This is a genomic window from Cyclobacterium sp. 1_MG-2023 (assembly GCF_030546805.1).
GTDB lineage: Bacteria > Bacteroidota > Bacteroidia > Cytophagales > Cyclobacteriaceae > Cyclobacterium.
This window is the reverse complement of record NZ_JAUOPC010000007.1, coordinates 227,792-285,462: the sequence shown is the minus strand read 5'-3', so window position 1 is coordinate 285,462 and position 57,671 is coordinate 227,792. Positions and strand designations below refer to the sequence as shown.

General features: G+C 39.9%; 46 protein-coding genes (2 of these 46 running past the window's edge). 20 read left to right on the top strand and 26 right to left on the bottom strand.

Features of this window, described 5'->3' with window-relative positions:
* Positions 1-444, top strand: partial view of an aldo/keto reductase gene (locus Q4534_RS13590; protein ID WP_303613689.1) — the 3' end only. Its footprint begins 552 nt before the window's first position; the window shows 444 of its 996 coding nt (coding positions 553-996); the start codon falls outside the window, past its left edge; the stop codon is at positions 442-444.
* Positions 445-889: 445 nt separating this feature from the next.
* Positions 890-1,324, top strand: coding sequence for a universal stress protein (locus tag Q4534_RS13585; protein ID WP_303613688.1), 435 nt, complete (start codon positions 890-892; stop codon positions 1,322-1,324).
* Positions 1,325-1,397: 73 nt separating this feature from the next.
* Here Q4534_RS13585 and lpdA read toward each other — a convergent pair whose 3' ends face one another.
* From lpdA to Q4534_RS13550, 7 genes are all read right to left on the bottom strand, one after another.
* Positions 1,398-2,795 (bottom strand): dihydrolipoyl dehydrogenase, encoded by a 1,398-nt coding sequence (lpdA, locus tag Q4534_RS13580; RefSeq protein WP_303613687.1) that lies wholly within the window; start codon positions 2,793-2,795, stop codon positions 1,398-1,400.
* Between the two features lie 63 nt (positions 2,796-2,858).
* Entirely contained in the window at positions 2,859-4,424 is a 1,566-nt protein-coding gene (odhB, locus tag Q4534_RS13575; protein ID WP_303613686.1) for a 2-oxoglutarate dehydrogenase complex dihydrolipoyllysine-residue succinyltransferase, read from the bottom strand.
* Between the two features lie 87 nt (positions 4,425-4,511).
* Entirely contained in the window at positions 4,512-7,304 is a 2,793-nt protein-coding gene (locus Q4534_RS13570; RefSeq protein ID WP_303613685.1) for a 2-oxoglutarate dehydrogenase E1 component, read from the bottom strand.
* A 321-nt stretch (positions 7,305-7,625) separates the two neighbouring features.
* Positions 7,626-8,447, bottom strand: a complete 822-nt coding sequence (locus tag Q4534_RS13565; RefSeq protein ID WP_303613684.1) for an NAD(P)H-binding protein — start codon at positions 8,445-8,447, stop codon at positions 7,626-7,628.
* A gap of 327 nt (positions 8,448-8,774) precedes the next feature.
* On the bottom strand, positions 8,775-9,398 hold the full coding sequence (locus Q4534_RS13560) for a sterol desaturase family protein (protein ID WP_303613683.1): 624 nt from the start codon (positions 9,396-9,398) through the stop codon (positions 8,775-8,777).
* Positions 9,399-9,546: 148 nt separating this feature from the next.
* Complete coding sequence (bshA, locus tag Q4534_RS13555; protein ID WP_303613682.1) at positions 9,547-10,689, bottom strand: N-acetyl-alpha-D-glucosaminyl L-malate synthase BshA; 1,143 nt, start codon at positions 10,687-10,689, stop codon at positions 9,547-9,549.
* A gap of 63 nt (positions 10,690-10,752) precedes the next feature.
* Positions 10,753-13,722 carry a glycoside hydrolase family 3 N-terminal domain-containing protein gene (locus Q4534_RS13550; protein WP_303613681.1) on the bottom strand — a complete coding sequence of 990 codons (2,970 nt, stop codon included), beginning with the start codon at positions 13,720-13,722 and terminating at the stop codon, positions 10,753-10,755.
* A 245-nt stretch (positions 13,723-13,967) separates the two neighbouring features.
* Here Q4534_RS13550 and Q4534_RS13545 point away from each other — a divergent pair, with 245 nt between their 5' ends.
* The 4 genes from Q4534_RS13545 to Q4534_RS13530 are packed head-to-tail and all read left to right on the top strand — an operon-like array spanning position 13,968 to position 17,975.
* Entirely contained in the window at positions 13,968-14,384 is a 417-nt protein-coding gene (locus Q4534_RS13545) for a hypothetical protein (RefSeq protein ID WP_303613680.1), read from the top strand.
* Entirely contained in the window at positions 14,377-16,230 is a 1,854-nt protein-coding gene (gene mutL / locus Q4534_RS13540) for a DNA mismatch repair endonuclease MutL (RefSeq protein WP_303613679.1), read from the top strand. Before Q4534_RS13545 ends, mutL begins: the two co-directional genes overlap by 8 nt.
* A gap of 16 nt (positions 16,231-16,246) precedes the next feature.
* Positions 16,247-17,038: a rhomboid family intramembrane serine protease gene (locus tag Q4534_RS13535; RefSeq protein WP_303613678.1), complete on the top strand. Its 792-nt coding sequence runs from the start codon at positions 16,247-16,249 to the stop codon at positions 17,036-17,038.
* A gap of 10 nt (positions 17,039-17,048) precedes the next feature.
* Positions 17,049-17,975, top strand: a complete 927-nt coding sequence (locus tag Q4534_RS13530; RefSeq protein WP_303613677.1) for a rhomboid family intramembrane serine protease — start codon at positions 17,049-17,051, stop codon at positions 17,973-17,975.
* Positions 17,976-17,989: 14 nt separating this feature from the next.
* Here Q4534_RS13530 and Q4534_RS13525 read toward each other — a convergent pair whose 3' ends face one another.
* From Q4534_RS13525 to Q4534_RS13515, 3 genes are all read right to left on the bottom strand, one after another.
* A complete protein-coding gene (locus tag Q4534_RS13525; RefSeq protein ID WP_303613707.1) occupies positions 17,990-18,604 on the bottom strand; it encodes a TetR/AcrR family transcriptional regulator in 615 nt (204 codons plus the stop codon).
* Between the two features lie 199 nt (positions 18,605-18,803).
* The gene (rlmN, locus tag Q4534_RS13520) at positions 18,804-19,853 is read right to left on the bottom strand and encodes a 23S rRNA (adenine(2503)-C(2))-methyltransferase RlmN (protein WP_303613676.1); all 1,050 of its coding nucleotides are present in this window, start codon (positions 19,851-19,853) and stop codon (positions 18,804-18,806) included.
* Between the two features lie 138 nt (positions 19,854-19,991).
* Positions 19,992-21,434, bottom strand: coding sequence for a sulfatase (locus tag Q4534_RS13515; RefSeq protein ID WP_303613675.1), 1,443 nt, complete (start codon positions 21,432-21,434; stop codon positions 19,992-19,994).
* A gap of 239 nt (positions 21,435-21,673) precedes the next feature.
* Here Q4534_RS13515 and clpB point away from each other — a divergent pair, with 239 nt between their 5' ends.
* From clpB to Q4534_RS13500, 3 genes are all read left to right on the top strand, one after another.
* Positions 21,674-24,289 carry an ATP-dependent chaperone ClpB gene (clpB, locus tag Q4534_RS13510; RefSeq protein ID WP_303613674.1) on the top strand — a complete coding sequence of 872 codons (2,616 nt, stop codon included), beginning with the start codon at positions 21,674-21,676 and terminating at the stop codon, positions 24,287-24,289.
* A gap of 333 nt (positions 24,290-24,622) precedes the next feature.
* Positions 24,623-26,737, top strand: a complete 2,115-nt coding sequence (locus Q4534_RS13505; protein WP_303613673.1) for a PQQ-binding-like beta-propeller repeat protein — start codon at positions 24,623-24,625, stop codon at positions 26,735-26,737.
* A 102-nt stretch (positions 26,738-26,839) separates the two neighbouring features.
* Entirely contained in the window at positions 26,840-28,423 is a 1,584-nt protein-coding gene (locus Q4534_RS13500; RefSeq protein WP_303613672.1) for a ThuA domain-containing protein, read from the top strand.
* A gap of 225 nt (positions 28,424-28,648) precedes the next feature.
* On the opposite strand, the gene Q4534_RS13495 is transcribed toward Q4534_RS13500, so the two are convergent.
* From Q4534_RS13495 to Q4534_RS13470, 6 genes are all read right to left on the bottom strand, one after another.
* Entirely contained in the window at positions 28,649-30,103 is a 1,455-nt protein-coding gene (locus Q4534_RS13495; RefSeq protein WP_303613671.1) for a sulfatase-like hydrolase/transferase, read from the bottom strand.
* A gap of 65 nt (positions 30,104-30,168) precedes the next feature.
* Positions 30,169-30,642, bottom strand: coding sequence for a nuclear transport factor 2 family protein (locus Q4534_RS13490; protein ID WP_303613670.1), 474 nt, complete (start codon positions 30,640-30,642; stop codon positions 30,169-30,171).
* A 182-nt stretch (positions 30,643-30,824) separates the two neighbouring features.
* Positions 30,825-33,404, bottom strand: coding sequence for a cation-translocating P-type ATPase (locus Q4534_RS13485; protein WP_303613669.1), 2,580 nt, complete (start codon positions 33,402-33,404; stop codon positions 30,825-30,827).
* Between the two features lie 406 nt (positions 33,405-33,810).
* A complete protein-coding gene (locus Q4534_RS13480) occupies positions 33,811-34,491 on the bottom strand; it encodes a sugar-binding protein (RefSeq protein ID WP_303613668.1) in 681 nt (226 codons plus the stop codon).
* A 43-nt stretch (positions 34,492-34,534) separates the two neighbouring features.
* Positions 34,535-35,023, bottom strand: a complete 489-nt coding sequence (locus Q4534_RS13475; protein WP_303613667.1) for a copper resistance protein NlpE N-terminal domain-containing protein — start codon at positions 35,021-35,023, stop codon at positions 34,535-34,537.
* A 4-nt stretch (positions 35,024-35,027) separates the two neighbouring features.
* On the bottom strand, positions 35,028-35,981 hold the full coding sequence (locus Q4534_RS13470; RefSeq protein ID WP_303613666.1) for an NAD-dependent epimerase/dehydratase family protein: 954 nt from the start codon (positions 35,979-35,981) through the stop codon (positions 35,028-35,030).
* Between the two features lie 142 nt (positions 35,982-36,123).
* Between Q4534_RS13470 and kbl the strand changes: the two genes are divergently transcribed.
* Positions 36,124-37,320, top strand: a complete 1,197-nt coding sequence (kbl, locus tag Q4534_RS13465) for a glycine C-acetyltransferase (protein ID WP_303613665.1) — start codon at positions 36,124-36,126, stop codon at positions 37,318-37,320.
* A gap of 5 nt (positions 37,321-37,325) precedes the next feature.
* On the opposite strand, the gene cdaA is transcribed toward kbl, so the two are convergent.
* Both cdaA and folP read right to left on the bottom strand, forming a co-directional pair.
* Positions 37,326-38,192: a diadenylate cyclase CdaA gene (gene cdaA, locus Q4534_RS13460; RefSeq protein ID WP_303613664.1), complete on the bottom strand. Its 867-nt coding sequence runs from the start codon at positions 38,190-38,192 to the stop codon at positions 37,326-37,328.
* Positions 38,189-39,073, bottom strand: coding sequence for a dihydropteroate synthase (folP, locus tag Q4534_RS13455; protein ID WP_303613663.1), 885 nt, complete (start codon positions 39,071-39,073; stop codon positions 38,189-38,191). The genes cdaA and folP overlap by 4 nt, the downstream gene beginning before the upstream one ends.
* A 14-nt stretch (positions 39,074-39,087) precedes the next feature.
* Between folP and Q4534_RS13450 the strand changes: the two genes are divergently transcribed.
* The 3 genes from Q4534_RS13450 to Q4534_RS13440 are packed head-to-tail and all read left to right on the top strand — an operon-like array spanning position 39,088 to position 41,265.
* On the top strand, positions 39,088-39,636 hold the full coding sequence (locus Q4534_RS13450) for a DUF1599 domain-containing protein (RefSeq protein WP_303613662.1): 549 nt from the start codon (positions 39,088-39,090) through the stop codon (positions 39,634-39,636).
* Positions 39,626-40,732: a BT_3928 family protein gene (locus Q4534_RS13445; RefSeq protein WP_303613661.1), complete on the top strand. Its 1,107-nt coding sequence runs from the start codon at positions 39,626-39,628 to the stop codon at positions 40,730-40,732. Before Q4534_RS13450 ends, Q4534_RS13445 begins: the two co-directional genes overlap by 11 nt.
* Positions 40,732-41,265: a shikimate kinase gene (locus tag Q4534_RS13440; protein ID WP_303613660.1), complete on the top strand. Its 534-nt coding sequence runs from the start codon at positions 40,732-40,734 to the stop codon at positions 41,263-41,265. Before Q4534_RS13445 ends, Q4534_RS13440 begins: the two co-directional genes overlap by 1 nt.
* On the opposite strand, the gene Q4534_RS13435 is transcribed toward Q4534_RS13440, so the two are convergent.
* Entirely contained in the window at positions 41,248-42,729 is a 1,482-nt protein-coding gene (locus Q4534_RS13435; RefSeq protein WP_303613659.1) for an OmpP1/FadL family transporter, read from the bottom strand. The two genes, Q4534_RS13440 and Q4534_RS13435, sit on opposite strands and share 18 nt — an antisense overlap.
* 274 nt (positions 42,730-43,003) lie before the next feature.
* Positions 43,004-44,353, bottom strand: a complete 1,350-nt coding sequence (locus tag Q4534_RS13430; protein WP_303613658.1) for a hypothetical protein — start codon at positions 44,351-44,353, stop codon at positions 43,004-43,006.
* Between the two features lie 132 nt (positions 44,354-44,485).
* On the opposite strand from Q4534_RS13430, the gene proS reads away from it, so the two are divergent.
* The 3 genes from proS to floA all read left to right on the top strand — a co-directional run bounded on the left by proS (position 44,486) and on the right by floA (position 47,821).
* Positions 44,486-45,967 (top strand): proline--tRNA ligase, encoded by a 1,482-nt coding sequence (gene proS, locus Q4534_RS13425; protein WP_303613657.1) that lies wholly within the window; start codon positions 44,486-44,488, stop codon positions 45,965-45,967.
* Between the two features lie 375 nt (positions 45,968-46,342).
* Complete coding sequence (locus Q4534_RS13420) at positions 46,343-46,804, top strand: NfeD family protein (RefSeq protein WP_303613656.1); 462 nt, start codon at positions 46,343-46,345, stop codon at positions 46,802-46,804.
* A 3-nt stretch (positions 46,805-46,807) separates the two neighbouring features.
* A complete protein-coding gene (gene floA, locus Q4534_RS13415) occupies positions 46,808-47,821 on the top strand; it encodes a flotillin-like protein FloA (RefSeq protein WP_014020566.1) in 1,014 nt (337 codons plus the stop codon).
* 13 nt (positions 47,822-47,834) lie between these two features.
* On the opposite strand, the gene Q4534_RS13410 is transcribed toward floA, so the two are convergent.
* Entirely contained in the window at positions 47,835-49,421 is a 1,587-nt protein-coding gene (locus Q4534_RS13410; protein ID WP_303613655.1) for a WG repeat-containing protein, read from the bottom strand.
* 112 nt (positions 49,422-49,533) lie between these two features.
* Entirely contained in the window at positions 49,534-50,817 is a 1,284-nt protein-coding gene (gene hemA / locus Q4534_RS13405) for a glutamyl-tRNA reductase (RefSeq protein WP_303613654.1), read from the bottom strand.
* Positions 50,818-51,000: 183 nt separating this feature from the next.
* Here hemA and Q4534_RS13400 point away from each other — a divergent pair, with 183 nt between their 5' ends.
* The 3 genes from Q4534_RS13400 (at position 51,001) to Q4534_RS13390 (ending at position 53,054) form a co-directional block, all read left to right on the top strand.
* Positions 51,001-51,711: a helix-hairpin-helix domain-containing protein gene (locus Q4534_RS13400; RefSeq protein WP_303613653.1), complete on the top strand. Its 711-nt coding sequence runs from the start codon at positions 51,001-51,003 to the stop codon at positions 51,709-51,711.
* Between the two features lie 54 nt (positions 51,712-51,765).
* A complete protein-coding gene (locus tag Q4534_RS13395) occupies positions 51,766-52,254 on the top strand; it encodes a type I restriction enzyme HsdR N-terminal domain-containing protein (RefSeq protein ID WP_303613652.1) in 489 nt (162 codons plus the stop codon).
* Between the two features lie 86 nt (positions 52,255-52,340).
* Positions 52,341-53,054, top strand: coding sequence for a Crp/Fnr family transcriptional regulator (locus tag Q4534_RS13390; RefSeq protein ID WP_303613651.1), 714 nt, complete (start codon positions 52,341-52,343; stop codon positions 53,052-53,054).
* A 46-nt stretch (positions 53,055-53,100) separates the two neighbouring features.
* Here the strand turns inward: Q4534_RS13390 and Q4534_RS13385 are convergent, their stop codons facing one another.
* From Q4534_RS13385 to Q4534_RS13370, 4 genes are all read right to left on the bottom strand, one after another.
* Positions 53,101-53,790 carry a DUF1080 domain-containing protein gene (locus Q4534_RS13385; protein WP_303613650.1) on the bottom strand — a complete coding sequence of 230 codons (690 nt, stop codon included), beginning with the start codon at positions 53,788-53,790 and terminating at the stop codon, positions 53,101-53,103.
* Positions 53,791-53,885: 95 nt separating this feature from the next.
* Entirely contained in the window at positions 53,886-54,602 is a 717-nt protein-coding gene (locus tag Q4534_RS13380) for a gluconate 2-dehydrogenase subunit 3 family protein (protein WP_303613649.1), read from the bottom strand.
* A 4-nt stretch (positions 54,603-54,606) separates the two neighbouring features.
* A complete protein-coding gene (locus Q4534_RS13375) occupies positions 54,607-56,346 on the bottom strand; it encodes a GMC oxidoreductase (protein ID WP_303613648.1) in 1,740 nt (579 codons plus the stop codon).
* Positions 56,347-56,451: 105 nt separating this feature from the next.
* Positions 56,452-57,141, bottom strand: a complete 690-nt coding sequence (locus Q4534_RS13370) for an arylesterase (protein WP_303613647.1) — start codon at positions 57,139-57,141, stop codon at positions 56,452-56,454.
* Positions 57,142-57,233: 92 nt separating this feature from the next.
* Here Q4534_RS13370 and Q4534_RS13365 point away from each other — a divergent pair, with 92 nt between their 5' ends.
* Positions 57,234-57,671 carry the 5' portion of an ABC transporter ATP-binding protein gene (locus Q4534_RS13365; RefSeq protein WP_303613646.1) on the top strand. Its footprint extends 240 nt past the window's final position, so the window shows 438 of its 678 coding nt (coding positions 1-438); the start codon lies at positions 57,234-57,236; the stop codon falls past the right edge of the window.

Genomic DNA, 57,671 nt, shown 5'->3' with positions numbered 1-57,671 from the left:
GACTTGGCATCCAATCAAGTCCCTTATAGTATGGTACTGCGTGACATTGAAAAAGAAATTGTACCATATAGCCTAGCGCATGGGAAAGGCATTTTGGCTTATAGCCCTTTGGAAAGAGGCCTGCTTACAGGAAAAATGAAACCGGGGTATAAGTTTGGTGAAGGAGATCAGCGTGCAACCAGGGCTTTCTACAAAGATGAAAACCTTAAGCGTACCAATGAATTTTTAGATAAAATCAAGCCTATTGCCGATGAAAAAAATATCACCTTGGCACAGCTAGTCATTTTATGGACACTAGAACAGCCAGGGGTTTCAGTAACCTTGGTTGGTGCAAGAAATGCGGAACAAGCCATTCAAAACGCAAAATCTACTGAGGCTAGTTTGACGAAGGAAGAAGTTGCGATAATAGATGGTCATTTGAGTCAATTGGTATTGGTTCCCTAAACCACTTTCAACTAATACTTTCTATACGAGGTCTTTATGGCATTAATAGGGAATGATTTTACTTAGGGTGACTTCTCTTTAATTTATTTAAAAGAATCAGTTATAAATTGAGCTATAACTAGCCGAGGTATTTTCGGTTATTTGTAGCTCAATTTTTTTCTGTGAATAATCTAGGAAATTTTTTCGATTCATCTTTTGAGGTGCCTTTATGACCTTTTTATGGTTGCTCGAAAGTGATTTCTATTTTATGGTTGTAGTGGTAACTTTAGCTTTGTATGTGACTGATTTATTTGTGTTTTCCATGAATATTGCTTATTATTTTAATGCATGAGCTTGGGTCATGCTTGAAGCACCTCTCAAAATATTGAGACAATAATCCTTGCAATACCCATATAGCTTGTGTGCTGGCCTAAATGGTTTTATTAAAGCTTTAAATTTATTTAAAATGAAAAATATTTTAGTCACGGTAGACTTTGATAAAGGGGAAGCGTTATTAATTGAAAAGGCATTTCAAATGGCAAATGCTTTTGGTTCCAAGTTATGGTTAATGCATATAGCTGCCCCTGATCCGGATTTTGTTGGGTATGATGTAGGTCCGGAATACATAAGAGACAGCAGGGCCTCGGAGCTAAGGAAGGAGCATCGACAGGTTCAAGCGTACAGTGAGGCACTCAAGAAAAGAGGTGTTGATTCGGAAGGCTTATTGGTTCAGGGAGCTACCATTGAAATGATAATAAAAGAATCGAAAAAGCTGAACGTTGATTTGATCATGGCAGGTCATCATGAACATGGATTTTTTTATAAGGCCTTTGTGGGGAGTGTGTCTGCTGAGATTATCAAAAAATCAAAAATACCTGTCCTTATCGTTCCATTAGACTGACTTAGCACCAATCTTCAATAAAAAAGCCCCTTGAAATTAATCAAAGGGCCTTAAAATAAATGGAGGCTTACAATTATAAATGCAAAGCTCTATTGTCTGTGGCTCCCAAACAGGCTTCTTTAAAAGCTTCTGTATAGGTTGGGTGCGCATGTGACATTCTTGCGATATCTTCAGCAGAAGCCCTGTATTCCATGGCCACCACCGCTTCAGCGATCATGTCTGCTGCACGAGGCCCAATCATATGAACACCAAGAATTTCATCTGTTTCAGCATCAGCTAAAACCTTTACCAGACCATCCACATCCCCGCTGGCTCTTGCCCTTCCTGAGGCCATAAATGGGAATTTCCCGGTTTTAACTTTAATGCCTTTTTCCTTGAGTTGCTCCTCTGTATAGCCTACGCTTGCTACTTCAGGCCAAGTGTAAACAACTCCGGGGATTAATAAATAGTTGACATGTGGTTTTTGTCCGGCCAATTTTTCAGCCACAAATACGCCTTCTTCTTCAGCTTTATGTGCCAACATGGCCCCCTTCACAACATCTCCGATGGCGTAGATATTGTCCGCAGAGGTTTTAAGGTTTTCATCCACTTCTACCTGGCCTTTGTCGTTGATTTTTACACCGGCTGCGGCCGCATTTAATCCGTCAGTATATGGCTTTCTACCAATGGAAACCAATACATAATCCCCTTTAATGCTGATGGTTTCATTTTTGCTGTTTTCAGCAGAAACGGTAACTTCTTTCCCTTTTCTTTCTACTGCAGTTACCTTGTGTTTCAAATAGAATTCAAAACCTAGTTTTTTGAGGGACTTCTGAAGCTCTTTGCCCATGGTCTTATCCATGGTTGGAATAATTCCATTCATGTACTCCACTACAGAAACTTTCGCTCCCAATCTTGCATAAACAGAACCCAACTCAAGACCTATGACCCCACCACCGATAATTACCAGGTGTTTGGGAACTTCTTTCAATTCCAGAGCCTCGGTAGAAGTGATGATTCTTTCTTTGTCAAGCTTGATAAACGGTAAGTTTGCCGGTTTAGAACCAGTGGCAATGATGGTCTTTTTGGCGGTTAATTCCTCCGTTTTCCCATCCTCTTTTGTGACGATTATAGTGTTTTTGTCTTTAAAAGAACCGATTCCCTGATGAACATCAATTTTATTTTTTTTCATCAGGTATTGGATGCCTTCCACGTTTTGCTTTACAACGTCACGCTTTCTGCTAACCATTTGCTTGAAATTGACTTTCAAGGAACTCAGGTTTATCCCGTGGTTTTCAAAAGTATGGGCAGCATTGTGAAAATGTTCAGATGAATCCAAGAGTGCCTTGGAAGGTATACATCCAACATTTAGGCAAGTGCCACCAAGCGTAGCATATTTTTCAATAATAGCGGTTTTCATTCCCAGTTGAGCTGCTCTAATAGCTGCAACGTAGCCTCCTGGTCCAGATCCGATTACAATTAGGTCATACATTGTTTGTCATATTTTAGAACCTTTCCTGTTTCAAGTTGTAGGAAGGAATTATTTCAAATAAGTTTAAATTCCCAGCATTAATCTTGCTGGATCTTCAAGAAGTTCTTTCATGCGAACGAGGAAGCTTACAGATTCTCTTCCATCAATGATCCTGTGATCATAAGACAATGCCAAATACATCATGGGAAGAATTTTAACTTCACCGTTTACAGCCATTGGCCTTTGTACAATATTGTGCATGCCAAGAATGGCAGCCTGTGGAGCATTGATTATAGGGGTAGACATCATGGAACCAAAGATCCCACCATTGGTAAGGGTAAAGGTACCTCCTGTCATTTCATCAATGGTTAACTTGCCATCACGGGCTTTTACTGCTAGGCGTACCACCTCTTTCTCAATGCCTGAGAAGGAAAGGTTCTCTGCATTCCTTATAACAGGAACAACCAATCCTTTAGGGGAAGAAACTGCAATGGAAATGTCACAATAATCATGGAAAATGATTTCATTTCCGTCGATCTGAGCATTTACTGCCGGCCATTCTTGTAAGGCTATACAAGCAGCCTTCGTAAAAAAGGACATGAATCCAAGATTGACTTCATAACGCTCCTTAAACTTGTCTTTGTATTGTTTTCTAAGGTCCATGATGGGCTTCATATTGACTTCGTTGAAGGTAGTCAACATGGCCGTTTCATTTTTTACAGCCACCAATCTGCGAGAAATGGTTCTCCTAAGCGATGTCATTTTCTCTCGACGTTCAGAACGATCTCCCTTCGCAGGGCTGTCTTTTACGTCTGCAGTGCTAGATTTAGCAGCAGGTTTAGCAGGTGCAGTAGGCGCAGGTTTGGTTTTTTCTGCTTTCTCTGCATCCTCTTTAGTGATTCTGCCGTCTTTTCCTGTACCTTTTACTGTAGCAGGATCAATGCCTTTTTCGGACAATATCTTACTAGCTGCTGGAGAGGCATGGCCTGTGGCGTAAGTTTCGTTGGAAGAAGTAGCTGATTTGCTTCCTTCGGCTGAAGCAGCATTTCCAGTTGTTTCAACAGCTTCAGGAGCCCCGCCTTCCATTACTTCTATTTTGCAAATTAAGCCACCGATTTCGAGGGTATCACCTTCACCGGCCACATGTCTGAGGATTCCGGCTGCTTCAGCAGGTAACTCAAAGGTAGCTTTGTCGGAATCAACTTCAGCAATTATTTCATCCAATTCTACATAGTCTCCATCTTCTTTTATCCAAGAAGCCAAAGTCACTTCAGTGATGGATTCTCCAACAGCAGGAACATGCATTTCTTTTGTTTCTCCGGTGCTTTTGGCTTCAGAAGTACTTCCTGTTTCAGCTTCAGGAGCCTTTTCAGTTTCTTTAGCTACTGCAGGTTGAGGACTGTCATCCTCTTTTCCTTCCGGATCAATTTCACAAATTACAGCGCCTATTTCTAGGGTATCGCCTTCTTCTGCCTTGGGGTGAAGTACTCCTGAAGATTCTGCTGTAAGTTCAAAAGTAGCCTTGTCGGATTCCAGTTCGCAAATGACTTCATCCATTTCAACAAATTCACCATCATTTTTAAACCATTGGCCAATGGTTACTTCGGTGATGGACTCTCCTACTGCTGGGACTTTGATTACTATACTCATCGGTTATTTGATTTTTTCCCGGTTGTTTAAATGCTTCCAGGTCAGAATTTCAATATTTTATGTGTAAATGATAAAAGAAATGGGAAATTAAGAATTTATTTTTAAAGCTTTTTCCAAAATTTGCTTTTGTTCTTCCAGATGTACTTTATGGTAACCTGTTGCCGGTGAAGCACTAGGTTTTCTTGCAATTACATCCATTACCAAATCTTTGTAAAGATTCCTGACAATGAAAGCCCAGTAACCCATGTTCTCAGGCTCTTCTTGTACCCATACTGTCTCTACACCTTTCTTGTAGGTTTGTATGGCTTTAAGGATTTGGTTTTTAGGAAGTGGGTGAAGTTGCTCAACACGGATGATGGCCACGTCTTCCACTTTCTCTTTCTCCCTCATCTCAATCAACTCATAGTAGAGCTTCCCTGAACAAAGCACTACTCTGTTGGCTTTTTTCGGGCTCACGGTTTCATCCAATAGCACTTCTCTAAAATTACCATTTGTGAATTCCTCTAATGGTGAGAATACTTTAGGGTGGCGTAGCAATGATTTGGGAGACATGACGATACAAGGCTTCCTAAAATTCCATGCCAGTTGCCTACGCAATAGATGGAAGAAATTGGATGGCTCAGTGATATTTGCCACAATTACATTGTATTCAGCTGCCAATTGTAAGAACCTCTCTGGTCTTGCATTGGAGTGCTCCGGACCTTGGCCTTCATATCCATGAGGTAAAAGCATTACCAAACCATTCATTTTTTGCCATTTCGATTCCCCGGAGGTAATGAATTGGTCAATCATGGTTTGGGCTCCATTGGCAAAATCACCAAACTGGGCTTCCCAAATATTTAGCGCATTAGGGTTGGCCATGGAGTAACCATATTCAAAGCCTAGCACTGCATATTCTGATAAAAGGGAATTGTAAATATAAAATTGACCTTTGCTGTCTTTTAACTCTTTTAAGGAGTTATAAGGTTTGTTTGTGCTCGCATCATGCACAACCGCATGCCGGTGTGAGAAAGTACCTCTCTCACAATCCTGTCCGGTCATTCTTACTGTTTTGCCATCAAGCAATAAAGAACCATAAGCCAATAGTTCAGCAGCTGCCCAGTTAAGCGATTTGTTCTGGAAGAACATCTCTTTCCTTTGTCTGAGTTGTGCTTCTATTTGTTTGATTGGCTTGAAACCTTTAGGTAGTACTGTTAGCGCCTCAGCCACTTTTTCAATGGCTTCTTCACTTATGGATGTATTTGGTGATTTTTCAAAATCTTCGGGTTTTGACCAATCCAAAGCCTTCCATGCTTTTTCGAATGGAGAGATGGTGTAAGGCAATGGTTTTACTTTAACCATGGCTAGTCTGTCTTGCAAAAGCTGACGGAACTCCTTGTCCATTTGCTTGGCAAGTTGCGCATCTACTTGCCCTCTTTCTAACAAAGCTTTGTTGTAGATCTCTCTAGGGTTTGGATGCTTTGAGATCAAATTGTAAAGTTCAGGTTGGGTAAACTTAGGTTCGTCAGACTCATTGTGGCCATGTCGTCTGTAACAGACCATGTCTATAAATATATCGCTGTTAAATTTTTGACGGAATTCAACAGCAATTTTAGCGGCAAAAACCACGGCTTCAGGATCATCCCCATTCACGTGAATGACAGGAGCATCTATAATTTTTGCTACATCCGTACTATAAATAGAGCTTCTGGCATCATCAAAATCTGTGGTAAAACCAACTTGATTATTGATTACAAAATGGATGGTTCCTCCCGTATTGTATCCTTTGAGATTGGCCATCTGTGTCACTTCATATACTATTCCCTGTCCGGCAACTGCGGCATCTCCATGAATAAGTACAGGAATGGCTTTGTCCTCATCACCATTGTAATGATCATCTATTTTAGCCCTTACAAATCCTTCAACTACAGGATTTACAGCCTCTAAATGGGAAGGGTTAGGAGCTAGTTTCAAGATCATTAGCTTCCCATTCGTGGTAGGTACTTCTGAAGAGAAGCCCATATGGTATTTTACATCCCCATCTCCCATGGTGAGGTCAGGTTTTGCAGTACCTTCAAATTCGGAGAATATCTGTTCGTAGGTTTTGCCCATGACATTAGCCAAGACATTTAACCTTCCCCTATGGGCCATGCCGATCATCATTTCTTCTACCCCTAAATCTGAGGCTTTATTAATCAAGGCATCTAAAAATGGAATAGTACTTTCTCCACCTTCCAATGAAAACCTTTTTTGTCCCAAGTATTTGGTATGCAAAAAGTTTTCAAATACTACTGCTTCATTTAATTTAAAAAGGATTCTTTTTTTCTCCTCTAGTGGAGGGTTAAATTCTAAAGATTCCTTTTCTATAATTAGTCTGAACCAATCCAACATCTCCGGGTCTCGGATGTACATGTATTCAAAACCCATAGACCCCTCGTAAATGATTTTCAGAGAGTCAATTATTTTTGAGAGCTTAGCATCTCCTATACCGATCTCACTACCTGCCTGAAAAACGGTGTCTAAATCTGCTTTCTCTAAACCAAAATCTTCAAGGTCCAATAAGGCTTTGCGATCCCTTCTCTCTCTTACAGGATTGGTCTTGGACCTGAGGTGGCCTCTTGATCTGTAAGCATGAATCAATGCCCTTACTTTAATCTCTTTTGGCAATTGCTCCATGTCCATGATGGTGCCTTTGGTTGCCAAATTACCGTTCGCCGGAGTTTGTGCCACTGCTGAGGCTCCTCCGTTTTCTTCTTCGCCAAATTTATTAATGGCAAAATCGAATCCATCAAAAAAAGCTTTCCAGCTGCTATCTATAGCTTCCGGGTCTTTTTTATAGTCCTCATACAACTCATCTATATAAGCTACATGGGCATTGGAAATATAAGAGTATTTATCCATGGGGTTATTTTTCTATTGGGGGCCAAAATTAGGTGATTAAGTTATTTAATAAAAACCGCATATGCGGATAAGCGAATAAGACTGATTATCAGTACTTATTATAAATTGAGACCATAGAATGAACGGAATTATTTCGCTTGATAAAATATAATTTTTATCCATTAGGATTTATGAAAGTTGCTTCGGGTTAATTGGCCTTTATTTTCAGGATATTGGGCAAATTCAAACAAATTTTTTATTTTTTTTATCTTTAAAATTAATTTTACCAGTCATATTTCGCTTTTGAAAGCCTATTGAGTGCTTACTAAAAGCTTAATTTATCTATTCATTAGCAGTATAGGTGAAATCAAGCGGGTTGTCATAGACAAATTGAAATTTTGTTAGGCACCATTTATCAGCTGCAATTTCCTTCCATTCTTGCTTTTTCGGTTTTTCGTAATTGACAGGTGGGGCAAAGCCAATGTCTATAGCATTTTTTTCTAAAACGGCCTTTTTTTCCGGATGTTTAGGACATACAATATTATATGTTTCATTCCATAAATTCTTTTCTATTATCCAGAGCACAGCGTTAACGGCATCTTTTCTGTGAATGTAGTTGACAGGAGGATGGCCCGGAACATTTTCTTTGCCACTAAAATATTTTCCCGGGATTCTGTTGTCACCCAATAGACCTCCAAAACGAATAACTGTCAAGTCATAGGTTTTGTTTTTCCACAATAGGTTTTCTGCATTCAATAGAGCAGGATTCCCTGTGTTCGCATGGTTGAGGGGGTCTGCTTCTGTTGCTACTTGATTTTTGTTGGGGTAAACAGAAGTAGAACTGACGTATATAACCTTTTTTATTCCATGTGCTTGCGCCAATCCCTTGATTAGCTCAATTTGTCTTGGATGAAAAGAGCTGGGTTTACTCCGGGTAGAAGGAGGGATGTTTATAAATAGAATGTCTGTATTAAAAATTTTTTTAGGAACTGGGCCTTCCAATTCAGGGTTTAGTAGCAGTTGCTCGCATTCAAAACCTTGCTTCCTCAAGGATTGCTCTTTTTCAGGATTAGTGGTTGTTCCCTTTACGGCAATGCCCTTTTCTCTCAAGACCTCAGCCAAGGGAATCCCAAGCCAACCCATTCCTATGATACTAACAGTCATTTGATTTTTTTTATGGTCTATAAAACCGGAAGTTTTTAAGACCTTTGATTTTCAATATGAAAAAAAACAACCTTAACTTTATATGAAAGCTATTCATGGCTTCTTCACTGCAACGATTAAAGGCCCAAGTAGTTGCCCATTGTTTTAACACTCATCAAACAGCTTGATTTTTTTTGGTTTCAACCTTCCCTGAGAAAGTTCAGGAAAGACATTAACAATCCGATTATATCATGCAGGTTTAACATACAAAAACCACCAATATATGGTGGTTTTTGTGGTTTGATATGGAATTAGATATTCCGCATGGTAAAATATTTTTTCTTTGGCTTAATTTTTTGGTGCTGTTCCGAAAACATAATCCCAAATAGGCGTACTAACACCAAAGGCAACGTCGGGGTCTTTATAATGATGAATGGCATGATTTACCCACAATACTTTTAAGAAATTTTTTGGAGGCTGGAAGGCGTGAACAATATAATGAACCCCTAAATACGAGGCATATCCTACCAAGAAACCGGGGAGAAAATACCAAGACAGTTCTCCCATTAAAAAATTAAACAGAAAGTATAAAATCACCGCATATAAACCCGATATAAAAGGAGGCATGGCCAACCTGTCTTTGTCTTTGGGATAATCGTGATGAACTCCATGCACGTTGTATTGCAGTTTGTCCTTAAATTTGGTGTCAGGAACCATATGGTAGAGGTATCTGTGGAGAAGATATTCAACCAAAGTGAAGACAAAATATCCGCCAAAAAACAAACCGAGCGCTTCAATAAAAGGGATGTTTGTTGAGGATACTCCGACATAGAATGAGTATACACCTACACCTAAAAATAAAGCAATAGGGATACTAATATGTGTCCTGCTCAAACGTTCCAAAACTGGGTTGGCGAACATTTTAGCTGTTCCGCTATTATCGGGACGGTCCAATCTTCCAATTTTTTTCATTACTTGATTGCGGTTTTATCCAAAGATCTTTTTCAATTATGATGCCTAATTTAAGGAAAAGAAAGGCTACTTGTAATAATTTATTCATTTAACGTCACTCATACGTCAAACAGTTTCATTTTTATAGCAAAATTATTACTGATTTCCATCAGTTTTTTAATGATGAATAAGTTTTTTCTATTGTCTTTTGATAAAAATCTTCATATAAAGGGAGTATGGCGGTGACATCGAATGTTTTTGCACGCGCCAATGCATTATTTTTAAAATTTGCTAAATTTTCATCTGCCAAAATAAATTTAGCTTTTTTGGTCATGGTGTCAATGTCTCCGACCTCACATAAAAATCCGGTTTCTCCATCGATGTTTAACTCCGGAATGCCTCCTACATTACTGGTCAAAATTGGGACTTGACAGGCCATGGCTTCTAAGGCTGCCAAACCAAAACTTTCCTTTTCTGAAGGCATGATAAATAGGTCTGCAACAGAAAGCACTTCCTCAACGGCCTCTAATTTACCTAAAAATCGAACATCTTCACATGTTCCCAACTCTCGGCAAAGCCTTTCCATTTTATCTCTCTCCGGACCATCCCCAACGAGCAATAATTTTGAAGGAATTGATTTCCTAACTTCATAAAATACCTTTATAACATCTTGTACACGTTTTACCTTTCGGAAGTTAGAGGTGTGTACCATCAGTTTTTCATCATTAGGACAGATGGCTTTTTTGAAGTGTTCCTTTTTTTGCCGCTTGAATCGGTTTAGGTCTATAAAATTTGGAATGACCTCAATATGTGTATTAACGTCAAAATGAAGTAATGTGCTCTTTTTCAAGTCCTCAGAAACGGCTGTTACACCATCCGATTCGTTGATACTAAAGGTTACCACCGGCTCATAGCTGGGGTCTTTCCCTACCAAAGTTATGTCCGTACCGTGAAGGGTGGTGACAACAGGGATTATAACGCCTTGTTTTTTCAGAATCTGTTTGGCCATATAGGCCGCAGATGCGTGAGGTATGGCATAGTGGACATGCAGCAAGTCTAATTCTTCGTATTTGACAACATTTACCATTTTGCTGGCCAAGGCTAGCTCATAGGGCGCATGATCAAAAAGAGGATAGCTTTTAATGTCTACTTCATGGTAATAGAGGTTTTCACTGAAAAAATCAAGTCGTGTGGGCTGTTTGTAAGTGATAAAATGAATTTGATGACCTTTAGCAGCCAGGGCCTTGCCCAATTCGGTAGCAACTACTCCACTGCCACCAAAGGTGGGGTAACAAACGATCCCAATTTTCATTTTAATTTTATTTGATGTGGGTTAAATATTTCAACCTTAAACACGATATCTATCCTTTTTTGTTCATTTATTGGCTAAAAGAAATCTATTTTCTATCGCTTCATAGATGATGTCTTGAATATCAGAACGAACATTGTCCCTCAATAGTTTGTTGTTTCCGGCATTGGGATAGACCCTATTGGAAAGGAAAATATAAATTAATTGGTGTTCCGGATCAGCCCAGGCAGCAGTTCCTGTGAAGCCTGTATGTCCAAATGTTCCGGGAGAAGCAAGATTGCCTGTTGGCCCTTTGTCTTTTTTAGGATCCGGCTTGTCCCAGCCTAAACCTCTTCTGCTCCGGAAGGACTGCTTGTTGGTGAATTTCTCTACTGTTGCTTGGTCCAGTAATTCATCCGTTCCATATTTCCCGTTTTGAAGCATCATTTGCATCATTTTAGCCAAATCATTGGCATTGCCAAAGAGGCCTGCATGACCTGCCACCCCTCCATATAACGCTGCTCCCGGGTCATGAACATACCCTTGGACCAAGGTTTTTCTAAAGAGGTTGTCTTGTTCTGTCGGAGCTATTTGGTCAGGACTAAATTTTTTTAATGGCAGGTAACCAAAACGATTCATTCCAAGCGGAGCATAAAACTGTTGCTCCAAAAAATCCTCCATCGGCTGATTGACCATTTTTTCGACTAAGCGATGCAATAGATACATTCCAACATCCGAATAACGATAACTGTATTTGGTGCTTTTGGTGCCACTGTATCTTAGATTGGACGCCACGGTCCATTTCCATACACTGTCAGGAAGGGCTTTGTTTCCATATATTCCATCGGCGATTTCAATGGGGTAATTGTCCGATTTTTGGGGGCTATAGTATTCTGTCTTCCACTGGTTGCCTTCCAAAGTCTTGGTGAAATGGGGGATATATGGTATCAACCCTGCTTCATGAGTTAAAATATTCCGGATGGAAATGCTTCCCTTATTGCTCCCCACCAGTTCAGGTAGGTGTTTTTCTAATGGGTCATCCAAATTTATTAAACCCCTACTATTTAAAAACATGATCGCTTGGGTGGTGGCCATTACCTTGGTAAGCGAGGCAAGGTCATACAGTGTCTTCTCATCTACCGCTTGTTTTTTGCTATAATCAAAATAGCCGTAATTTTTTTCGAAGACTACTTTTCCATTTTTTGCTATTAGGATGGACCCGCCGGGAGTAGCTTTACCTGAAATGGCCCGCTCCATGATGGCGTCAATTTTCATTAATTCCCTACTGCTCATGCCTTGGGCTTCGGGAGTAGAATAAGCAAGCCTGTGCAGGCTAGTTGTTTCAATGCCATGGCCTTTAGGCCAGATATCTTTTTGACTGATGGGAAGTTTGCCTGATCCTTCTCTGCCACCAAAGATCACTTGAGGGGCAATGCTTTCGGTAAAATCATTTTCTTCATAGGCAAGGATCAGGTTCTTTTGATCCTTGAAATTTTTGGAGGAATAAGCATTTCCAAATACTACGGTAATTACCTTATGTTTTTCTTGTAAGCGATTGATAAAAGCTACTTCATCAGCTTTTAATCCGAAATTTCGTCTGGAATTATTGCTCATACCCATGACGCCCACCACTATGGTGCTGTACTCTTCCAGATTTTTTTCCATGGCAGCAAAATTGTTCTGATTGCTATTCGGGCGTAATGTAAAATGTTTGAATTGGGTATATTTACTAAGGTATTTTTTAAAGGTTTCACCTTTTCTGCCTATGGTGAGGGAGGCCATATTTTCCAAATCCAAATGCTTCACAGGGATTACTTGATCTTCATTGCTGACCACTGTAAGGGAGGAAGCATACAATTGTTCAATAAGGGCCTTGGTTCCAAAATTCGAAAGTCGCTCTACCAATTTATGGGTGTTTACCTCCTGCTTTTTGTTGAGTCCGGCCCAGTATTTGGCATTCAGTATTTTTTTTATTCTTTGGTCGATTTCTTCTTGGCTTATCCTGCCCTCTTTTACGGCTTGCATAATCAAGGTTTTTGACTTAGGCACATCCTCTGCATAAAGCAAAACATCGTTCCCTGCAAGCAAGGCCATAAGTTCTACTTCTCCCGGTTTATAAAGGCTACTTACCCCTTTCATATTGAGGGCATCTGTAAAAATGAGCCCTTTAAACTTCATTTCTTCTTTGAGTAAATTGGTTACTACCTTGGGGGATAAGGTGGTGGGTAGTTTTGGTTCACTGCCTAAGCTTGGAATGTGCAGGTGAGCCACCATGATGCTCATCAGGCCCTGATCGATCATTTCTCTGTAGGGATGCAAGTCTATATCTACTATTCTGGCCTTGCTGTTATTGATCACTGGTGTGGTGTAGTGGGAGTCTGAATTGGTGTCGCCATGACCGGGGAAGTGTTTGGCATTGGCAAGAATACCGTTGTCTTGCATGCCTCGCATATAGGCAAGGGACTTATTGCTTACCAATTGTTTGTCCTCTCCAAAGGAGCGATAGCCAATCACAGGATTCAGAGGATTGGAATTCACATCCACCACTGGAGCAAAGTTAATATGCATGCCAATTTCCTTGAACTGCCGGGCAATCTCTTTCCCCATTTGATAGACCAAGGCGTCGTTTTTGGCCGCACCGAGGGTCATTTGTTTAGGGAAATTCAATACGCTATCCAATCGCATGCCTATTCCCCATTCGGCATCCATCGCTATAAATAAAGGGGTCTTGGCTATGGATTGATAATGGTTGGTCAGGTTTGCCTGGCGAACAGGCCCTCCTTGAAAAAAGATGATCCCACCTAGATTTTCTTCCTTTATTAATTTGGAAATACTGTTTACATGAGCTGCTCCTTTGTTGGAATAGGCCGCAACCATAAAAAGCTGCCCCAGACGCTCTTCAAAACTAAGGCTGTTAAAAACACTGTCTACCCAGTGTTGCTGCGCAACAGTATTTTTACTTATCAAAGGATCCCTAGGTTCAGTACCATCGTGTCCGGATACCAAACCTATCAATAGGAGGCAGCAGAAAAACATTACGTAAACTTTTTGCCACATGGGGGTGTTAAAATTTTATTGGTAATAATTTAAGAATAACTTTGTGATAACACACAACGTTTAATTCAAACTTACATAAATATCCTACTTCTACCTATGCAAAAGTGATGAACAGGTGATATTTTGTTTAAAACAATAGTTAGATAAGGAAGGTTTCAGTTGTTTTTTGACTTTTGTTGAGACCAATAGAAGCCCACTTAATATGTTTTACGCCCTAAGGCAGTTGACAATTAAAATTTAATACTATGAATTTCCCATCCATATTCAGAATAAACCGGCCAAGTAGGTTTAATATCAGTCCTAGACATTACGATCCGGTAAAGGAAGAAATTAAAAATAGGACGGAAATGATCAAGAAGGATTTGGAAATAGAAGGGGTGCTAAATCCGGAGGAACAACAAATACTGGAAAGAAATGTTTCTGGGGGATCCTCTAGAATTAGGGGGTCTTTTACAGGGGGAAGCCCGATTAAAAAACAACCTTCCAATATCATGGACAATACAGGATTGATTCGGATGATCATCATTGTATTGTTAGTGGGAGGCTTTGGTGGATACATCTACCTAGGTCCGGTAATTCTGTATTACCTGCTTTATTTAGCAACCGGTGGAGCTTTATTGTTTGGCCTTTTCAAGCTAAAAGGGAGAAAGAAAGATGAATGATATGATCCAGTTGTTGCCGGACGCCATTGCAAACCAGATAGCTGCTGGGGAAGTGGTGCAAAGACCGGCATCAGCCTTGAAAGAGCTTTTGGAAAATGCCATTGATGCCCAAGCCCAATCCATACAGGTGGTGATAAAGGATGCCGGGAAGTCTTTGATTCAGGTGATTGATGATGGGCTTGGCATGTCCCTAACCGATGCCCGGATGTGTTTTGAAAGGCATGCAACTTCTAAAATCAAGAAGTCAGATGACCTTTTAAATATACGGACACACGGTTTTAGGGGAGAAGCCATGGCGTCTATTGCTGCCGTAGCACAAGTGGAACTAAAAACCAAACGCGATGGCGATGAGTTGGGAACGCTAATTCAGGTGGAAAGCTCAACGGTTAAAAAACAAGAACCCATCGTTTACCAAAGGGGAACTTCCGTTTCAGTCAAAAATCTGTTTTGCAATGTTCCGGCACGAAGAAATTTTCTCAAATCCAATGCGGTAGAGACCAAGCACTTGGTAGAAGAGTTTCAGCGGGTAGCTTTGGCATACCCCAAGATTTCCTTTTCATTTTATCAAAATGACATGGAGCTCTTTAAATTGGCCGGAGGGAAATTGAGTAAAAGAATTGTAGGGATTTTTGGTAAGCAATACCGCGATAAGCTGATTGTTTGTCAGGAAGAATCCCCTCACATAAATATTCAAGGGTATATTGGCAAACCTGAACAAGCCAAAAAATCCCGAGGAGAGCAGTATTTCTTTGTAAACAATCGCTTTATCAAAAGCAATTACCTGGGGCATGCTGTCAGTACCGCTTTCGAATCTTTAATAGGACAGGATCAACATCCATTCTATGTTTTGTTTTTAGACATAGATCCAAAGCACATAGACATTAATGTACATCCCACAAAGACTGAAATCAAATTTGATGATGAAAGAACCATCTATGGGGTGGTTCGGGCTGCAGTAAAGCAAGCCTTGGGCGCGCACCATGTAGTACCCACCATCGATTTTAGTTTGGACGTAAATTTTACGGACACCTGGAGCAGAGATACAGAAAAAAGAAAAGAAGTAGGTCTGGAAAATAATTACAGGACTTATAGAGGGCCCGGAATGGCCAATAAAGATTCTAAAGGCTGGGAGCAGCTGTTTCAAAAGGACCATGAGGAACGGGCCATAAATTTTGACCCAGAAAGAGGAAACACAGGACAGCAAGAACTTAAAACTTTTCCTAGCAAGGTTAATAGCAAGGATGCGTCGCCTGTAAGTGAAATAAATAAACCTGCCTTGGGTAGTGGAAATACCTTTCAGGTGGAGCAAACTTATATTGTTACACAAACTTCTTCCGGATTATTGATCTTTGACCAGCAGGCCACACATCAGCGAATCCTTTACGAACGGTATGCCAGTCAATTAGAGCAGTCCAAGGGAGCATCCCAACAGTGTCTCTTTCCCCAGAATATTAGGCTTAGCCCGGCAGATTTTGCCTTGGTAATGGATTTGAAAGAAGAGCTCAGTGATTTGGGTTTCCAGTTGTCAGAATTTGGTCAGCATGCCATTTTGATCAATGGGGTGCCTGCCGATATTCATATTACAAGTGAAAAGGTGTTGTTTGAAGAACTATTGGAGCAATTCAAACATTTTAAGAATGAACTCTCATTAAATAAAAAAGAGAATCTTGCCAGGTCTCTGGCAAAAAAAACCTCTATAAAAAGAGGAGATAAACTTCAGAGTCAAGAGATGGAGAATCTCGCAGGGCAATTGTTTGCCTGTCAAAATCCCAATTATAGTCCTGAGGGTAGCAAAACCTTCATTAAGTTGGATTTAAATAAAATTGATCGCTTTTTTTATTCCTGAATTAAAATAAGAATTTATGTTTAGAGCCCTTACACCCATTGTGAAAAACCTATTGTTAATTACGGTGGGTATGCATGTAATCGCTTCCTTTTTTCTTCCACAACTGAGTGGGCTTTTTGCCTTGTATTATATAGAGAGCAAAAATTTCATGCCTTTTCAGTTTGTGACCTATATGTTTATGCATGCAGATTTCTGGCATTTGTTCAGCAATATGTTTGGCCTATTTATATTTGGCCCATTATTGGAACAATTTCTGGGGCCTAAAAAGTTGCTTATTTTATGGATGGTATGTGGTGTAGGGTCCGGGGTGTTGTATTCGGGTTATGTAGCTTATAATATGGGTCAATTGAATAATAAGATCGAAGCCTTTACTGAGGATCCGGATCCCGAGGAGTTCAATCGATTTGTCTCTGCCTATAGCCATTATTTTAATCCGGTAATTTATGATTTTATCGATGATTACAGTCGGGATGCAGACAATCCGGAGTTTGTGGACAGAGCAAAAAGGAGCATGTTGGGCGTAAGAGATGTACAAGCTAATATACCTATGGTGGGTGCTTCAGGAGCATTATTCGGTATTCTGATCGCATTTGGAATGCTCTTCCCCAATACGCAGTTGTTTTTGCTTTTCCCACCAATGCACATAAGGGCAAAATACCTTGTATTGTTCTATGGACTATACACAGTTTATAATATATTTGTATCGAATCCCACTGACAATGTAGCCCATTTCGCCCACCTATCAGGATTATTGATAGGAGCAGTCTTGGTTACTTTTTGGAAAAAGGATAGGCAAAGTTTTTATTAAAAGAGAAAAAATGTACGGAGGGTTTTGGTACCATATCAGGCATGCATTTGACCATAAAAACAATGGTCTATACAAGATTATTGCCATAAATTTACTGGCTTTCTTGGTATTGATGGTGCTTCGGGTCTTCCTAACTATAGGAGGTTCCGAAACTACCTATCGCTCAATTATATCTTTTTTTATGATGCCGGCAGCGATTCCTCAGTTTCTCATGCAGCCCTGGACGATCATAAGCTATATGTTTTTGCATGAAGGCTTTTTGCATATTATTTTCAATATGCTATTTCTTTATTGGTTTGGCTTGTTGGTTCAGGAGTATTTGGGAAGTAGAAAGCTAGTCAATTTGTATATTCTAGGTGGAATCGCAGGAGGATTACTCTATATGATTCTTTATAACATTGCCCCTTATTTTAGTGACCGAGTAGATGGAGCCTTAATGCTTGGAGCAAGTGCAGGGGTTTATGCCATAGTTGTGGCTGCGGCCACGCTGCGTCCTGATACGGAGTTTCATTTGCTTTTATTAGGCCCTGTAAAAATTAAATATATCGCCATATTTTATGTATTGGTAGCCTTTGCAAATTCAGCAGGTGCCAATGCAGGAGGAGAATTGGCACATTTAGGAGGAGCAGCCTTGGGATTTGTATACATACTGCAATTGAACAAGGGAATAGATATTGGAAAACCTGTTCAGACGGTGGGAACGTTTTTTGAGAAATTATTTTCGCAAAAGCCCAAGGTTAAGGTAACCTATAGACGTGATGCAGAATCCACTAGGAAAAAAGCTGGAAGAGGTGGTTCCGCATCAACCGCTTCATCTAGCAGAAGTACACAAGAAGAAATTGACAGGATTTTAGATAAAATCGCTGACAAAGGCTACGATAACCTCACCAAAGAGGAGAAAAGAAAGCTTTTTGATTTTAGCAATAAAGACAGCTAAATTCCCTTTGAATTCTATTTATAGCCTAAAGTACTTTTAAAAGCCTCTAATCCTCTATCTGTCAAATAAGGAAGAACAGTGGAAAATATCAATTTACTGTAGTAGGAAAATTGAATGTCATTGGGCCCAAAAACGGCTGAATTATGGCTTAGCCAATAATCCGACAACATCATTATTTGAACCGATAAATTTTCAAAATTACCCGGAAATTTTTCCTTGTAGAAATAGCCTTCCTTTTCTAGGGTGCTAAATAAATGAATTAGTTGAGCTTTTCTTAGAGCTGTTAACTCCAAATACTTGTCTTTAACGGTTTCGTTGCTTTGGATAAGCTTGGTTAAATTCAGCATTAGGTAGCGGTACCTGGTCTGTAATTTGAAAATTCTTACAATAATCCTAAAAAGCTTTTCCAAGGAAAAAGAGGGCTGGTCTATTTCTTCAGCCAAAGCATTGGCACTGTCACATAGCTGTAAGAATGCTTTGACGAGAAAGTCATCAATATCAGAAAAGTACTGAGAAAATTCATCGGATGATATCTCAGCTATTTCTAGTATTAATTCGAGCTCCAATGGATTGCAGTTTTGCTCGTTTATTATAGGAAGAGTTTTCTCAATAATTTCATTGGGTTGCATCACTATAATTTAAATTAAGGAGTGAAATTTTCTTTCTACTATTAACAACTGCTTTAATTTGTAAACTCGAACAATAATTGTACCTTTTATTGTTAATTATCAATAAGTTAAGGTTAAAATTTAAAATAATCAAATCGAAATAAACCCAATACTCTTGGAGAGTTTAGTGATGCGAGTTTTTTGTTTTATTTTCTTTCCTTTACAATTCATTTTTATTTGCCAGCTGACCACAAGCTGCGTCTATATCTTGTCCTCTTGATTTTCTGACGTTGGCGATAATGCCTGACCCTTCCAAAATGGAAAGGTATAAGTCAATTTTGTCTTGGGAAGCTTGTCTGAATTCCCCTTCATCAATAGGGTTGTATTGGATAATATTTACCTTGGAAGGGATGTGTTTACAGAATTTAGCCAATGCTCGGGCATGCTTTTCGTCATCGTTGATGCCGTCCCAAATGACATATTCGTAGGTAACCTTCCTTTTGGTTTTGCTGTACCAGTATTTTAATGCCTGTGCCAAATCTTCCACGGTGTTGGTTTCATTGATAGGCATTAGCCTTGTTCTGGTTTCGTTGATGGCAGAGTGTAAAGAAAGGGCCAAATTGAATTTGACCTCGTCGTCTGCCAATTTTCGAATCATCTTTCCAATGCCTACTGTGGACAAGGTTATTCGCCTTGGTGAAATGCCTAAACCTTCCGGAGAACATATTTTATCAATAGCAGAAAGAACGTTCTGGTAATTGAGCAAGGGCTCACCCATACCCATGAAAACAATATTGGTAAGCGGGCGATCAAAATACAAGCTGGCTTCTTCCTGAATGGCTACTACCTGATCATAAATTTCATCCGGGTTAAGGTTACGCATTCTCTTCAGCCGAGCGGTAGCGCAAAAATTACAATCCAAGCTACATCCCACCTGAGAAGATACGCAGGCAGTGATTCTTTTAGATGTTGGTATGAGCACAGATTCCACAATATTGCTATCATATAATTTGACAGCATTCTTAATGGTGCCATCCGTACTCCGCTGAAACTGGTCTACCAAAATGTGGTTAATCGTGAAATTTTCCTTTAATATTTCCCTGGTGGATTTGGAAATATTACTCATTTCATCAAAGTTTTTCAAAGACTTGTTCCACAGCCACTCATAAACTTGTTTTGCCCTGAATTTTTTTTCTCCTACAGAAAGAAAATAGGCTTCAAGTTCTTCAAGTGTCAGTTTTCTAATGTCTTGTTTTTTTTCTGCCTGCATGATATTAATTTACTTGGAATCTGTCATTAACAGCCCTTTAATCATTAAAGGTTCAAATGGTACAGTATTGTTTAAGCAATTGACTAAAAAAATGCCATGGGTACGATGTCCTAGTTTTTTCTTATGCTCCAATTGTCCTTATTTAAAGGTAGGGAATTTAGCTCCAGTTTGATTCAACTCCTCCATTAACCTTTCTTCAAGTGCAATAGTCTTTTCAGGAAATTCATTGCTAATGTCTTGCGTCTCTCCGGGATCCGTTTCCAGATTGAATAATTGGTTGTTGCCACTTTCATAATCATGAATTAATTTCCAATTTCCTTGCCTGATTGCAGATCCCGGTTTCCATGCACTTCCATGATATTGAGGGTAATGCCAGAAGAGCAGCTCCCTTTCAGGTGCTTCCCCTCCCAATAGGTAAGGAGAAAGATCCTTTCCATCCTTTTCCTCAAATTCTGCCCCCGCCATACTGAGTAAAGTAGGGAAGATATCCATGCTAATGACAGGGAGGTCTGTTGCCGTTCCCGGATTTTTGATGCCCGGGCCTTTTATCAGCATTGGAACCCTAATCCCTCCTTCATAGCACCAGCCTTTACCGGCTCTTAAAGGGCCGTTTGCTGTGGGGGCCCCTTCACCATATAAGGTGGACAGTCCCCCATTGTCACTGGTCAATATTACCCAAGTGTTGTCATCCAAACCTTGCGCCTTAAGCTCCTCCATTATTCTGCCCACATTTTCATCCATAGCGGCTACCATAGATGCATAAGCGGCATTGTCTTGAATTAATTTTGTTTGCCCTTCTCCTTCTTGTCTGTATTTGGCCTGTTCTTCGGATACAATCCTGTTTTCTTTTTTCTCTAGGAAATAGTCATGCCTTTTCGGAGCAGCTTGGATAGGGGTGTGAACGCTATAAAAGGAAAGGTACAACAAGAATGGCTCTTTATTTTTTTCACGAATCAGTTGTAAACTTTCGTTGGTCAATCTGTCGGTAAGGTATTCCCCTTCCGGTCCATCAGTAAGTTTAGGGTTGCCGTAGGGGGAATAATAACCGTTGCTTATGCCCTTTTTTAGCTGTGGAGCTCCTACGCGCCATCCTCCTATATTCACATCGAAACCTTGGTTTTCGGGCCAATACTTCTCCTCTTCTCCCAGGTGCCATTTTCCAATAAAAAAGGTTTGATACCCATTGTCCTTAAACTTTTCAGCAAGCGTTGTTTCTTCCAAAGCGAGTTCGTTATTAATCGAAGGGGTAATGATGGGCCGGCTTTCTTCGAATTTATCATAGCCTGGAATCCAATCAGTAATACCTAGCCTATTGGGGTGCATGCCAGTCATTAAAGCAGCGCGAGTGGGGCTGCATACCGGATGTGCAGCATAGGCTTGGGTAAAACGCAAGCCTTCCTTGGCCATTTGATCCAGGTTAGGCGTTTCATAAAAACTCTCCGGATAATTGGCTTTTACATCGGCCCAACCCAAGTCATCCACAAGGATAAAGACAAAATTAGGTTTTTGTTTAACTTCTTCTTCTCCTTGGCAAGCGCTAATTAGTAAGCCCAAAAGGAGAAAATAGTATGTATTTTTCATGTAGATACGAGCTGTTTGGTCTACAAAGGTAGGTAATACAATGAAATTTTAAGGGGGAGAAATTAAATATCAATGCAGTTACCGAATTTAAGGTAGCATTAACTGCCAAAAGGTCTGGTTTTTATGGGTTTTATGTTCGAAATCGGACATAATTTCAGGGTTTTTACTTAATTCCGGTTTGGTTTCATATTTGTATAAGGTATGAAAAGCAATTAGTAATTAAATAAACCGGAGCAATAATGGATTTCAAGCAATTTACTATTAAATCACAGGAAGTGATTCAGAAAGCCTTGGAGCTATGTACCGCTGAGCAACAGCAGCTTATAGAGCCTGCTCATTTGCTGAAGGGAATTGTCCAAGTAGATGCCAATGTTACGGATTTTATATTCCAGAAATTAGGGATCAATTCAGGTTTGATCCTGCAGAAGTTAGATGAAATCATAAGTCAATATCCAAAAGTAAGTGGTCAACAACCCTATTTATCCAACGCGACAAATGAGGTAATAACAAAAGCAAAAAATTACCTCAAGACTTTTGGGGATGAATTTGTAGCAGTGGAGCATTTGTTATTAGGTATTTTAGCCGGTTCTGAGAAAGTAGCGCAGCTATTAAAAGGACAAGGCCTAAATGAAAAAAAATTAATAGAAGTTATCAAAGAACTTAGAAAAGGAAACAAAGTGACAGATCAAAACGCAGAATCTAAATACAGGTCCTTAGAAAAATATTCTAAAAATTTAAATGACCTGGCCAAAAAAGGAAAGATTGATCCTGTCATCGGTAGAGATGAAGAAATCAGGAGGGTCTTGCAAATATTGGCAAGAAGGACCAAAAATAACCCGATACTATTGGGCGAGCCCGGGGTAGGTAAAACTGCCATCGTGGAAGGTTTGGCCCAAAGGATTGTAAGTGGAGATGTGCCAGAAAACCTAAAGAGTAAAACCCTAATATCATTGGATATGGGGCTCTTGGTGGCAGGGGCTAAATACAAAGGGGAGTTTGAGGAACGACTTAAAGCAGTTATCAAAGAAGTAACTGATGCTGAAGGTGAAATAATTTTATTTATTGATGAGATTCATACCCTTATTGGTGCCGGAGGTGGAGGTGAAGGTGCAATGGATGCAGCCAATTTATTAAAACCCGCTTTGGCAAGAGGAGAGTTGCATGCCATTGGAGCGACAACTTTGAAAGAATACCAAAAATACATAGAAAAGGATAAAGCACTTGAACGTCGTTTCCAACAAGTGGTAGTGGATGAGCCGGATGCTGCAGATGCCATTTCCATTCTACGAGGTATCAAAGACAAGTATGAATTGCACCATGGAGTTAGGATAAAAGATGATGCGGTTATTGCTGCAGTGGAACTTTCACAACGCTATATATCGGATCGATATTTGCCGGATAAGGCCATTGATTTGATGGATGAAGCAGCGGCAAAATTAAGGATGGAGATTGACTCCCTTCCTCAGGAGTTAGATGAGCTAAATAGGCGCATCATGCAATTGGAAATTGAAAGGGAGGCCATAAGGCGAGAAAAAAACAAAGATAAAGAGAGTGTACTTAGCAAAGAGCTTGCAGACCTTACTGAAAAGAGGCAAGAACTTAAAGCCAAATGGGAAGGTGAAAAAGCCGTTATACAAGGCATCCAAAGAGAGAAAGAGAATATTGACAAATTTAAAATAGAAGCAGAGCAGGCGGAGAGAGGTGGAGATTTCGGTAAGGTCGCTGAAATCCGTTACGGCAAAATTGTAGAGAGCGAGCAAAAATTAGAATCTTTCAAAGAGCAGCTGAAGGAGATGCAAGAAAATTCCACCTTGCTAAAAGAGGAGGTGGATAGTGAAGATATTGCTGCTGTGGTCAGCAAGTGGACGGGTATTCCTTTGTCTAAAATGATCCAAAGCGAAAGGGAGAAATTACTTCACCTGGAAGATGAATTGGGCAAACGAATTGCAGGTCAGAAGGACGCCATCACTGCGCTTTCGGATGCAGTGAGGAGAAGTAGGGCAGGCCTTCAAGATCCAAAACGCCCTATAGGTTCGTTTATTTTCTTAGGTACTACAGGGGTTGGTAAAACAGAATTGGCCAAAGCACTGGCGGAGTACTTATTCAGCGATGAGAATGCAATGGTCAGAATCGACATGTCTGAGTACCAAGAAAGACATGCTGTAAGCAGGCTTGTTGGAGCGCCTCCAGGATATGTAGGCTATGATGAAGGTGGTCAACTTACGGAAGCTGTGAGAAGAAAGCCTTATTCCGTGGTATTGCTGGATGAAATTGAAAAGGCACACCCGGATGTGTTCAATATTCTCCTTCAAGTATTAGATGATGGTAGGCTTACCGACAATAAAGGAAGGATAGCCAACTTCAAAAATACCATTATTATCATGACCACGAACATTGGATCTCATTTAATTCAGGAGCGATTTGAGAACCTGAACGAGAGCAATAAAGAAGAAGTACTGGAAAGCACAAAAGAAGAGGTTTTTAATTTGTTGAAAAAATCTGTGCGGCCTGAGTTCTTGAATAGAATTGATGAAACCATCATGTTCGAGCCACTCAACAGGAAGATCCTTCGGAAAATTGTGGATATCCAATGGAGAGAAATTCAGCAACGCTTGGCAGAATCAGGTATCGAAATTGATGCTACCCAAGATGTGCTGGATCATTTAGGGGAAGTTGGGTTTGATCCTCAGTATGGAGCTAGGCCATTAAAAAGAACCATGCAACGCTTGGTGTTAAATGAGTTGTCCAAACAGATTTTGAGTGGGTACATCAAGAACGATAGCGCTGTACTGGTGGATTTAGATGCAGAAAAACAGGTCTATTTCAAGAATGTAGACCATGTTGAGATAAGTTAAAGTTCGGTTTATTGGGTTTATTAGTTGGACAGCCAACCTGTTTTCAGGTTGGCTGTTTTTTTTGTACGAGTCCCAAGCCATTGTAAATTCCGGTGATTGACCTTCATCCAAGGTAGCCAAGGAGGGTAAGTAAATGCCCTTTCTAATCAATATAAAATGGCTGCTAACTTTTGGGAGGCAATGAGCTTATGGTGAAATAAGAGATATTATGCTCTGTGCTTTTAAATAAAATTTTACGAATAGGGTGATGTGTCTTTTTAAATTATTGTAAATTTAATTTTGTACTAGTTTAGTACTTGTAAATTCCCCATTTAGCCAATAGTCATTTTATATATGAACAATGTAAAAGGTTTGCGTTTAGTTTTGCTTCTGTTGTTTTTAAGCGGGGCGGTATACTTTTTCGGCTGGTTTAGTTTTTTTGAACTTCAGAATAAGCAAAATGTGGATTGGGAACAACCCGGGGGAAATTTGCGACAAACAAAATATTCACCTTTAGACATAATCAATAAAGAGAATGTTGAAAATTTAAAAGTCGCTTGGACCTATCATTCAGGAGATAAATCCGGAAATGTTCAGCTCAACCCGTTAATTATATCTGGAATCATGTATGTGACCACGCCCGGTCAGGAGCTTATTGCTGTTAACGCTGTAAATGGGGAAGAAATTTGGAGGTTTAATCCTTCAAGAGCGGGAGAGGAATTTGGTGGGATCAATAGAGGGGTTGCTTATTGGAGATCAGGACAAGAAGAAAGGTTGATTTATACGGTTGGCCATTTTCTCTATGCTGTAGATAGATTAACAGGGCTTCCAGTAGCATCCTTTGGAGATAGCGGAAGGGTGGACCTGAATGAAGGCTTGGTAAAACCCAAAGAGGAGATGGGAATCATTTCACCCGGTGCACCAACAGTTTTTAAAGACTTGGTGATATTGGGAGGGGTAAGTTGGAGCTCGCCATCCAATGTTTCAGCTTTTAATGTTCATACAGGAGAAAGGGAGTGGATTTTCAATACCATTCCACAACCGGGAGAGTTCGGTCACGACACTTGGGGAGATGCAGGCTTCTGGAAAACAGGGGCAGGGGTAAACTCATGGGGTGGATTGGCTGTAGATGAGGAAAGAGGCTTTGTTTATTTTTCAACAGGTCAACCAAAAAATGATTTTTACCGACCTGATAATGAAGGAAAGCATCTATTTGGAAATTCTATTGTGGCACTTAATGGAAAATCCGGGGAAAGGTTATGGCATTATCAGGCCGTTCATCATGACCTTTGGGATTTAGATTTACCAGCAGCTCCCATTCTGGTTGAACTCACCAAAGATGGAAAAAAAATACCTGCAGTAATTCAATTGACCAAGACAGGAAATACGCTGATATTTAATAGGCTGGATGGAGAAATGCTTTCTGAGGTGGAAGAAGTGCCGGTGCCTCCCTCTGTCCTCCCAGGAGAATTTGCATACCCTAGTCAGCCATTGGTGAGATGGCCTGAGCCTTTTTCGAAACAAATTGTTACGCAGGAAGATTTGACCTCACGGACTGCGGAAGCAGAAGCTTTTGCAAAAAGCGTTTTTTCTGAGTCTGATGCAGGTTGGTTTATCCCTCCATCAGAAAAGAATATTCTTTATTATGGCATCCATGGAGGCGCTGAATGGGGAGGAGGATCCTATGATGAAGAAGAGAATGTATTGTTTGTAAATGCCAATGAATTGGCCTGGGTGATAAAGATGCGAGATATTAATGCGGAGAAGAGAGAGGATGAGCAGATTAGTTCAGGAGAAAAAGTTTATTTAAAAATGGGGTGTGCGGGTTGTCACGGTGCTGATAGGGAAGGTCTTGGGGAACTTCCGTCCTTACTGAACTTGCATTCAAAGTTTGATACCATTGAGTTGAAAAAAATTATTACAGAGGGTAAGAATTCCATGCCTTCATTTGCTCAAATCGAAGGAAAGGCTTTAACCGAGCTGACTGATTTTTTGCTGGAACAGGAGAATCTTACTGGAGAGAAAAAAGCCAATTACAAACCCTTATACAGATCTTTAGGCTTTAATAAATTTTTAGATCCTGATGGTTATCCGGCAACGGCCCCTCCTTGGGGAACCATGAACGCCATTGATCTAACCACCGGAAAGATAAAATGGAAAGTACCACTGGGAGAACATGAGGAGCTTACAGAACAAGGGCATCCAATAACCGGCACAGAGAATTTTGGTGGGTCTATAGTGACAGCAGGTGGCTTGGTCTTTGTGGCAGCAACCCGCGATGAGAAAATAAGGGCATTTGATAAAGAAACAGGGGAGGTATTATGGGAAGAGAAGTTGCCATTTGGGGGCTATGCAACGCCAAGTACATATGCTGTAGATGGTGAGCAGTATGTGGTGATACCGGCCACAGGTGGAGGTAAATTAGGAGGGCATACCGGGGATGCCTATATCGCCTATAAATTACCATAGCTCTACCAGCTCCTGCAGAGAATATCTTTTAAGCATATTAAAAATTGACTGCCAAATACCAAGAAGCTAATTCAAAAAATAAGTAAAAACTCAAATAACGTTATGAATAAATTAATTGTATTGCAGCTTTTATTTTTGCTATCTATCAACTGTTTAATTTTTGAAGTCAAAGGGATGCAATCTGATTTCACAGAGCAGTCGAAAAAAATTGTTTTGATAGCAGGACCGAAAAGCCATGGCCCTCAATCCCATGAATACATAAAATCAGTAAGGCTTATTAAAACAATGTTGGACAAGTCCAATGTTGAAAGGGTAACTTCTGAAATCCACCTAAATGGCTGGCCGGAGGAGCCTTCAACTTTAGATAATGCCGACCTTATACTTTTTATCACTGATGGGAGAGATGGCCACTTGTTTTCAGATGTGCCATTTATGACAAGTGATCGGATGAAGATAATGCAAAAGCAAATGGATAGGGGCTGTGGTATTTCCTTGATTCATTTTTCAACTTTTGCATCAGATCATTTTGGTAAAAAAATATTGGAATGGGGAGGTGGCTATTTTGATTGGCAAGATGATTTGGGAGAAAGAAACTGGTTTTCTGCCATCAAAACTATGGAAAGTAAACTTGTTTTTCAAAATCCCAATCATCCTATAGTGTCCGGGCTAGAACCTTTTGTATTGAAAGATGAGTATTATTACAATATCAGGTTTCAGGAAGGCGATGACCGTGTACAGCTAATTGCTGAAGTGCCTGAGTTGGAAGGAAGAAAAGGCAGTGGAAACACTGTAGCTTGGGCCCTAGAAAGGAAAGACGGAGGGAGAGGATTTAGCACAACAATGGGTCATTTTTTCTCAAACTGGGAAAATGATAATTTCAGAAAAATGTTGCTCAATGGGATTGTTTGGGCATCAGGGGCAGAAGTACCCCAAAAGGGAGTGGAGGCTAAATTTTTCAATGATCAGGAAGTAAGCCTGCATCTCTTTCAAAAGTCCCGAAAAGCATTGTTGCTCACAGGGAACCATCACCCTGCCCACCCATGGCAACAAACTTCATTACAAGTAAAGTCAATCATTGAAGAGAATACTGGGTTTTATGTGGATATTTCTACGAATATTGAAGATCTCTCTCAATATGATCTTGAAGATTATGATGCATTAATCCTGAACTATGCCAATTGGGAAGATCCTAAAACATTGTCGGATGGATCAAAAAAATCCTTTGTCAATTACTTGAAAGAAGGAGGGGGCTTGATTGTGTTGCATTTTGCCAATGGTGCTTTTCACTTCTCTCTCCCCAATGCCGGAGCTTCTGACTGGCCCGAATACAGGAATATCGTCAGTAGAGTGTGGGATCACCACTCAGACAGCGGCCATGATAAATATGGGGAATTTTCCGTTAAGGTTTCAAGTCACAAGCATCCGATCACATCAGGGGTTGAGGATTTTTTAACTTTTGATGAATTGTATTTTAACCAGAAAGGAGATCGGTCCATTGAACCTTTATTAACGGCCAAATCCAATATAACAGGAAAGAAAGAACCATTAGCATGGGTTTACAACTATGGCAAAGGAAAGGTTTTTCAAACCCTGTTGGGGCATGATGCCAAGTCTTTTAGCGCTAAGCAGTTTCAAATGGTACTTTCCAATGCAATCAATTGGGTGGCAAAGGACAATGAGGATTAAACCCGAAATATGCAATAGACATTCTATTACGTGCTGAAATCGCTTTAAAAACAGCCACTTCGTTGCTGTTTTCAATTTCACCATAGCGGTGCTATGCTAAAATCTCCAAACAGTCTGATTTTCTTGCGATTGCAACACTCATTACGAATCCTGTTACATAATCCGGGTTAGAGGATAGGAAGATATTTAATGGTTTAATTGTGGACCGTTTGCTACAGCTTTGTCCTATTTTTTCCATTTTTGACTTTCCTCGGTCACAGCAACATCCCAAGCTTGAGCGGGATTCTCTTGATACATCGGGTCATTGTCCTTTAGCGGAAATGATTGCATCACTTCATAAAGTTGCTGGAAGTTCTTTTTTCTTTCCTCAGAATTTAAGCTGTCTTTAAGGTTAACCTTTTCTTCAGGGTCCAGCTGCAAATCAAAAAATGATTCGGCCTCCCTTTCTGAGTTGATATAGAGTTTATATTTTTTGTTTCGCAAAACCCTGTCTCGGAAAATGTATTGGTTTTCAACGCCATTCTTGGTAAGTGCAGCATGATTTCCTCCACCCATTCCCAATATCCATTCTCGGCCGGATGCTTCTTTCCCCTCTAATAAAGCATTTTTAAAGGACTGACCATCGATTTTAAAAGTTTTGTTGTTTTCTGACGGTTGTTTTTGCAAGTCTACCCCTGCCAAATCCAGAAATGTGGGATAATAATCAGTAAAGTCAATGAGCGCTTCAGACATTTGGTTTGGCTTTATTATACTTGGCCAGCTGGCAATAAAAGGTGCATTGATGCCGGATTCAATTGTTTTTGCTTTTCCGCCTTTTACCATCCGGCCATTTATTTTTCCTGTTATAGCTCCTGTAGTACCATTGTCTGTGGTCCAAATGACGAGGGTATTTTCCCTGATCCCTGCATCATCCAGGGCCTGGATTATTTCTCCCGTAATTTTGTCTGTGTATTTCACCATGGCTTTATGCTTCCCTAAATTGTCCGTCGCAGAGTCCAAAGGTGTATTTACAAATGGGGTGTGGGTGAGGACCATGGGATAATAAATAAACATGGGCTTGTTTTTATTAGTGGCAATAAAATCAATAATGAAATTTTTAAATACATCCGGCCCAAATTCTCCCTCGTAGGTATGACTCCCTTGTTTGGTGAAAATATAGGGATCTTGATACCGATTGATACTGGCTTCAATTCCTGTTTCATAACCGGTCCACATGCAATATTCGTCGAAGCCGTTTTTGGACAAGGCATCCGGTTCAACCCTGAAATCATCGATTTGCCATTTGCCTGCGATACAGGTGGTGTATCCGGCTTTTTGCATTTCCCTGCCTATAGAAGGGTTCATTTCCTCATCGAAATGCGCACCACCTCCCCATCGTGGAACATCCCAATGATTCACCCAGCCATGCCTGAAAGGATATTGACCGGTAAGTAAGGTAACCCTGGTTGGGGTGCATTGAGGCATGGAATAGACATTATGGAAGGTCATGCCACTAGCTGCCAGCGCATCAATATTGGGCGTAGAAATATTCTCAGCCCCATAATGACTGACCCATTCTTTACCCAAATCGTCCACCATAATAAAAATGATATTGGGTTGAGAGGGGGTAACAGTAGTAGTGCGGTTGTTGTTACAACCCATCAGGGAAAGAAGTAGTCCAAATAGAATTAGATTTTTCATAGGGATGTATTTCCGGGCCTATTGGCCTATTAATGAAGATGCCAGATGGGTAAGTCTCAATAAGCTTAACCTTTTTTACCGGAGATAAAATAATCCAGTTTTTGATTGGTGGATTTTTGAATTTTCTTTTTCATAAAAGGTGTCCATCCAATCAAGTAGCCAACAGTTCCCATGGCTTGTTTACTCCATTCCCATAAGTTAAAAGTATCGATATGTTCGATGATTTTACCCTCCTTAAACTTAAATTCAGCACTAACATTATTGATTACTTTTCGTTTTTTTTCACCAAAATGATATTCAGCCACCCAGTTTACTTTTCCTTTTTTTTCAGACACACGCGCAATATCAAAACTGATTTTGAGGTCTTCTTTTTTTGGAGTGAGTAACATTTCCCACATCTTAAATGCTCGATCTCCCTTTAAAGAACCGAAGACAGGGTCTTTGAATAGGATGTCCTTATGGTAACATTCTCCCATTGCTTTATTGTCTCCTTTTATAAAAGAAGTGTAAAATTTATTCATTAGTGCTTTGTTGTCCATGCTTGTTTGTTACCCTAAAGGATTTTGGTGGAAACTGAATTTCCAAATATTTACTAAAGAAAATAGTTAAGCTTCTGAATCGAATTTATCAATTTGTTTTTTTATCTCTTTATCAAATAGCAACTATCTTTCGAGAAATAATAGAAAAAAGGTTTTCAGGTTAATTTTAGACTGGGAGCTAATTATCCTTTGAGTTTTTTCTTCCTCCTTCTTTTGGTCCATTTTTCCAATTCAACAAACCAAAAAACGATACTTGAAAGCGCCAAGCAAATGGCTAACTCTGAGAATGTAAGTGCTTGGGTGTTGAAAATATTTTGTAGGAAAGGTAAATATACTACTGCCAGCTGTAACCCAATTGTAATCAAAACGGCCATGATTAAATGCCTATTACCAAAAATGCCCATGGTGAAAAAGGACTTAATTTCACTACGAATTGCCAAGGCATGTCCCATTTGTGAAATGCTAATTACAGTAAAAACCATCGTTGCCCATTTTGAATTTTCATTGTGAATGGCCCAAGCCTGAATACCAAGGCATACAGCCCCCATTAGTAGCCCAACCCAAAGAACATGGACCCCTATTCCTCCTGAAAAGATGCTTTCATCCGCCTTTCTAGGAGGTCTTTTTAGAATGTCATCTTCTGCCGGCTCGGAGGCAAAAGCCAATGCCGGAAGTCCATCAGAGACTAAATTAACCCATAAAATCTGAATGGGGATCAAAGGAATGGGCAAACCAAAAAGAGGAGCTAAAAATATCGTCCAGATCTCTCCGCTATTGCCTGTTAGGATGTACTTTACAAACTTCCGGATGTTGTCAAAAATACGACGACCTTCACGGACGGCATGGATGATAGTAGCAAAATTATCATCCAAGAGAATCATATCTGCAGCTTCTTTTGAGACATCTGTGCCGGTGATGCCCATGGCGATACCTATGTCTGCACGTTTTAGTGCAGGGGCATCATTTACCCCGTCCCCGGTTACGGCCACGAAATGATCCCTGCTTTGCAAGGCTTTTACGATTTTTAGTTTTTGTTCAGGAGATACCCGGGCAAAAACCTTGATGGATTCAAGATTGTCTTCAAATTCTTGTTCTGAAAGTTTCGAAAGCGCGGTGCCGGTGATAATTTTGTCGGATGGATCCTGTAAAATCCCTGTAGTTTTGGCTATGGCCTTTGCCGTGACCGGATGATCACCTGTAAGCATAACAAGCCTAATTCCTGCGGCATGGCAGTTGGCAATCGCCTCAATGGCCTCTTTTCGAGGTGGGTCAATCATGCCTGCCAAGCCAATAAATTGCATATTGCTTTCAAATTTATCTACTGATTTCTCTTCCGGCAATTTCTCTATTACCTTGACAGCATAGGCCAAAACCCGTTTGCCCTGCTCAGCAAAATTTTTGGTGACAGTATTGATTTCATCTCTGTTTTCAGTTTTGCTTATCTCCAGAAGTTTTTCTACAGCCCCTTTCGTAACCACGATCCATTTTCCATTCATTGGGTAGACCGTGGTCATTTTTTTTCTTTCAGAATCGAACGGGAATTCATAAACACGTTTAAATTCATTTTGCCAAGATGGGTTGTAGCCCTTGTTGTTTCGGGTATACTCCACCAAGGCTACTTCTGTGGGATCTCCCTTGAGTTGGTTTTGCTCTGCGGTAATCACATCGTGATTAAGCTCCATCGCTAAAAGCATTGTTTGGTCAGCCTCCAGGTTTTCGATGCCCTGGATTTCCGGGGAAATCCAGCAATCGGATACCGTCATTTTATTCTGGGTAATGGTTCCTGTTTTGTCCGTACAGATATACCTAACCGAACCCAAGGTTTCTGCTGCAGGCAACTTTCTGATCAAGGCATTTTTCCGTACCATGCGCTTTGCTCCTAAAGCCAAAGCAATGGTAATAACTGCCGGCAAAGCTTCAGGAATGGCTGCTACGGCTACTGAAATGGCAGTGAGTAGCATTTGCACAGGCTCTTCTCCACGTAACCAGCCGGCAATAAATAGGGCAATGCATATACCAATAACGGCGAAAGATAATTTTTTGGCAAAATCGGCCAACCGCTTTTGCAAGGGTGTCTTGACTTTGTCTTCTTGTAGGAGTTGAGCAATTCGGCCTATCTCGGTGTTCATTCCGGTGGCCACCACCACACCTTCTCCTCTACCGTTGGTAATGACGGTGCTTTTATATGCCATATTTACCCTATCCCCTAAAGAGGTGTTTTCTAGGGTAATTTTTTTCGGGGATTTGTTAACGGCATGAGATTCTCCTGTGAGAGAAGCCTCCTCAATCTTCAAAGCATGTGATGCTGTGAGCCTTAGGTCTGCCGGTACAAGCATGCCCGCCTCAAGGATTATAATGTCTCCAGGAATAACTTCTGTAGCAGCCACCTGAATAGTGTGCCCGGCTCTTCGAATAGTGGCATGCAAGGAGGACATTTTATTCAATGCTTCCATGGCTTTTTCTGCTCGATATTCTTGCACAAAGCCGATAAGGGCATTCAGTAAAACGATGATTAAAATAACAATGGTGTCCTTGCTGTCTCCTACAAAATAGGAAATGGCTGCGGCCAAAAATAAAATAAAGATCATTACATCTTTAAATTGATGCAATATCAAGCCGAAAACAGAAATCTTCTTTTTTTGGACCAGTTCGTTTTTCCCATATTTTAACTGCCTCTTTTCTACTTCTGAGCGGTCCAAGCCATCCTTGGAAGTATTTAACTTTTGGTAGATTTCTGAAGTTGACAAATTGTGGTAATTCATCTTCGAGTTTTTCATTAAGAGATCAGATAGTAATGCTGGTTTAGGATGGGTTTATTTGCGCAGGATTATAATTAGAAATTGTCAATCATCCAATAGGGCCATTGCCATGATTTTCATGCTAAACGCCCTTAAGTTCGGAATGATTCTCTCTTTAGCTTTCAATATAATTTAAAAAAATAACCGTTGCAAAAGTATGGGGAGCTGAATACCATCCTGAAGCTAACCATTAGTTATTAATTGTAAATCAAGGGTTATAGGTTGTTTTTGGTCAATCCTTAAACTGATTTTCCTCATAGAAATCCTTTTAGATAAAAAGTTTGTATGGAGCCAGAACTTATAAATATCTTGGATTGAGAACTGAAGGCTAAAATTCAATAGATGGGCCTTTGGCAACTGATTTGCAGGATTATTTTGCAAAGCTTGCTTTTCCAAAAGCAGAAGGAATATGAAAGTCGGGGCTGGATTTACGAGGTTTTATCCATGAATACCAGCTGACTTCTTTGGTTTTACTGTTTTTAAAATCTGCCCGGAAAACCCCAAGGTAAAAGGACCTGCCAATTCCTAAGTTCACTAGTTCGCCTAAAGAAATTCTGCCTTCCACCACATAACCTTTATCTGTCGTTTTTGTGGATACTTCAATGCTTTCGAAATCCCATTGGTCATTGAATTTGCGGTAATTCTCTGCTGAATAATCGAGAATGTTACCCTTGGGATCCATCTCCACGCAGTAATACTTGGTCAAACTGCTATCACTTGCAAAAAACAGTTCAACCCGATCACCACCTGCAACAGACAATTCTTTTTCAAAGGGGAGTGTGACCAATGAATGGTCTTCTACCTGAAAAATAAAGTTAAAATAGTTTTTGGAAACAAAAGCCCTAAACTTTGTCTGATCGGGACTATCATCTTCCCAAGGAGCAATCAGATTATTTAAAGTTACGGCTTGAACCCATTCTTCTTCCTCAGGAGCTGCGTCCATAGTGATCTCCTGCCCAGTAAAAGGGATGGATAAATTTGTATGCGCAGATTTGGCACAGGAGGCCAAGATTAATGTCACTGAAATCGAAACAATATATCTGTAGAACATATGGGAGAAATTTTAATCTGAATATATTTGATTGATCAAAAAACTATTTGGATTTTGGATCGACCATTTCTAATGAGTAATTGAGCTTGGATTGAATGGGCTTTTCTTCTTGGTCCAGCAAGATTAATTTACCGCTTTTTTCTTGCTGAAAGCTTTTAAAAGGTAGATTATTGTCATCCAAAAGCCTTATTGCCATGGCGCCCGGATTGTCCTCCAGGCCATAGACTACCTCATATAAACCTGTGGTTTTGTAGTTTCTGTCACCATCTTTTGTTTCCAGGTAAGTTTCTGATAGTTCAAAAGATCGTTCTATTTTTTCCGGACTGTTTTCAAGTTTCAACTCCGTCTTAATGCCGGCGCAATCTGCACAGGGGAGCACTCCTAAGTAATTAATCCAGGTGGACCCGGTGCTTTCAAGAACAATTTCTTTGGTATCACTATCAGTTGGGGCCCCATCGTATTTCTTCTCTTCGGAAGGGCTGTCGCAGGCAAAGGCAAAAAGGGCGAGGATAAAAATAACTTGGTTTTTCATGGGACTATATTTTATCGATCCAGTAGGGTAAATTTTTAATTATATCTTTAGTCATTTCAGGAAGGTTATATTCCTGTTGCCAATTCCAGTCATTTCTGGCATATTGATCATCAATAGTTTGTGGCCAATTAGAAGCGATTTCTTGGCGATAATCCGGCTGATATTTTATTTTAAATTCGGGAAAATGCTTTTTCAATTCCAGGTATATTTCTTCCGGCGTGAAGCTCATTGCAGTCAGGTTGTAACTAGACCGAACTGTGATATTATCACTGGGGGCTTGCATTAAATCTATGGTGGCCTTAATGGCATCGGGCATATACATCATTGGTAAACGCGTCTCTTTTTCTAAAAAAGACCGGAAAACTTGTCCGGCCAAGGCTTTATGAAAGATATCTACGGCATAATCAGTGGTGCCGCCTCCGGGTTTTGCCTTGTATCCGATAAGCCCGGGAAACCTTAGGCTTCGCACATCCACATTGTGGTGGCTGTAATAATAATCACACCATCTTTCACCTGCCATTTTTGAAATCCCATACACGGTATTTGCTGTTTGAACGGCATCTTGAGCTGTATTTTCTTTTGGGCTTTCTTTGCCAAATACGGCAATAGATGATGGCCAAAATATCCGATCTAATTTTAACTCCTTGGCCAAGTCCAATAAGATCAATAAACTGTCAATGTTCAATTTCCAGGCCAAAAGTGGTTTTTGTTCAGCGGTAGCGGATAAAATAGCGGCAAGGTGGTAGACCTGACATATGTTTTCATTGACAATGGCGTTTCTCAGACTGATTTTGTCCATAACATCGAGTACCATGAATTGGCAAAATGAAAATTTTGTTGAAGAATTTTGATTAATATCAGAAGCAATAATGGCCTCAGATCCATGGATCTCACAAAGTTTCTGTGTCAATTCAGTTCCCAGTTGTCCTGCAGCTCCGGTTACCAGTATTTTATTCATAGGGTTTATTTTGATTTACTGTGTCTCATCTGCCAATTTCAGAATTTTATTACAATAATGTGTCATTATTCCCTGAAAATCGTAAGTTTAAGTATAATTTAAACCCATTACCTAATTACATCATTAAACTGATTTTTGGCTTATGTTTGACACATTGAGAGAAAAACTTCAAAAAGACCTGAATAACCTCAAAAATGAAGGGTTATACAAAAGTGAAAGAATCATAAAGTCTCCACAAGGGGCAAAAATCACCCTTGAAGATGGGAGTGAAGTATTGAATTTTTGTGCCAATAATTACCTGGGGCTTTCAAGTCATCCCAAGGTGATTGAAGCAGCCAAGGCTGCCATCGATAGTCATGGTTACGGGATGTCTTCTGTTCGATTTATTTGTGGAACTCAGGACATCCATAAAACTTTGGAGGATAAGATCTCAAAATTTTTAGGTACAGAAGATACCATTCTTTATGCAGCAGCTTTTGATGCGAATGGAGGAGTGTTTGAACCTATTTTAGGTGCTGAAGATGCAATTATTTCAGATGCTTTAAATCATGCATCCATTATAGATGGGGTGAGATTGTGCAAAGCCATGCGCTTTAGGTACAAGCACAATGATATGGCAGATCTTGAAGAGCAACTCAAAGCGGCTGATCAAAAAGGAGCCAAACATAAAATAATCGTGACAGATGGGGCTTTTTCCATGGATGGGACCATCGCTCAGTTGGATAGAATTGTTGCCCTTGCAGCGCAATACAGGGCCTTGGTAATGTCTGATGAGTGTCATTCAACCGGTTTCCTTGGGCAATCGGGTAGAGGGGTACATGAACTTAAAGGAGTGATGGGCAAGGTAGACATCATAACTGGGACCTTGGGTAAGGCTTTGGGTGGAGCCTCCGGAGGTTTTACCTCAGGTAGAAAAGAAATAATTGCTACCCTTCGTCAAAAATCCAGACCTTATTTATTTTCCAATACCTTGGCACCTGCCATTACCGGTGCTTCCATAGCTATTTTTGATCTCTTATCAGAAACCACTGCTTTAAGGGATAAGCTGGAAGAAAACACCATGTATTTCAGGGAAGGTATTCAAAAGGCGGGTTTTGCCATCAAAGAAGGGACACATCCGATTGTACCCATTATGCTTTACGATGCGCCATTGGCCCAGAAAATGGCCAGTGAATTGCTGGAGAAGGGCATTTATGTGATTGGTTTTTATTATCCTGTAGTGCCAAAGGGACAAGCAAGAATCAGGGTCCAGTTATCAGCTGCCCATGAGAGAGGGGATCTTGACCGTGCCATTGAAGCATTTAGTGAGGTGGGGAAATCTCTGGGAGTAATTGAATAAAAACTTTAAAGTTCAGAGATCCGCTTTAATTCAGCCATTTTTTCCGATTGTGTCAAGGGTTCAAACTTGTCATCAATCTCCTCTCCGGTCAGGTAATTATTGATCATTTCCCTGACTTCTTGAAAAGAAAGATTGTGCAGTATTTTTCCATTTTTTGCCAAGGAAACCTGTCCGGTTTCTTCGGAGACAATTAGGATCAGTGAATCAGTGGCTTCGGACATGCCTATGGCTGCCCTGTGGCGAAGCCCAAATTGTGCAGGTACTTCTCTTTCTGTAACAGGGAGAATACACCTTGCTGCTTTTACCCTCCCATTAAAAATAATCACACCACCATCATGCAGGGGGCTGTACTTGTTGAAAATAGAAACCAATAGTCGCTTAGAGACTACTGCATCTATCAAGTCACCACTTTCTGCATAAAATTTTAATTCAGAATTCTTTGAAATCACAATTAAGGCTCCCGTGCTACTCCCTGATAATGTTTTGGAAGCTTCAATAATAGGAGTAACATTGAATGCCTGACTTTCTCTTTTCCTCCAAAATAATAATTCTTGCCATAAGTTTTCATTAGAAAATATGGAAGATTTACCCACAATGAGGAGAAACTTCCTGATTTCCTGCTGAAACAAAATGATTGCGGCCAATACACCAACCCCCATAAATTGGCCCAAAATAATGGTCAGGAGCTCCATTTGAGCCGCACTTACAACCAAATAAATCAGATAAATGGAAAGAAAGCCTAAAAAAATCTTAATGGCCACACTTCCCCTCATCAATTTATAAACCTGATAAATCAGTATACTTACCAGTGTAATGTCTATAAGATTGACCAGAGAAATGTCTAGAAAACCTATTTTAAAGAGTAGATTCAAGTATAGATTTGTTTATATATTTTTAAAGTTTCGTTTGCTTCTTTTACATCATGTACCCTTACTATTTTGGCGCCGTTTATAAGGGCAGCCATATGCAAGGCTGTGGTCCCGTTTAACGCCTCTTCAGGGCTGTTTTTTAATAATTTATATATCATCGATTTTCTCGATGCTCCGATCAATAGCGGCAGCTTCAATGATTTAAAATAAGAAAAATTTTGTATAAGCCTGTAGTTTTGTTCCAATGTCTTGGAAAAACCCAGTCCAATATCAAGTATTACATCTTTTATGCCAGCTTTATAGCACTTTTCAATTTTTTCCGAAAAAAAATATCCAATTTCTTTTTTTATGTCAACATATTCGGAAAAATTTTGCATTGTTTGAGGGTTTCCTTTCATATGCATGCAAATATAAGGAACCCCTAAACCACCTACTGCTGCAAACATTTCCGGATCTAAACCTCCACCAGAGATGTCATTAACCATGTCAGCGCCTGCTTTGACAGCTTCTTTGGCCACTTTGGCTCTAAAAGTATCAATAGAAATCAAAATGTCCGGAAAATTGTCTTTTATACTCTTAATAACGTGAATTACTCTATTAAGTTCCTCTTTTTCCGACACTGCAGCAGCACCCGGTCTAGAACTATAGCCGCCGATGTCTAAAATATCCGCACCTTCCTCAATCATCTTTGCTGCTTTTGTCAAAACCTCCTGCGATTGACCCGTCGTTCTGCTCTTGTCGTAAAAAGAATCAGGAGTACTGTTGATGATCCCCATAATCCATGGCTTGTCTAAAGTAAAAAGCTTTCCTTTGATTTGAAGTGTTATTTTTGGGGGAAATAAAGTATCTTCGAATTTATATAATGAATGTGAATTTTCTAACATAAAACACCGGTGCTTTGGAAACGCAAACCGCAAGCGAATATAATGAAGTTATTGGCCTTTGTAAAGAACTTTTTAAGAAGAAAACCCAAGATTATGGTACGGCATGGAGGATTTTGAGACTTCCTTCCCTGACAGACCAGATTTTCATAAAAGCACAACGGATTAGATCCATTCAGGAAAAGGGCACACAGAAGGTAATGGACCCCATTAAGGACGAATTTATCGGGATCATCAATTATTGCCTTATAGCACTTATGCAAAATGATTTGCTTGCTGATCCAAGAATGGAATTGTCTTTTGAAGAATTAGAACCCATATATGACAAATGGGTGGAGGAAACCAAAGATCTTTTAGCCAATAAAAACCACGATTACGGAGAAGCTTGGAGAGGTATGCGGGTTTCTTCTATTACAGATATCATCTTAATGAAGCTGTACAGGGTAAAACAGATTGAGGACAATCAAGGACAAACAATTGTTTCTGAAGGGGTAGTGGCCAATTATCAAGACATGCTCAATTATGCTGTTTTCTGTATGATTAAATTGAACCAAAATGATAATTAGAACATTAGTCTTAATTTCTAGAATACTTGTAGGAGGGCTTTTTATTTTTTCAGGTCTTATCAAAGTAAATGATCCGGTAGGTACTTCCATTAAAATGGAGGAGTACTTTGATGTCTTTGCAACGGATATAGCTCCAATTTTCGAACACTTGAAAGCAATTTCTTTGCCGATATCTGTGTTTTTGGTAGTGGTGGAAGTGGCTTTGGGCGTGATGCTCTTAGTGGGATGGAGATTGAAACGTGCCATTTTCCTTTTGCTGGCAATGATTCTATTCTTTACTTTTCTCACCTTCTATTCCGCCTATTTCAATAAAGTAACGGATTGTGGTTGTTTTGGTGATGCGATCAAGTTGACTCCATGGGAATCCTTTTATAAAGATATTGTTTTGCTGGTGATGATTGTGTTTATGCTGGTCTTTAGAAAGTATTTGCCCATGAAATACAATATATTTGGCAAATGGCTTACCATAGGTGCATTTGTAATGTCTTTGGTATTGGCGATTTACTCCATAAGAAACCTTCCCTTTATTGATTTCAGGGCCTTTAAAGAAGGGGTAAATATCTCCAAAGCCATGCAGCCCTCAGCGGCTTTGAAATATTCTTACTTAATGGAGAAAGATGGCGAGCAGCTTGTATTTGATGAATATCCCAGTGATGAAAGTTTAACTTTCGTAGAAATGACTTTGAAAAACCCTGAAGTTTTACCAAAAATATCGGATTTTGCCATATGGAATGAGGCTGGTGACCATACGGAAGAAATACTTCAAGGCAAGCAACTGTTGATCTTATCCAGCAATATTGATAAAATAACGCTTTCAGTAGGGGAACTGGATAGAATTAGTGCATTAATTAATTCTTTTCAGGGAACAGCTGTGAATGTACATTGGGTAGCCGCTTCATCTGAAGAAAAGATGAATGAATTTTTGCAGGAAAAAGGCCTTCGGGTAAGCTCTTATATGGCTGATGCTACTGTAGTCAAAACCATTATTAGGTCCAATCCCGGATTGGTTTTTCTTGAAGAAGGAACGGTGCTTAAAAAGTTTCATTATCGAAATGCTCCCACACCTGAAATAGCTCAAACTATATTTTCCAAATAATGGATGCAAAGAAAATTGTATTGGTAGGAATGCCCGGGAGTGGGAAGTCTACTTTGGGAAAGTCCCTCGCAGTAAAGTTAAATTGGCCTTTTTATGATTTGGATGATTTAATTGAAGCCAAGGCAGGGAAAGCAATTTCTGAAATCTTTTCATCTAAAGGCGAAGGATACTTTAGAAAATTGGAGACTTCAGTTTTGGAAGAAGTCCTTGATAAAAAGGAGACCTTTGTTTTGGCAACAGGAGGTGGTGCACCTTGCTATAATGAAAACATGGCCTTGATTAACAAAAAAGGGGTTTCTGTTTATTTGGATGTTCCTTTAAATAATATTCTGGAGCGGTTAACCAATACCCAGGTGGCCATAAGGCCTTTGTTCTCTAGTCTTGATACCCCTCAAATCATTCTCAAACTGAAGGATATGCATTCCCAAAGAAATGCCTATTACGAAAAGGCAAAAATAAAACTCAGGGGAGAAGACAGTTCCCCTGAGTTGTTGATAGCAAATTGGTTGCCCTTATTAGAAGCTAAACCCTAGGGTAAGCATACCTGTAGTTCTGTTGTTGTCAATGACCGCAAGGTCAGCACCCGGATAAGAGGAATAATAGCCATTAAACTTACTGTTTACTAGGCCAAAATCTATGCTGAAACCGGACAGTTTCACACCCACTCCTCCAGAGATTTGGTTGGTGCTTCGGTCAGTGGTACCCGGATTAGCTAATGGGTCGCCGTAATAAGCATAGCCTGCTCTTAGTCTGAACATGTCAAACCTAAACTCTCCACCCAAGCTATAGTTGATCGTTTGGCCGTATAAATTATTGATATCCTGGTTGTCCATTTCCGGATTAAATACATTGGATCGGATGTTAGCGGAACTATAGTCCAAATAATTAACATCGGCGGTAATAAAACCATTCTTACCAAAGAAATAGGTGAGACCACCACCCAAACGCATTGGGCTTCTTAAGTTATAACTACTTACAAAGATGTCTGTTTGGGCGTCAGATTCAGAGATACTTCCATATTGGGAATCCTGATATGGGGGGTAAAAATTCGCGAAAATATCGGCATCGTATTCCTCATTGATTTGGTACCAGGTTGGGGATTTGAAGTTTAATCCTACATTTAGCTCATCTACGGGCTTGTAAATAACGCCCAGTCCAAGATTAACTCCTGTGCCACTCAAGTATAGGTTTTCTTGTAGAGAACTGAAAAGAGAAGTCTGGTTGTTATCATCAAAGAATTCCTCATTGTAGGTCTTGGTGGACCTGAAAGATACGGAGTTGATTCCAAGTGAAGCGCCGAGAAACAATTTGTTTTTATAATTGCCCCCGTAGGAGAAATTAATCTCGGACATGGATCCTTCATTTTCTACCTTTTCCATTTTCTCTACCGGATATGATTCATCTGCATTTGGAGATAGAACATATCCGTCTCCATCTTCAATAGGGTTTATAAGGAATGCATCAAAAAACAAACCGTCCGTTCCACCCGGAACGCCATAATTGTTATAATCATCTACGTAATAATCAAGGATAGAGCCTTGGCCATCTTGACTTGAGAAATACCCAAAGTCATTATTATAAGTGGCTTGTCTATTGATGCTGATACCAAAAGAACCTCCTCTCCAGTCACCTACTTCAAGGGGGGCTTTTGCTTTGCTGATGACCACCCCAAGGTTTGGTATGGAAAAATTGGTTGCATTAAAGTTTTCTGTTTGGTTCAATAATGATGTGGCTGCATTCCAGTCACTGTATGCAGCGGTGAAACTGAACTCTGAATTTTGGTAAAATCCTAATCCTGCAGGATTGTTATGTATATTGCTTATATCACCTCCAAGAGAATTCCCTGTTCCTCCAAGCGCATTAATTCTTGCTGTTCCGGTAGACCCGAATTGGCTAAATCGTAAAGCGTCTTCAGCATATCCGCTTTGGGCCCTTGTCTCACTAATATGTAAGGCAAGCAAAGCAGATAAAGATAAAATCAATTTAAATCCTTTCATGTCAATTATATTAAATCCTTGTTTTTTGTTTTAATCCTAATTTGATAAGGAAGCAGATCATGAAGCTTCCAAATCTCCAAGTAGGTATTGATTAATGTAGCGATACTATCCAAACGGAAATTGCCACAATTAGGTTAGGTAAAACGTTATTTCAAGTGCAGGTATTTAGGTGATTGGGTATAGATGAAAATGACTTTGAATTTTAAGGCGGAATTCAAAGCATAAAAAAGTATTGAATGACATTGGGGAGGAATAAAAGTAAAAAAAGAGGGAATTAATTCCCTCTTCTACTACTGCTACTACCAACACTTCTAGATGATCCTCCTGAGCTTCTTGGAGCGCTATAGGAAGATGAAGAACGTGATGGTGAAGAATATGTGCTTGATCTGCTAGGGCTAGTAGATCTTTGATACGTTGACGAATTCGTTCTTGTACTTCTGTTATAAGAAGGTGATGAAGAAGAACTTCTTGTAGATCTTGATGTACCATACTGAGACCTGCTATTGCTGCTAGATGATCCACTGTAGGTTCTTGATCTGCTACTAGAAGGTGCTGTAGACCTATAAGTACTGTTGGTATTTCTGCTTGTGCCGTAGCTACTTCTTGTAGAAGTGTTTCCTGACCTATTCATGGCCGGGCTATTGATGTTTCTCCTGGAAGGAGCTGCAGATGCAGCATTATAATAATCATTTTGAGACCTGCTAAAAGAGTTACTGGTAGCAGTAGACCTGTTTCTAGAAACAGCGCTTGAGCTTGTTGACATTGCTTCTCTTCTTGCTGAAGCTCTGGAAGCAGTTGGACTTGCAATGCTTCTGCTTCTACTTGATGTTGTAGCATTAGCAAGTGAAGAAGATCTGTAAGGTCTTGCTCCTTGTACAACGGTTCTCCTATTGGCTTCAGATCCTCCGGGTAAAACGACTACTGTTGGATAATAACCAAGACCACGTCCGTAATAACCAAATCCTGATCTTAAACCGTAAGCCATGTATGGATCATAAAACCCAAAACCACTGCCGTAATAAGGATTTCCAAAACCAAACCCCAAGGACATGCCAAATCTTGGCATCAACCCAAAACCTGAGTTAAACCCAAATCCGGAGTTAAAGAAAGGATCATAATAACCCATACCTCCAAAACCGTAATAGGGGCTGTACATGCTTCTCATCATCATGGAAGACATTCCAAATCCCATCATTGGGTTCATGAAGTAATTATTGGTTACAGATCCACTTCCATTATAATTGGAGTAGTTGTCGTATGCATTTATATTGGGATCATCCGTGCCAAATTCAGTTTGGCCTTCCGAATCATCAAAATATACCGTTGATTCCTCTGCAGCTGGCACTGCTGAACTTTGATATTTAGCTATATATTCCGGGTTGACGTTCTTGGCAGAAAAGTTCTCCACTTCTCCATCAATATCGCGGATTTGTTCAATTTCCTTAAAGTTTTCCGGATTATTATTACTTACAGCATATTCAGTTGCAATTCTTGCATCTGAAGCCATAAAGTACAAATTGTCGACTTCCCCGCCCATGTTACTGGCTTGGTAGCTGGTGCTACAGGCTGCTAGGCCTAAAATCGCAAATGCACCCATTGTCCGAATTGGATTAAAATTAATCATATTGATATTTAGTTTATTCCTCACCTACTATATACGAGGATATAGCAAGAGGGTTATCATTTTTTAATTTATATTTGTCACAAATCACGATTCTAAGATAAAGAGTTTTTTTATTACAACAAAGAAATAATAATGAGTAAAGGTTTACCGAAACGTAGTGAGGATTATTCCCTGTGGTACAATGAATTGGTTAAAAGAGCGGACTTGGCTGAAAATAGTGCTGTCAGGGGCTGTATGGTGATTAAACCATACGGTTTTAGTATATGGGAAAAAATGCAGGCAGAGTTAGATCGGATGTTTAAAAAAACCGGACATACCAATGCTTACTTCCCATTGTTTATACCAAAATCGTATCTCTCCAAGGAAGCGAGTCATGTGGAGGGCTTTGCTAAAGAGTGTGCAGTTGTCACTCATTATCGTCTGAAAACAGATGAATCAGGGAAAGGGGTCATTGTAGATCCGGATGCCAAACTTGAAGAAGAATTAATTGTGAGGCCTACCTCCGAGACGGTAATATGGAGCACCTATAAAAACTGGATTCAATCGTACAGAGATTTACCTTTACTTATTAATCAATGGGCCAATGTGGTTCGCTGGGAAATGCGAACAAGACTGTTTCTTAGGACTGCAGAGTTTTTATGGCAAGAAGGACATACTGCTCATGCGACTAAAAAAGAAGCAGAGCAAGAGACATTGCAGATGATGAACGTTTATGCAGATTTTGCAGAGCGGTACATGGCTATGCCTGTTATAAAAGGAGTGAAAAGTGAAAGTGAAAAATTTGCAGGTGCTGAATCGACTTATTGTATTGAGGCCATGATGCAGGATGGAAAAGCCCTTCAGGCAGGTACATCCCATTTTCTAGGCCAAAATTTTGCCAAGGCTTTTGATGTAAAGTTTGCTACCAAAGATGGTGGTCTAGATCATGTATGGGGGACAAGCTGGGGTGTGAGTACCCGATTGATGGGAGCCTTAATCATGGCACACTCTGATGACAGAGGTTTGGTATTGCCTCCCAAGTTGGCACCTATTCAAGTAGTAATCGTTCCAATTTTTAAGAGTGAGGAAGAGCTTGCCGAGATAAGGGCAAAAGCACTGGAAATAGTGGATCAATTGGATGAAATTGGAATTTCAGTGAAGTTTGATGACAGGGATACTTACAAGCCCGGGTGGAAGTTTGCTGAATACGAGCTAAAAGGCGTGCCTTTGAGGCTGGGTATTGGTCCGAGGGATCTCAAAAATAAAACAGTGGAAATGGCCCGAAGGGACGATTTTTCTAAAACCCTGGTGAATTTTGAGACAGAGGATTTGATTGGTAAAATCAAAGAAACATTAGACGAAATTCAATCCAGTATTTATCAAAAAGCCAAATCTTTTACCGAGGAAAAAACAACAGCGGTAGACAGCTGGGAAGAATTTGTTGAAACCTTGAACAATAAAGGAGGGTTTGTTTCTGCTCATTGGGATGGTACAGCTGAAACTGAAGAGAAAATTAAGGAAAAGACAAAGGCTACCATTCGATGCATACCTTTAGATCAGGTTCAAGAGGAGGGCAAATGCATACTAACAGGAGCTCCTTCAACAGGGAGAGTGCTTTTCGCTAAGGCTTATTAGTTTTATAAGGTATAGAAAGCAAAAGCTAAATTTTTAGCTTAACTAGTATAAGAACTGGATTTTGGGAAAGTGTTGGTGCATAGATCAACACTTTTTCCAAAATTCAGTTTTTTTTATCCCCTCCTCTATATTGAGCTTACTCGATAAAACAGATTGAACATACGGAATTATTAATTATAAATTGTTAATTATCAATTAACAATTAACCATTAATTAATAACCATTACTCATTTACAATTTACCATGAACTTTTTAGGTTAAATAATATAGAAAGACAAATGATTCATTTCATTAAGCTTTCTATTGTTATGAAATCTTGTAATTTTACAGAAAGCTACCAAAACAAGTAGGGTTTGGCTTGTTAAAATGTAATTCATGGACTGGTTGATACTAATAAGTTTAATTGTTTTCGGCGCACTGTTGATAATGCTGGAAGTTATTTTTGTTCCCGGAACGACAATCGTGGGCATATTAGGCCTGGTCTTTACTGCACTTGGCATCTATCATGCATTCGATAATTTTTCGGCCACAGTTGGTTTCAGCGTTCTCTTTGCCTCCGGAGCAATAAATATTGGGTTCATTATATACGGGTTTAAATCCGGTGTGTGGGATCGGTTTGCACTGAAGAGTACGGTAAAGGGAAGAACCTATGATGATCGATTACTAGGTCTTGAAGTTGGTCAACAAGGAGAAACGATTTCAGACTGCAAGCCTTATGGGAAAATAATTATAAGGGATAAAATATATGAGGCCAAATCCCAAGGAGGTTTTATTTCTTCCAAGACAAACATTACCATTACTAAAATTGAAAACAATAAAATCATCATAAAACCTTAAATCATGGATATTTCAAATTCAGTATTAATATTGGTTGCAGCTTTTGGCGGACTAATAATATTCTTTGTTTTCCTATACTTCGTTCCAGTTAACCTTTGGATTACAGCCATATTTTCAAATGTGAAAGTTGGCCTCTTGGAATTGGTAGGAATGCGTATAAGGAAAGTACCACCGGGAGTGATTGTCAATTCCCTGATTACAGCTACCAAAGCAGGCCTAAACCTTACCACCAATGATCTGGAAACACACTTTCTTGCCGGAGGTAATGTGCCCAATGTGATAAGGGCATTGATCTCTGCAGACAAGGCCAATATCAGTCTATCTTTTAAACAAGCTACGGCCATAGACTTGGCTGGTAGAGATGTTTTTGAGGCGGTACAAATTTCTGTCAATCCAAAAGTAATTAATACCCCCAATGTAGCCGCTGTTGCAGCTGATGGTATCCAGCTTATTGCCAAAGCGAGAGTTACGGTGCGGGCAAATATTGCTCAGCTTGTAGGTGGAGCAGGGGAGGAGACTATTTTGGCAAGGGTAGGTGAGGGAATTGTTACCTCTATCGGATCTGCTCAGAATCATAAAAGTGTGTTGGAAAATCCTGACAAGATCTCAAAACTTGTATTGGAGAGAGGTCTGGATGCAGGGACAGCTTTTGAGATTTTATCGATCGATATTGCAGATATAGATGTGGGATCAAATATTGGGGCAAAACTTCAAATTGACCAAGCTACCGCAGATCTGAAAGTTGCCGAAGCAAGGGCAGAAGAAAGAAGAGCAATGGCTGTAGCCTTGGAGCAGGAGATGAAAGCCAAAAATGTGGAAATGAGAGCTAAAGTTACTGAAGCTGAATCTGAAGTCCCAAAAGCGATTGCCGATGCCTTTAGAACAGGCAATCTTGGAGTTATGGATTATTATAAAATGGAAAATGTGAAATCTGATACCAGTATGAGGGATTCAATTGCCAAATCCGATGAAAATAAATCCTCGGATAGGTCTCGGGGTAATGATAAAAATAAATAAAAAGAAAGGGGCATTATGCCCCTTTCTTTTGTTTTCTTCTTTTCTTCAATTCTTTTTTATTCAAAACTTCAGGGACCTTCTCTGTCTTACTTTTTGCCAAAACCTTGTTGTTTTTCTCATCAAAGAGAATTGTGTTATAAAAAAGAGGTAACTCAAAATCGCCATTTTCTTTGATAACACCGTATTTATCTCCTTTTCGGACAAGAATTTTGTCTTTTGCTTCTCTTCTAATTTCCTCATAAATAGGATTGCTAATGCTGGTTCCATCAGGTTTAGCTAGCCCAAAGAGACCATTGTTCTCCAGAAGGTAATAGCCATCTGTTGTTTTGCTAATTCTTTGACAGGGTCCTTCTTCAAGCATAGAAGCTCCATTTTTATTGATCAGGTCATATTTACCCTCTGCTTGAACAATAGCTACCCCGTCTTTAAAGGCTCCTGCGGAGCTATAAGCATAAGGGATGACCATTGTTTGATGGTGATCGATATATCCCCATTTGGTGCCCATTTTTACACTGGCCATGCCCTCAGAGAAAACTGAAACTTGGTCAAAGTTGGGAGCAACTAGTGTATCTCCACTGGCATTGATAAAACCAAATCCATCTCCAATTTTGGCGCCATAGGCCCCCTCATTTCCAGGGAATATCCCTTTGGCAGTTTTGGTGGGCATAACTTCCCATTGTCCTTCTTTATTTAAAAGACCGGTGGTTCCATCCCTGAAATGTACATTAAAGTAATTTCCCGACTTCCTTACTGAATCCATGCCGACAATATCTAGCAGAATGCCGTCATTTTTCATTATTCGCCTTAGCTTCCCGTGAATGTACTCTACCATCACCTCGTTTTCTATACTGATACGGTGAAAGCTATTGTACCTAATATCAGCAGTTGTAGACAAGGCGTTGATCAGTAAGTACTCATTGCTGTTTTTGGCGTAGAAATAATTTTCTTCTAAATGAGTCAATTCATCAATTACCGGCTTTAGAATGTATTTTCCTTCAGTATTTATTAAGCCAAATCCGGATGCTTCCTTTGCTACAATTACATCTGTGGAAGGGTCTGTAAGGGAGATAAACCTTTGGTCAGGGTTTTCTGAAAGGGGAAGGCTAAAAGTTCCATCACTATGCTTTGCAATTACTTGTCCGTTTTTAGCGATTCTGGCCGAGCTGAATTTCCCAATGGAATTGGTAGCTCTTTTCCCTCTGTCATAAACAAAATACTCCTCACCTTTCCTTCCGAGTAAATGCGTGTAATAAGATTGGATTTCATCGTAGATAGCAGGTAAGACCTGCTCGCCATATTCATGTAAAGCTCCATATTTGTCATTGTTTTTAATGATAATCCATGGTTCTAGAAACTGATAAAGAGAGGCATCTTCAATATTTGTGAAGGGTTCATAATTTGCATCCAAAAAAGCCAGATCATTGTCGGCAACATTGATTCTAAGGCTGTTACCAAGCAAGAATATTTCTCCCTCAGCAAGTTTTTTTTCCAAATGAAAGTTATTGTCAAAAACTTCCCAAGTTTGGGGGTAAGCCAAGCCTGTATTCAATAAGGTTAATAGGAAAGGGATAAAAAATTTCAATAGGTGTAATTTGCGCATTTTAACTCATTTTAGGGGTGAAAGTAAAAAGAAATTACAGCTTTCACAATAAAAGAAATGAGGCATTTAGCATGCCTCTTAAAAAAGAAATAATTCTATGAGAAGGATTTGTTTAGTGATTGGCTTTTTTAGCTTCCTCTTTTTCTAAGTCAAAAAGATCATTGATAATATCAATCATTTCCTCCGCTTGATCACGTTTGCAGGCAGCTCTCAGTTGTACCACAGGTACTTTTAGAATTTTCTGCATCATGCTTTTGGTGATCTTATCTATAATCTCAAATTGTTGACCATCAGCATCAGCTTTTTTAAGGTATCTTTCAAGCTCTTCTTTTCGGATTTGCTCCAAGCTATTTTTAAGCTTATTGATGGTAGGTGAAACCATCATTTCTTTTTTCCAATCGTAAAACTCTTTGATATTTTCTACGATGATGTTTTCCACCTGAGGAATGGCTGCTTTTCTTTTGCTTAATGTTTCTGTTGCTTTGCTTCGAATATTGTCCACATTGTATAATAGAACTCCCGGAAGATCTTCTACCGCTGTTTCTATACTTCTTGGAACAGAAAGGTCCACAAGTAACTTATAACTTTTTATATTGAATTTGCTGATTAACTTTTTGCTAATTAAAGGTTCCGGCATGGCAACTGAAGAGATAATCACATCGGCATCCTCCATTGCTTCAAAGCATTTTTCGAAGGGAATGGCCTCAAAATTGTACTCAGCAGCCAGTTCTTTGGCCTTTGAGAAAGTACGATTGGCGATTTTAATCTGAGCATCTCCCAAGTACACCAAGTTCTTGGCAACATCCTCACCAATTTCTCCCAAACCAACCAAAAGTACTCTGGGTTGGTGAGTATTGGAAGTGAGTTCTTCGATTAACTCCACCGCTGCATAAGAAACAGAAGCAGCACCATCCCTAAAAGCCGTTTCTTGTACCACTTTTTTGTTGGTAAAGAAAATGGTGTGCATCAATCGATGAAGGAAAGGTCCGGCCATGTCCATATCTACCGCTGTTTGGTAGGAACGTTTTACCTGATTTGATATTTGCATATCACCTATTACCTGAGCTTCCAATCCCATGGCCACTCTGAATAGATGGGAAATAGCGGCTTTGTCATCTTGGTAGATGTCAAAATATTCCAAATAAGAGATGGTGTCTACCAAGCCTTTTTCAAGGCCTACTAGTTTTATAATTTCTGTGGATAGGTCTAGCTCGTGGCTGTAATAGATCTCCGTTCTATTGCAGGTAGATAAAATTAAGGTGTCTGTCAAACTGAAAAACTCTCTCAATTTACCCAAAAGTGAGCGTACTGCTCCTTCATCCAAAGAAACTAACTCCCGGATTGCTACAGGTGCATTCTTAAATGAGAGACTTAAAGCTTTAAACTTTGACTGCATAGCAACAACTTTCAGCTACAAATTTATTATAGAATTGGGACGAAATGAATTAATTCATCAAAGGGAGTTCAATTTATAATGCTTCTAAATAAATTACTCCTTTTTTCATTCCCAATACAACAATGCAATTTTTTGGAATAACATTCCATAATTGTTAATTTATGTTGGCAAAGGTGGAAAAGTATGCTAGATAAATGGTTTTATAGACTCAAATCTTACTTGGGATTCACGCGAAGAGAAATGCGGGGCTTCGTATTTGTGATACCCATTCTCGCCTTACTGTATGCCGTACCCTATTTTATTGAGAGGTATAACCGATCTGTTTCACAAGAGATGTACCTGAAATACATCGCCAAAAACAAAGCCTTCTTTTCTTCAGAATCTGCTTTTTCACAAGTTTCACAGGAAGAAAAGTCCAAACAACCACAAGAAGAAAAGGGAAAAGGGGGTGCCAATGTTTCTGTCCCTAGGCTTACAAAACCTTCTCAACCGGTATTTAATCAATTAAGCTTTGCTGAAGTATCGGCAATAGAATTACAAATGGTGCAGGGTGTAGGGCCGGTCTTGTCAGCCAGAATCAGTGAATACCGTGATAATTTAGGGGGATTTCATAGACCTGAACAGCTTTTAGAAGTGTATGGAGTAGATGCAGCATTGGCTGAAAAGATTTATACTGCTTTCACTTTTGAACCTAGAATAATCAGCAAAATTAATATCAATCAAGTTGATTTTAAACAGTTGATTAAGCATCCGTACATAGATTATGGAGCAACCAAAGTTATTTTGGCCTATAGGGATCAGCATGGAGCATTTGGGTCGGCAGAGGACTTATTGAAGATCAAGATTTTTAACCGGCCTTGGGTGGATAGAATTGCACCCTACCTCAGTTTCTGACTTTATTAATGTCAATGTGTTTTTCCTTCTGGTTTTTTGTTGGAAATTTGTAACATGAAAGATTTGGTTGCCCAATTGGCTGACGTTTCGTTGAATTTACCTGCCTACCCTATAAATTTAGAAAAGGGTGATGAGGGTAAATACTTTGTTTTTGACCCCATAAGGAAGAAAAAATTATTATTAACTCCTGAAGAATGGGTAAGGCAACACATTATTCATTATTTGGTTACGCACATGAATTATCCCGGCAGCTTGATTTCGCTGGAAAAAGGCTTAAAATACAATGCCCTACAAAAGCGCTTTGATATTTTGGTATTGGACAGGTCGGGCGCATCCTTTTTTCTAATTGAATGCAAAGCACCGGATGTGAAATTGAGCCAAAAAACGGTTGAGCAAGTTTGTGTCTACAATAATAAATTCAATGCCCCATATATATGTATTAGCAATGGGCGGATGCATTATTGCCTTAAAAAAGACTTAAAAACAGGTAAATATTCTCAAATTAATCATTTCCCAAAATTTGAAGAAAATCAAGAGATTTAAACAACTGATTTATGACAATTTATGTGACCTTAGTCATGTTATTTGCTAAATTTGTCTAGTATCTTTCAAAAAAATAAAGGCTGGATATGATGAATAAAGTTAAAAGTACGCCTTGTGAACTGTGTTTGAGCAGAAAGTTATCCTTATTTGCCGGACTAGGGGAAGAGCATTTGTGCAGTGTATCAGAAGGGAAGAATTTTATTTCTCACAAGAAGGGCCAAATCCTTTATTATGAAAGCACGAAGCCTTTGGGTGTTTTCTGTGTAAATAGTGGGGTGGTTAAAATTTTTAAAACCGCATCGAACGGTAAGGATCAGATCATACGACTGGCTCAGAAAGGAGATCTTGTGGGTTATGCTTCATTGATCGGAGAAGAGGCCTATACTACCACCGCCACAATTGTGGAGGATGCAGGTATTTGTTTTGTACCAAAAGAGGTGTTTTTAAAAGTGATGAAAGAGGACAATAATTTTCATCAACGCCTTACACAGGCCCTTTGTCATGACATGGGATTAATGGAAAGCCAGTTGACCGATGCTACTCAGAAATCTATCAGGGAGCGTTTGGCCTTGACATTATTGCAATTGGGAGACAGTTATGGTGTGGATGGAGGAGATAGGCAACGGCTAGACATAACCCTTACCAGGGAGGAAATTGCAGGGCTCGTTGGTACGGCTACAGAGACAGTAATTAGACTGCTTTCTGAGTTTAAGAAAGATAAACTTATAGATTTACAAGGGAAGAAAATTATATTATTGAATCGAAAAGGCTTGGCTAGGCTTTCAGATTTCTATGGCTGATATACCAAAACAAAAAAGCCCTAGGATGGGCTTTTTTTAAATGAATCTATTTTGAGAGTTGAGTGATTGGTTCTAGCTCAAGCTTTCTAAACTCTACTTTGGCACCCTCTGCTTGAACAGCAACTTGCCCTTTAGTGGCCGTAGCATTGTATCCTTCGTTTACCAAGTCACCATTTACCCAAACCTTAACTTTATCCTCTAAGCACTCGATCACCATTCTGTTCCACAGACCGGGAGTATTTTCTGAGCCATCGGTAAGGTTGAGAATTCTTCTTTTTTTACCTTCAGTCACTCCCCACTCTTCTTTAGGCCCCCTTCTTTCCACCATATTGTCTACTTCTATATTTTCTACTATGCACCAAAAATCCCCTGCATTTTCATGGTACATCTGAACCTCAATTGATTTGGGGAACATTTTGTACAAAGACCTGGGGGTAGAGGCATGTATGAGTATTCCACAATTTCCTGTGGCTTCAGGAAAGCGGTACTCTGCAGTAATCCTGTAGTTTTCATATTCATCATTGGTGATCAGGTGACCTTGAGGGGTTCCCATGCTTATCAATAGCCCGTCTTTCACTACAAAGGAGGGGCTAATATTGGGATTTTCATCTTGATCCGGTACATCCACATGCCAGCCGGACAAATCCTTTCCATTAAAAATAGGTATTTTCTGTGCCATCAAAGGGCTCAGCAGCAACAAAGATAGCAAGGAAAGTAGCAATGCTTTTGACTTCATGGTATAGGGTTTTATGGTTAAGGTTATAAAGCAAACAGGGGAACACCTGCGTAGACGTTCCCCTGTAAGAATTGATGGGTTGTGATAGAATAAGCTTATCCGATCAAATTGCCATTGTCATCCCACTGGGCAATGGTCCCCCTTGTACTGATGTCAAGATATACGTCTTTGTATTTGGGGTCGTTTTCAAGACCATGTTTGGCCAAAACTTCTTCTGGTACGCCATCCCAAGCATTAGGGCGGTTACCTACATATCCCAAATCTTTGAAACCTTCTTCGCTCGTGAAGAAACCAGTAGCAGTTAAGTTTCTAAGGTTGTTAAAGAACTTAACACCACTAAGATTTTCAGGTTTTGCAGTATCAGGGTAAGCGATCAAATCAATTACTTGGGTGCGTTGATCTTCAGAGATTTCTAAGAATTTGTTTCCAAATAGTTCATCTGATTTGTGATCAAGCCATAACAAGCCCCCTCTTAATGGGGTTTGATAACTAGGGATATCCTTCACCATAAATTCAATAAAGTCCGGCACACCTGCATCTGTGGCACTCCCTGAAGTATCATCTGCAGGTATAATCATGTCTACAAGTAGGTCTAGCTTTTGGCGCTCTTCTTCTGTGAAAAAGGTGGCGGATTTCAGGTTTTCGTTATGGATGATTTCTTCCGGAGTTCTTCCATAACTACCAAATTCTCCTATTTTAGGATTGTGAGGGATTTCCACTGTTTCCGGTGATTCCGGTCCGCATCCTGTAAACAGCATACCTGAAGCCAGGGAACCGGTAAATAAAAGTTTTAGGTTTTCTCTTCTGTTCATTGCTTTAGATATTTTTCTTGTTCAGTTGATCGATAATGTATTCGGAAGTTCTCCAAGAGTTGGCCAAGATGGTCCATGTTGGGTTTTTATCTGCCTGAGAAACAAAAGCTCCACCATCTACTACAAACAAATTTTTGCAATCATGTGCCTGCGAATATTTGTTCAAAACAGATGTTTTGGGATCATTACCCATACGTGTGGTTCCAACTTCATGAATAATTCTTCCGGGTTTATGCAGCCCAAACTCTTTGTCTCTTCCCGGTTTTTCTCCCAAGATAACTGCCCCCATGCTGGTCAAAATTTCTTCAAACGTATCGTGCATGTGCTTGGCTTGGTTCAGTTCTTGATCACTCCATTTGTAGTGGAATTTCAATACCGGGATTCCATATTTGTCCACCACCTGATCATCTATTTCACAGTAGTTTTCATAACGCGGAATACTCTCTCCTCTGCCTGACATACCTACAGTACTACCGAAAAATCTTCTAATATCTTTTTTCAAGCCGGTACCATATCCTCCGTTAACTCCGGGATTACCAAATTCATCTTTGACATATTGTCTCATGGTATCCATGCCACCACCAAAACCATAGGAAGGCATTCCCATTCCGCCCCAATATTCTATGTGGTAACCTCTGGCAAAATCCAAGTTTTTTTCATTTAGCCACCAAGGAGTATATACGTGCATTCCACCCACTCCATCTTCATTGTATCTTTCTCTGTCCATCATATCGGGAAGAATCCCCATCCTATCTGCTCCTGTGGAGTCATGCAAGTAATGGCCTACATGTCCGGAACTATTTCCTAATCCATCAGGATGTTGTGCAGACTTGGAATTCAACATGATCCTTGCTGATTCACAAGCGGAAGCTCCCAACACAACAACCCTTGCAGAAAGTTTGTATTCTTGCATATCCAGCTTACTTATATAAGTAACCCCGGTAGCTTCTCCTTTATCATTGGTAATTACTTTTCTGACCATGGCCATGGTAAAAAGATCCACTTGTCCTTTTTTCATTGCCGGTTTTACCAAGCAAGTTCCTGCAGAAAAATCTGCATAAACCTGACAGGCCCTGTTACATTGGCTACAGAAGAAGCAGGTTCCCCTGTCATTGTTTACAGGTCTTGTAAGGATGGAAAGTCGAGAAGGTATGACAGGAACATTGACCTTGTCAGCACCTTTTTTAATGAACAATTCATGCAAACGAGGTTTGGGAGGAGGAAGGAAATTTCCATCCGGCTCATTGTTGATTCCTTCTTTAGAACCAAATACACCGATCAGTTTGTCCACCTTGTCATAATAAGGAGCAATGTCATCATAACTGATGGGCCAGTTTTCACCCAAGCCATCAAAATCCTTTCGCTTAAAATCTAAAGGACCAAATCTCAAAGAAATTCTTCCCCAGTGATTGGTTCTTCCACCCAGCATTCTAGACCTAAACCAATCAAATTCACTTCCTTCACCTCGGGTATAAGGCTCTCCGTCAATTTCCCAACCACCTATGGCAGCATCAAAATCTCCGAATGGACGCACAGTGCCGGCACCCCTTCTGGGAGATTCCCACGGTGGCCTTAATTGAGTCCTGTGCTCCTCTATAGCCGGGTCAAAATCAGCCCCAGCTTCTACTACTGCTACCTTCAATCCGGCCTCTGCCAAGATTTTGGAAGACATTCCACCACCTGCTCCAGATCCTACGATGATTACGTCGTAAGCATCTCCGGCGGTCTGTATTTGAATACTCATTCTTTGTTTTTTATTAATTACTTTGAAAAATTAAGATAATTTTCTGATAATAAAAAGAAACATTTTTAAAGAACGATACCCCTACTGCCAAAAATAGGCTATTTTTTATAGTAGCGGTCGTAAATGTTTCCAAACTGTTTGTGCAACAATCTTTTGACCTTCACTTGTTGGGTGAATGCCATCCGGTAAGTTTAAATCAGGGTTACCCGCAACACCCTCCAGTAAAAATGGAATCATTTCCACCTCTTGCTTCGTAGCAACTTCAGCGTACATTTCCCTAAATTCTTCCGCATATTCCTGTCCCATATTGGGTGGTATTTGCATTCCTGCCAAAAGAATTTTGGTGTCAGGAAACCTGCTGGACACGGATGAAATGATTGCATTGAGGTTTTTTCTGGTTTCAGTTAAAGGGATCCCCCTTAGTCCGTCGTTTCCACCCAGTTCAAGAATGAATACCTCTGGACGATCTTCCAAAAACCAATCTAGCCTACTCAGCCCACTGGCAGTAGTTTCGCCACTTAAACCACCATTGATCACACGATAATTTAAGTTTAGACTATCTATTTTATTTTGGATTAAAGAAGGGAAAGATTCGTCTTCATCCAAGCCATAGCCCGCTGTCAGACTATTGCCATAGAATAAAATATTTTTTTTCTTTTGCTTCTCGGGCTTTTTATCTGCTGTTGGTGTAACCTTTTTCTCTGTTTCCTGTTTTTGATTACAAGAGACAGTAAAAAAGGTAGTTGCTACTAAGAGCAGCATTACAGGAGATATTGTTTTTATCAATTTTAACATTTGAAATATTTTTACATTCAATTATCAAAATTACTAAACTTAATCCACTATTGGTTTTGTTCAAAAGGGATAAGTTTTTTTCTTTGAAAGATATGAACATACTAAGCGTTGAAAATCTGAGCAAAACCTACCGAAGTGGAAATAGGGAACTCACTGTATTAGATCAGGTAAGTTTTGAAGTGGAACAAGGGAAAACCCTGTCCATCGTCGGTCCCTCCGGGAGCGGCAAAACCACCCTTTTAGGCCTATGTGCAGGTTTGGATGTGGCAAGTGCCGGCAGCGTTCGCATGGATGGTAAAGCACTTGAAAACATGAATGAAGACCAACGGGCCGGCATTAGGAATCAATTGGTGGGTTTTATTTTTCAAAATTTTCAACTTTTACAAACTTTAACAGCATTGGAAAATGTAATGGTTCCTTTGGAACTAAAGAAACGAAAAGATGCCAAAGAAAAGGCCAAAGAGCTTTTGGTTAAAGTTGGGTTGGGGGACAGATTAACCCATTACCCCAATCAGTTATCAGGTGGTGAA

Excerpts from the sequence above, each read along its gene's own strand:
- Q4534_RS13585 (WP_303613688.1), top strand. The coding sequence starts at position 890 with ATGAAAAATATTTTAGTCACGGTAGACTTTGATAAAGGGGAAGCGTTA.
- lpdA (WP_303613687.1), bottom strand. The coding sequence starts at position 2,795 with ATGTATGACCTAATTGTAATCGGATCTGGACCAGGAGGCTACGTTGCA.
- odhB (WP_303613686.1), bottom strand. The coding sequence starts at position 4,424 with ATGAGTATAGTAATCAAAGTCCCAGCAGTAGGAGAGTCCATCACCGAA.
- Q4534_RS13570 (WP_303613685.1), bottom strand. The coding sequence starts at position 7,304 with ATGGATAAATACTCTTATATTTCCAATGCCCATGTAGCTTATATAGAT.
- Q4534_RS13565 (WP_303613684.1), bottom strand. The coding sequence starts at position 8,447 with ATGACTGTTAGTATCATAGGAATGGGTTGGCTTGGGATTCCCTTGGCT.
- Q4534_RS13560 (WP_303613683.1), bottom strand. The coding sequence starts at position 9,398 with ATGAAAAAAATTGGAAGATTGGACCGTCCCGATAATAGCGGAACAGCT.
- bshA (WP_303613682.1), bottom strand. The coding sequence starts at position 10,689 with ATGAAAATTGGGATCGTTTGTTACCCCACCTTTGGTGGCAGTGGAGTA.
- Q4534_RS13550 (WP_303613681.1), bottom strand. The coding sequence starts at position 13,722 with ATGTGGCAAAAAGTTTACGTAATGTTTTTCTGCTGCCTCCTATTGATA.
- Q4534_RS13545 (WP_303613680.1), top strand. The coding sequence starts at position 13,968 with ATGAATTTCCCATCCATATTCAGAATAAACCGGCCAAGTAGGTTTAAT.
- mutL (WP_303613679.1), top strand. The coding sequence starts at position 14,377 with ATGAATGATATGATCCAGTTGTTGCCGGACGCCATTGCAAACCAGATA.
- Q4534_RS13535 (WP_303613678.1), top strand. The coding sequence starts at position 16,247 with ATGTTTAGAGCCCTTACACCCATTGTGAAAAACCTATTGTTAATTACG.
- Q4534_RS13530 (WP_303613677.1), top strand. The coding sequence starts at position 17,049 with ATGTACGGAGGGTTTTGGTACCATATCAGGCATGCATTTGACCATAAA.
- Q4534_RS13525 (WP_303613707.1), bottom strand. The coding sequence starts at position 18,604 with ATGCAACCCAATGAAATTATTGAGAAAACTCTTCCTATAATAAACGAG.
- rlmN (WP_303613676.1), bottom strand. The coding sequence starts at position 19,853 with ATGCAGGCAGAAAAAAAACAAGACATTAGAAAACTGACACTTGAAGAA.
- Q4534_RS13515 (WP_303613675.1), bottom strand. The coding sequence starts at position 21,434 with ATGAAAAATACATACTATTTTCTCCTTTTGGGCTTACTAATTAGCGCT.
- clpB (WP_303613674.1), top strand. The coding sequence starts at position 21,674 with ATGGATTTCAAGCAATTTACTATTAAATCACAGGAAGTGATTCAGAAA.
- Q4534_RS13505 (WP_303613673.1), top strand. The coding sequence starts at position 24,623 with ATGAACAATGTAAAAGGTTTGCGTTTAGTTTTGCTTCTGTTGTTTTTA.
- Q4534_RS13500 (WP_303613672.1), top strand. The coding sequence starts at position 26,840 with ATGAATAAATTAATTGTATTGCAGCTTTTATTTTTGCTATCTATCAAC.
- Q4534_RS13495 (WP_303613671.1), bottom strand. The coding sequence starts at position 30,103 with ATGAAAAATCTAATTCTATTTGGACTACTTCTTTCCCTGATGGGTTGT.
- Q4534_RS13490 (WP_303613670.1), bottom strand. The coding sequence starts at position 30,642 with ATGGACAACAAAGCACTAATGAATAAATTTTACACTTCTTTTATAAAA.
- Q4534_RS13485 (WP_303613669.1), bottom strand. The coding sequence starts at position 33,404 with ATGAATTACCACAATTTGTCAACTTCAGAAATCTACCAAAAGTTAAAT.
- Q4534_RS13480 (WP_303613668.1), bottom strand. The coding sequence starts at position 34,491 with ATGTTCTACAGATATATTGTTTCGATTTCAGTGACATTAATCTTGGCC.
- Q4534_RS13475 (WP_303613667.1), bottom strand. The coding sequence starts at position 35,023 with ATGAAAAACCAAGTTATTTTTATCCTCGCCCTTTTTGCCTTTGCCTGC.
- Q4534_RS13470 (WP_303613666.1), bottom strand. The coding sequence starts at position 35,981 with ATGAATAAAATACTGGTAACCGGAGCTGCAGGACAACTGGGAACTGAA.
- kbl (WP_303613665.1), top strand. The coding sequence starts at position 36,124 with ATGTTTGACACATTGAGAGAAAAACTTCAAAAAGACCTGAATAACCTC.
- folP (WP_303613663.1), bottom strand. The coding sequence starts at position 39,073 with ATGTTAGAAAATTCACATTCATTATATAAATTCGAAGATACTTTATTT.
- Q4534_RS13445 (WP_303613661.1), top strand. The coding sequence starts at position 39,626 with ATGATAATTAGAACATTAGTCTTAATTTCTAGAATACTTGTAGGAGGG.
- Q4534_RS13440 (WP_303613660.1), top strand. The coding sequence starts at position 40,732 with ATGGATGCAAAGAAAATTGTATTGGTAGGAATGCCCGGGAGTGGGAAG.
- Q4534_RS13435 (WP_303613659.1), bottom strand. The coding sequence starts at position 42,729 with ATGAAAGGATTTAAATTGATTTTATCTTTATCTGCTTTGCTTGCCTTA.
- Q4534_RS13430 (WP_303613658.1), bottom strand. The coding sequence starts at position 44,353 with ATGATTAATTTTAATCCAATTCGGACAATGGGTGCATTTGCGATTTTA.
- proS (WP_303613657.1), top strand. The coding sequence starts at position 44,486 with ATGAGTAAAGGTTTACCGAAACGTAGTGAGGATTATTCCCTGTGGTAC.
- Q4534_RS13420 (WP_303613656.1), top strand. The coding sequence starts at position 46,343 with ATGGACTGGTTGATACTAATAAGTTTAATTGTTTTCGGCGCACTGTTG.
- floA (WP_014020566.1), top strand. The coding sequence starts at position 46,808 with ATGGATATTTCAAATTCAGTATTAATATTGGTTGCAGCTTTTGGCGGA.
- Q4534_RS13410 (WP_303613655.1), bottom strand. The coding sequence starts at position 49,421 with ATGCGCAAATTACACCTATTGAAATTTTTTATCCCTTTCCTATTAACC.
- hemA (WP_303613654.1), bottom strand. The coding sequence starts at position 50,817 with ATGCAGTCAAAGTTTAAAGCTTTAAGTCTCTCATTTAAGAATGCACCT.
- Q4534_RS13400 (WP_303613653.1), top strand. The coding sequence starts at position 51,001 with ATGCTAGATAAATGGTTTTATAGACTCAAATCTTACTTGGGATTCACG.
- Q4534_RS13395 (WP_303613652.1), top strand. The coding sequence starts at position 51,766 with ATGAAAGATTTGGTTGCCCAATTGGCTGACGTTTCGTTGAATTTACCT.
- Q4534_RS13390 (WP_303613651.1), top strand. The coding sequence starts at position 52,341 with ATGATGAATAAAGTTAAAAGTACGCCTTGTGAACTGTGTTTGAGCAGA.
- Q4534_RS13385 (WP_303613650.1), bottom strand. The coding sequence starts at position 53,790 with ATGAAGTCAAAAGCATTGCTACTTTCCTTGCTATCTTTGTTGCTGCTG.
- Q4534_RS13380 (WP_303613649.1), bottom strand. The coding sequence starts at position 54,602 with ATGAACAGAAGAGAAAACCTAAAACTTTTATTTACCGGTTCCCTGGCT.
- Q4534_RS13375 (WP_303613648.1), bottom strand. The coding sequence starts at position 56,346 with ATGAGTATTCAAATACAGACCGCCGGAGATGCTTACGACGTAATCATC.
- Q4534_RS13370 (WP_303613647.1), bottom strand. The coding sequence starts at position 57,141 with ATGTTAAAATTGATAAAAACAATATCTCCTGTAATGCTGCTCTTAGTA.